This window comes from uncultured Microbulbifer sp., from assembly GCF_947498635.1.
In the GTDB taxonomy this organism is placed as follows: domain Bacteria; phylum Pseudomonadota; class Gammaproteobacteria; order Pseudomonadales; family Cellvibrionaceae; genus Microbulbifer; species Microbulbifer echini.
Map to the genome: position 1 here is coordinate 1 of NZ_CANMKV010000037.1, position 43,092 is coordinate 43,092.

Annotated in this window: 30 protein-coding genes; 21 read left to right on the forward strand and 9 right to left on the reverse strand. The window is 46.6% G+C overall.

Going from position 1 to position 43,092, the window contains the following annotated elements; translation table 11 throughout:
* Positions 1-485: 485 nt before the first annotated feature.
* The 6 genes from Q1A69_RS16115 to putA form a co-directional block, all read right to left on the reverse strand.
* Complete coding sequence (locus Q1A69_RS16115; protein WP_299587583.1) at positions 486-3,983, reverse strand: hypothetical protein; 3,498 nt, start codon at positions 3,981-3,983, stop codon at positions 486-488.
* A 961-nt stretch (positions 3,984-4,944) separates the two neighbouring features.
* Complete coding sequence (locus Q1A69_RS16120) at positions 4,945-5,913, reverse strand: DJ-1/PfpI family protein (protein WP_299587585.1); 969 nt, start codon at positions 5,911-5,913, stop codon at positions 4,945-4,947.
* 490 nt (positions 5,914-6,403) lie between these two features.
* Entirely contained in the window at positions 6,404-8,254 is a 1,851-nt protein-coding gene (locus Q1A69_RS16125; protein ID WP_299587588.1) for a VCBS domain-containing protein, read from the reverse strand.
* Positions 8,255-9,302: 1,048 nt separating this feature from the next.
* Complete coding sequence (locus Q1A69_RS16130; RefSeq protein WP_299587590.1) at positions 9,303-10,271, reverse strand: IS30 family transposase; 969 nt, start codon at positions 10,269-10,271, stop codon at positions 9,303-9,305.
* 644 nt (positions 10,272-10,915) lie between these two features.
* Entirely contained in the window at positions 10,916-11,239 is a 324-nt protein-coding gene (locus tag Q1A69_RS16135) for a hypothetical protein (protein WP_299587592.1), read from the reverse strand.
* 797 nt (positions 11,240-12,036) lie between these two features.
* Positions 12,037-15,183 carry a bifunctional proline dehydrogenase/L-glutamate gamma-semialdehyde dehydrogenase PutA gene (putA, locus tag Q1A69_RS16140; protein ID WP_299587594.1) on the reverse strand — a complete coding sequence of 1,049 codons (3,147 nt, stop codon included), beginning with the start codon at positions 15,181-15,183 and terminating at the stop codon, positions 12,037-12,039.
* Between the two features lie 141 nt (positions 15,184-15,324).
* On the opposite strand from putA, the gene Q1A69_RS16145 reads away from it, so the two are divergent.
* The 3 genes from Q1A69_RS16145 (at position 15,325) to Q1A69_RS16155 (ending at position 19,629) form a co-directional block, all read left to right on the forward strand.
* A complete protein-coding gene (locus Q1A69_RS16145) occupies positions 15,325-15,834 on the forward strand; it encodes an Lrp/AsnC ligand binding domain-containing protein (RefSeq protein ID WP_299587597.1) in 510 nt (169 codons plus the stop codon).
* 308 nt (positions 15,835-16,142) lie between these two features.
* Positions 16,143-17,297: an acyl-CoA dehydrogenase family protein gene (locus tag Q1A69_RS16150; protein ID WP_299587599.1), complete on the forward strand. Its 1,155-nt coding sequence runs from the start codon at positions 16,143-16,145 to the stop codon at positions 17,295-17,297.
* Positions 17,298-17,619: 322 nt separating this feature from the next.
* Positions 17,620-19,629, forward strand: a complete 2,010-nt coding sequence (locus Q1A69_RS16155; RefSeq protein WP_299587601.1) for an alkyl sulfatase dimerization domain-containing protein — start codon at positions 17,620-17,622, stop codon at positions 19,627-19,629.
* Between the two features lie 145 nt (positions 19,630-19,774).
* On the opposite strand, the gene Q1A69_RS16160 is transcribed toward Q1A69_RS16155, so the two are convergent.
* The gene (locus tag Q1A69_RS16160; RefSeq protein ID WP_299587604.1) at positions 19,775-21,301 is read right to left on the reverse strand and encodes an NAD(P)/FAD-dependent oxidoreductase; all 1,527 of its coding nucleotides are present in this window, start codon (positions 21,299-21,301) and stop codon (positions 19,775-19,777) included.
* A 111-nt stretch (positions 21,302-21,412) separates the two neighbouring features.
* Between Q1A69_RS16160 and Q1A69_RS16165 the strand changes: the two genes are divergently transcribed.
* On the forward strand, positions 21,413-22,462 hold the full coding sequence (locus tag Q1A69_RS16165) for an AraC family transcriptional regulator (protein WP_299587606.1): 1,050 nt from the start codon (positions 21,413-21,415) through the stop codon (positions 22,460-22,462).
* Here Q1A69_RS16165 and Q1A69_RS16170 read toward each other — a convergent pair.
* Positions 22,456-23,907 (reverse strand): DUF1254 domain-containing protein, encoded by a 1,452-nt coding sequence (locus tag Q1A69_RS16170; protein WP_299587608.1) that lies wholly within the window; start codon positions 23,905-23,907, stop codon positions 22,456-22,458. The genes Q1A69_RS16165 and Q1A69_RS16170 overlap by 7 nt on opposite strands.
* Before the next feature lie 1,140 nt (positions 23,908-25,047).
* Between Q1A69_RS16170 and Q1A69_RS16175 the strand changes: the two genes are divergently transcribed.
* From Q1A69_RS16175 to Q1A69_RS16195, 5 genes are all read left to right on the forward strand, one after another.
* A complete protein-coding gene (locus tag Q1A69_RS16175) occupies positions 25,048-26,517 on the forward strand; it encodes a class I adenylate-forming enzyme family protein (RefSeq protein WP_299587610.1) in 1,470 nt (489 codons plus the stop codon).
* Between the two features lie 150 nt (positions 26,518-26,667).
* Positions 26,668-27,816, forward strand: a complete 1,149-nt coding sequence (locus Q1A69_RS16180; protein WP_299587612.1) for a PLP-dependent decarboxylase — start codon at positions 26,668-26,670, stop codon at positions 27,814-27,816.
* A gap of 3 nt (positions 27,817-27,819) precedes the next feature.
* A complete protein-coding gene (locus Q1A69_RS16185; protein WP_299587614.1) occupies positions 27,820-28,860 on the forward strand; it encodes a hypothetical protein in 1,041 nt (346 codons plus the stop codon).
* Positions 28,857-29,693, forward strand: coding sequence for a hypothetical protein (locus tag Q1A69_RS16190; protein ID WP_299587616.1), 837 nt, complete (start codon positions 28,857-28,859; stop codon positions 29,691-29,693). Before Q1A69_RS16185 ends, Q1A69_RS16190 begins: the two co-directional genes overlap by 4 nt.
* Entirely contained in the window at positions 29,690-30,217 is a 528-nt protein-coding gene (locus Q1A69_RS16195) for a hypothetical protein (protein WP_299587618.1), read from the forward strand. The genes Q1A69_RS16190 and Q1A69_RS16195 overlap by 4 nt, the downstream gene beginning before the upstream one ends.
* Before the next feature lie 83 nt (positions 30,218-30,300).
* On the opposite strand, the gene Q1A69_RS16200 is transcribed toward Q1A69_RS16195, so the two are convergent.
* On the reverse strand, positions 30,301-30,447 hold the full coding sequence (locus tag Q1A69_RS16200; RefSeq protein WP_299587620.1) for a hypothetical protein: 147 nt from the start codon (positions 30,445-30,447) through the stop codon (positions 30,301-30,303).
* Between the two features lie 21 nt (positions 30,448-30,468).
* Between Q1A69_RS16200 and Q1A69_RS16205 the strand changes: the two genes are divergently transcribed.
* Genes Q1A69_RS16205 through Q1A69_RS16260 form a run of 12 tightly spaced genes read left to right on the forward strand, consistent with a single transcriptional unit; the run spans position 30,469 to position 42,981 of the window.
* Positions 30,469-31,239 carry a hypothetical protein gene (locus Q1A69_RS16205; protein WP_299587622.1) on the forward strand — a complete coding sequence of 257 codons (771 nt, stop codon included), beginning with the start codon at positions 30,469-30,471 and terminating at the stop codon, positions 31,237-31,239.
* A complete protein-coding gene (locus tag Q1A69_RS16210; RefSeq protein WP_299587625.1) occupies positions 31,232-33,085 on the forward strand; it encodes an acyl-CoA dehydrogenase in 1,854 nt (617 codons plus the stop codon). Before Q1A69_RS16205 ends, Q1A69_RS16210 begins: the two co-directional genes overlap by 8 nt.
* On the forward strand, positions 33,085-35,052 hold the full coding sequence (locus tag Q1A69_RS16215; protein WP_299587655.1) for a tryptophan 7-halogenase: 1,968 nt from the start codon (positions 33,085-33,087) through the stop codon (positions 35,050-35,052). The genes Q1A69_RS16210 and Q1A69_RS16215 overlap by 1 nt, the downstream gene beginning before the upstream one ends.
* A complete protein-coding gene (locus Q1A69_RS16220; protein WP_299587628.1) occupies positions 35,049-35,963 on the forward strand; it encodes an alpha/beta hydrolase in 915 nt (304 codons plus the stop codon). Before Q1A69_RS16215 ends, Q1A69_RS16220 begins: the two co-directional genes overlap by 4 nt.
* The gene (locus tag Q1A69_RS16225; protein ID WP_299587631.1) at positions 35,960-37,090 is read left to right on the forward strand and encodes a hypothetical protein; all 1,131 of its coding nucleotides are present in this window, start codon (positions 35,960-35,962) and stop codon (positions 37,088-37,090) included. Before Q1A69_RS16220 ends, Q1A69_RS16225 begins: the two co-directional genes overlap by 4 nt.
* 2 nt (positions 37,091-37,092) lie before the next feature.
* Positions 37,093-37,347: an acyl carrier protein gene (locus Q1A69_RS16230; protein WP_299587634.1), complete on the forward strand. Its 255-nt coding sequence runs from the start codon at positions 37,093-37,095 to the stop codon at positions 37,345-37,347.
* Positions 37,348-37,367: 20 nt separating this feature from the next.
* Positions 37,368-38,102 (forward strand): hypothetical protein, encoded by a 735-nt coding sequence (locus Q1A69_RS16235; protein WP_299587637.1) that lies wholly within the window; start codon positions 37,368-37,370, stop codon positions 38,100-38,102.
* The gene (locus Q1A69_RS16240; RefSeq protein ID WP_299587640.1) at positions 38,102-38,836 is read left to right on the forward strand and encodes an ABC transporter ATP-binding protein; all 735 of its coding nucleotides are present in this window, start codon (positions 38,102-38,104) and stop codon (positions 38,834-38,836) included. The genes Q1A69_RS16235 and Q1A69_RS16240 overlap by 1 nt, the downstream gene beginning before the upstream one ends.
* Complete coding sequence (locus Q1A69_RS16245; protein ID WP_299587643.1) at positions 38,833-39,543, forward strand: hypothetical protein; 711 nt, start codon at positions 38,833-38,835, stop codon at positions 39,541-39,543. The genes Q1A69_RS16240 and Q1A69_RS16245 overlap by 4 nt, the downstream gene beginning before the upstream one ends.
* A complete protein-coding gene (locus Q1A69_RS16250) occupies positions 39,540-40,769 on the forward strand; it encodes an FtsX-like permease family protein (protein WP_299587646.1) in 1,230 nt (409 codons plus the stop codon). Before Q1A69_RS16245 ends, Q1A69_RS16250 begins: the two co-directional genes overlap by 4 nt.
* A 38-nt stretch (positions 40,770-40,807) precedes the next feature.
* On the forward strand, positions 40,808-41,551 hold the full coding sequence (locus tag Q1A69_RS16255) for an outer membrane lipoprotein-sorting protein (RefSeq protein ID WP_299587649.1): 744 nt from the start codon (positions 40,808-40,810) through the stop codon (positions 41,549-41,551).
* 14 nt (positions 41,552-41,565) lie between these two features.
* A complete protein-coding gene (locus Q1A69_RS16260) occupies positions 41,566-42,981 on the forward strand; it encodes a hypothetical protein (protein WP_299587652.1) in 1,416 nt (471 codons plus the stop codon).
* The last annotated feature ends 111 nt before the right edge of the window (positions 42,982-43,092 follow it).

Consider the following 43,092-nt stretch of genomic DNA (forward strand, 5'->3'; position numbering starts at 1 on the left):
ACTTGGTGCATGATCTATCGTAGTCTTGACGGATAACTGAATACTAACAAATTGGCTCGGAATTATTCAGAGGTTCCCTAGGTCTACCTTTTGCTGATATGTCTAGAAAGGTTGCTCCATCCATTAAGTACAGGAAACACGTTTAACCTGTTTTTTTTGATATTTACATTCAGAGTGCTCGTTGAAAAATCTTTTACTGGTTATTCGTTACGGATGGCTAGCTATACGAGGTATTAATTTAGAGAGCGCAGCGGGACTATCTTAAAGATAAGATAGAATTCCTGGGTTTTCAGTATCGATACTATATGCTTAATTGTAAGAATTTTTCTCTGCTGGTGCCTTGTATTAAGAAGTAAAGGGGAGAGTGTATCGAAAAATTAAGCCGGTCAAGGCTTCATGGCGAAAGGTGGTTGTCAAAGAAGGAGATATCTATATTTGAATTAAGGCACCCCAATGACTTGGGTTGGGATGCCTTAATCGTGTTGCTAATTAAGAGTCAAGTTCTCAATTGTAAATTTTTCCCATGGACCTAGAACCTTGCGGTTTGCATTCGCACCACCGTCGTGCTCAGCAACAATATAGTTCCCGTGGCGGACATTGAATAAGGAAATTTGATCACCATTCTGCAAACATCCTGTATTATTTGTATGATTTATTAATTCAAATGTCTCCCAGCTATACCTATCAGTGACAGTGACATCAAGCGCCCCCCATTCTTGGGCACCGTAATAATAACCGTCGGTAGTTTGCAGCCATACATCATCACCGTGAGCAAAACAGCCCTGCTGAGCGCTGTTACCGCTGAGAATAATTGTCTCTTGGCTTCCGATTGTTGAAGCATTTGCGTTGACAGTTTGACCGTTACCTCCATTACCGGTTGCAGTCAAATATTTACCGTGGGCGCTCTTAAGGGCTATTTTCTTAGACTGAACCGCGGGTTTACCAATAGCTATATAGCCCACTACGGCTTGTAGTTTTTCTCCTTTTTCTCTGTGGGCTTCTTGCACCATTAGGCTGATCTCAAAAGAGCCTGTTTGTTTATCCCTAATTCGAGTACCAAGAGTTTCACTCATATTCTTTCCTTGTACCTGGCTCACCAGGAGGTAATCCTGAAGGTCAATACCAACGGTTTGGAATTCAGGGGAACCAGTTAAGTTATCTTCCAATAATATGGCATTCACATGAATTTCAGCTCCGTTGGCCGCCGTATAAGTACCGGCTTCCATCACAACATAATGCAGAATTTCAGGCAATTGAACACGATCATTCGAAGCAAACTCTGCTATCCGAACCTCAAAACTATTGGAGGTGATATTACGAATTTCAGCGGTGATGGAATTGGGGTTGGCAACGCCAATGACAGAAGTAAACACCACTGGGTTGGTATAACTGAAATCCAATTGAACAGTAATCCAATCGTGATCTACACCATAGAGTTTATCCGCCTCCCCACCAACAAAACGACGGTTCTGGAAATGTATGACATCGACTTGCTCACCGCCGTGATAAGTTTCTGAATCCAATGACTGCTCCTCTACATTTACCAGGAAGCACTTACCGTTAGTATCTTCCGATATACGTGAAACAATTGGATCCGTACCATGAAAGCTAACAGTTTGGTGTAGTAGAATATCATCGGAACTTTCACAGTTATCTTGACCCGTACCAACAGGGTTGTCGGTCACATCGTTTACTTGGTAACCTCGCACAAATGCGGTTTCTATGGTGGACGTATTGTTGACGCCCGCGAGTTCCCACATTTCCTGATCCGTTAAATCATCGACATTTGCTTCCCAGCTATAGCCGAGTATTTTCCCATCTACTTCAAGTGTGGTTTCCCAGACATGTCGCTTTTCGGCCCAGCTCCAACGCCACTTACTCTGGATCTTGGCTTGCGAAATGGTGAATATGAAGTTGCTGAAATCTCCATGGGTCTGAGCATTGCCGACAACCGTTGCCCAAATCTGTTCATCGCCATTACAGCTGTAGAGCTCTATAGCCTTTTCATTGCGTATAAAGGATTTTGTATCCTGGCAATGGCGATAGACAGCCACATACCCTTCACCTTCTCTTGCAAATAGCCAGTTATTGAAGCTGGAAGTTTCATCAAACTTATCAGCCGGCCAAATTAAGTTGACTGATTCCGTCGCAAAGTCATCTATTGGCAGAAAATCAGTGGCATTACCCACCCCTTCCATAAATCGCAGTTCCATAGCCGGCTTGTATAGAACCAGAGCTACATTCTTATTTTGCTTAATATAAGGTAAATTTGTATTCATTTGCTCCTGACCACCAGCCTTCCAACCACCATATTCCGCTCCTGAGCGTGTGGTAATCTGGAGTGTCCCCGTTGTGGCAACCCAGGGCTGCTGCTGCCAACCAGCATTACCCGCGTGGTAGTTTTGATAAGAGCTCAACTGCACTACACCATGGCGATAGAGGTCCAAGGTTTTTTCTGAAATAAGAGAGCTGGTTGTAAAGGGCGCGCTGGTTTCCGTAAGTAGAACACCAGACATGTCAACCATATCGTCTGCCAGATTGGACTCCACGATGATGTCTTCAAAGAAAAAATTTAATCCGGCGAGAGGTGTCAGATAGTATTCCAGCATCTCGTCCGCCAGTTCGGGGTGAGCGTAAGCTCCAGCGGATTGAGAAAAAATAAGTTTGTCTTGTAAATCCAGACCTGCCCATATGGAATCCACATCCGAGATGGGATGACCAGAGGAATAGCTGATATTGACTTCACCATTGAGTTTTTCCAGGCGATTATAGGCAACACTACTGACATCCAAGCTGGTCATGGAAAAAATATCCATATGTGATCCACCACTGGTAAATACCTGAGGACCCATGCCGGTTATTAGAGCAATAAAGCGTGAGAAGTTATTACCCAGGTCGTTCACTCCCTGATAACTACCCTCATAAGCCCGCGAATCTGCAGCCGTTGCAGCGCCAAGGTCATTAGTGACCATAGCTATATCGTTGAGAAATATTAGTGCGACCTGTCCGGCGAGTGTCTTTATTTCCTGATCTTTTGCATAGTCATAGAGGTTTAATAAAGCAGATAGCGAAAAACCACTATAAATATTTGAGGTAGACTCATAGACGCCATATTGTTTTTTAACTTCTAAATAACGCACCAAGCGCTCTTTAATTTTTTCTGGACCGCCTCCGATATGCCAGCCCTCCATTTCCCATAGTAACCAGCTACTAGAGAGCCACATAAGTACGTGGTTCTCAGAAGTGTAGACACGTACCCGCTCGGTATCTTCGTCTTGCCAATATGGGAGCTTGATGATCTCATTTAGAATTAGATCATCGTAGTCATTACTCTCCGCCAATACACGAATATATTCCAACAGTGGCATATCTGGATTTTTGTAGGCGTGCTTGCCTGGGGTGAAAAGTTCGGTTAACCGTTGGGCCAATGCTTCCCTGTCCAGCGGAAGACCAAGATGGGCTCTGAGAATCATGTGGTTATTATTTGGCTCCTCTCTTGCAGCGTCGAAAGCCCGCTCGATATAGGCGGCTTGACGTTCACGAAAGGCTGCTAGGTAGTCTGGATGTGACCCAGTATCATAGTTCGCCAAAGTCCACAGCTGAGCACTATCTTCAGAGTTTCGGGCCCCTGTGCTAAACCAATCTGATATATCGACATCAAGACCAAAATAGTTTAATGCGGTAACCGAGTCATCAGCCACCCCAAAGAAAAAATCAAGTGTGCCTTCAACAGAATTTGTCAGGCCATCAAATAGCCATTCACCAGTGTCTACTAAAAATCCTACTGAGGTTGTTGCAGCATCCTCTACCGTAGTGACAACGTCTTCGACAGCTTCTTCAGTTTTTGCTTCAACTTTCTTCCAGCTTTCGGTAATCCAGCTTGTAAAATTATCCCATATCCCTGCATGTGCATAGACTGGCATAATCAAACTAAACAATAGCGCGATATACACGATATACACGCCTGCTCTTTTAAAATTCATGGCAAAATCCTATATTATTATTTTTTCTAAAAAATATACCGGATAAGATCTCCTGCCCTTAACGCTAAAGATTAGCCAGTTGGAAATTAGTCATCAAACGGAGCATTAAAACATTATTGAAAAAATTCAACTTCCAGCATGGGAATGGTTAACTTTAAGTGACCTTAATGGCGCAGGAATGGTATTAATTTATATTGCTTAATTCAAACATCACAAGCATGCAAATAACTACACCTAAGTGTCCTATTGTTAACCATTAAATTAGTATAAGGTGGATGATCCGATTGAAAATATAAGATCGATATCTTCCGCCTTCGAGAACTTTGGATGTGAGAAATTGTTTCAAAATTGACGCCATATTATTTCTAATTGTTGAACAATAAGGTGGGCTGGTGGGCTGGTGGGCTGGTGGGCTGGTGGGCTAGCGATTAGCAGTAAACAACGAAGACATTACTGCAATCTCATATTTTAGAGGTAGAGGTAGAGGTAGAGGTAGAGGTAGAAAAACTGAAGCGAATGGATTTGCTCAAACGAATATGTGCTGACCTATGATGGGTAACGCTATAGAGCTATTGCCTATCGATTTAAGTTAGCATTTTAGATTCCTGCTAATAGCAATTTAAATTAACTGTGATTTTGGTGTCTTATTTTTATTGTTCATCTTCTGAGTTTAAGTTTTGAATCTATATAAAAATCCAAAATTTAACAAATTTTAAGTGTTAATTAAAAAGCCAGCTATTGATAAGCATCCAGGCAAGTTGAGATCAGGTTAAATCTAATTCTGCTATTTCAATGAGGAAATGTTAATCAGATATAGAGTTGGTCATCCTCTACTTGATTTATCCTTCCTCTCTCAACATTCTCTAGAATGCATCGGTCTAAAGTTATTTGTGGCGTTTACGCTGCTTTGGTACATCCTTGTTCCACGTAAAAGCAATAATTACATCTACTAGATGAGTAACTATCTATTGTTCAATTTAGCCACGAATCTATTTGCCAAAGTATAAACCGAGGAGGGGTTCGCTCCGGTGATCAACTCCCTATCTTCAATAACTTGTGACATCGAAGGTACACGTAAGTTATTAACTTTAAGGCCAGCCTCTTTTGCCTTCTCTGCAACATAATACTCTAGGCGGCTACCTTTTAGGTAAAGGAATTTTTCAAGGATTAGTTCTTCTGACTTGTTGCCCAGTGTGATGTTATATCCTTTGTAAATAAAGCTGTTCTTTTGCTCTTCTGTTGGGGGAGTAAATGGATCATAAGTACCTTCCATTGCTGTCAACAATACTATTGGAGCATGACAAATAATAGCGGTTGGTTTTTTTTCCTCATGAAAATAGGTTAGAATATTCCCTAACTCTTTACTAAACAGTAGATCGGTTTTTGGAGCATGACCTCCTGGAATATATATCCCATCATATTTTTTTAAGTGTTTTGATTGTGCGAGTGATTCGAGTGAAAGCAAGGGCTTTTCAGTAATTTGCTGTTGCTCCATTTTATATTCAATATCATCTAGAAAGGCAGATACTTCGTCATTGGCATAGCGATTAGTGAATTTGAGTCTACCAAAATACTTCATAGCTGTAGTAATATCTTTTGAGCGCTCTTCCTGGGCTTTGGCCTTAGGGTATAAACTGTATTGGGGCCAGTTCGATACTACTGATGCTTTATAGAAATACATTTGCAGGCCATAACCGTCAATTACCGGAGTTTTTCCTTTTGGTGTGGCAATATCAACTTCATATCCATTGTCTTCCAGTTGTCTCAGGGTTTCAGATAATTCACTGACAAAATAACCAGATTCGACTACCCCACCGTTTTTTAAGATCAGCTGGTCAGCTGCAGAAACGACAACAAGTACCTTTCCATTGTTGGCATATACATTAAAGCTAAGAAATATTGCCATACAGAGACATACAATTTTTTTCAAAATAAAACCTTTTTTATTGCTAGTAAAGTGATGAATGTTATTTTCTACCGTGTGATTTCAATGAGTTATCGCATCCACCAGTAGTACCAATTGGAAAAAATGAACTATAGTACTTAGTACCAAGTGAACCCATAGCCTGTGAATTGTCAAGGCCAGTCTGCTTGGCTATCGATCATAAAAAATCGAGAATGCGCGCGATTTTTCAATCTCTTTGATATTTCACGGATCTTTTAAAGAATTTGTCTCACCAAGCATTCTTTTCTTAAACTAATCCCTTATAAACACCCACTCAATCGTATACATGTAAAGGCGGTGCTGTCTGTGATGTTTAAACCGGATGAGATCGGATTTTATCTGAACTCATCCGGTTTATTTGTTTGGAGGAATTTTGGATCTCACCCAAAATTATGATCTTCTGTTCTCTTGTGTGAACTACCCGTACTTCCGCTCGTGTTTGGTCTGATGCGCTCCAAATCGTCTTTGTATAACTCTAATTTCTTATTATTGTAACATCCAGGGACGCAGGTTCTTTGCTTTCCTTACCTGCATGATCAACTGCGATTATTTTATAGTGGTAGCTTTTGCCTTGCTCTATTTTAGAATCTTGATATGACAGCTCTCGAGTCTTCACGATCAACTCATCATCACGAAACAATTTGTAATGAAGCACACCACCATTTTTGATAGTTTCATTCCAAGACAAATGTAGTTGCTTGTCGATCATTCTATACTTAAAGCCGCTAACCTTAGCGGGTTGCGGATGAACTTCGTCCCTGGGGGCATGGGCGCAGGGCACAATATCTCTACCTAAACCGTCAGTACACTGATCAACGCTTTTATGTGTTTTTCCTGAAGCATTCCAACTTTTGGAGATTCCTCCAGAGCACATATTATCAGCGCAAAAAGGGTAGTCATAATTGAGGCAAGTTCTACAGTTATCGAATCCAAAATTATCTACAAAAGGCATCTCAGATTTATTGACTGCGGGATAATAATTACAAACTGTGACATGCGCACCATCGTTATAGGCTGGATTATCAACGCCAATGATACTATCGCACTCAGCTACCGCACATCCGACATAGCGAGTTTCTCCATAGCATACTTGAGCCCAGTGCCCACAAGTCTCATCGTGACATTGCCCGTCCTCCCAATTATACGCATAACTTTCATCGTACCAGGCCTGAACAGCTCCAGCCCATTGCTCGCTACCATACTGAGATGCTGGAGGGTTCGTAAAATGAATTGCTACATTTTCGCCAATTTCCACATAACCAGAAGGCAGTACAAAAGAAACTTCATCCTTCACTTTATCAAAAGACTTCCTAATACCTGTAGATTCACCTAAATGGCCATAATAACAGGCCGACGCCCTCTCTTTTGCCATCTTAGCTAAAGCATCATCCCAAAAAAGGGTTTGCATATTTCCGGCACTTTCTGGACCGCGTCCTTCGCCAGATTGCCCACTGGCACACCGCTGCCGAAAATGATTGTGTTTGTCGAGCATTATCCGCTTTTGTTTCAGAGACAGCTCAAAAGAGCCAGCCCCATTTGTATCTGCGTTTACTACCGAAAATGTAACGGATAGTTGAGCGCCATTTGTTAACTGAAAACTGACAGTATCAGTTACAGACTCACCTTCTTTTAGGTTATTCGTATTGCCATTGAGGATATACTCCCAATCCCCATTACCGACGATCTTAAAATCACCGTAACTACCAGCTATATTGTTCTGAGAAAAACTCGGCGTATTACCATCTACATCTTGTAAGGTCAAAGTGCCATTAGCACTTTCCCTACTTTCTAGAACCAAAGTGGCTAGTGGGGATTCGGGTTCAAAAGTATAGGCATCGTCTGCACCTGTTATTTCGATCACTATCGTAGCGACGTAATCATCTCCGGTTCCCACAGCAACTTTGAATTCATCAGTGACAAGTTCACTAGCGCTGAGAGGATCAGACAAATTGTTATCCAAATTATAATTCCAGCTGCCATCGGAGAGAACGTGCAAGCGACCGTATTTACCCCACTCAAGAATTTCTTGAAAGGTTCTATTTTGGTCCGCAGTGTCAACTAGTCGGCCAGAAGTGGATACGACATTATCCTCGCTAACACTACCTTCTCCGCCACTAATTTTTCCTGGAGCGTTCGGATCGGGATTAGTACCAGTGTCGGTACCTGTGCCTGTGCCTGTGCCTGTGCCTGTGCCTGTGCCTGTGTCATTATTAGTGGTCCCAGGATTATTGTTTTTGTCATCGCCGGAACCGCCTCCACCACCTCCACAGGCAGTTAGGAAAACGGATAAAAAAATTGCCAGTAGCAGCTTAGACGGATCATTCATATTAGTCTCTGCGGGTTCAATGTTGCTTGGGTCAAAAAATTTTAATTATATGCGCAACTTTCTTACATTTTGTGAACTTGGTTGTACATTATTGTTTCCATATTGAGCTTTAATAATTTCCAATTTGTGAACAATGAACACCCGGATCTCTATTTCCTATAAAAGGTTGTTGTTTTTATAAGCGGGTAAACATTGAATATACCCAGCTTCCCTTACCTATGTGTTTATAAAATGTACGATTGATTTGATTGAATTTCTAATCAATGTGTAATGGCAGACTTAATCTGGCCACTTTACTTTGAGTGATACTGCGGCGCTCACTGAAAATCGGGCAAAATAGTAATCAATACCAAGAAGACTAAATTCGACCCAGAGCCCAGGCAGGAAGTAGTGCAGCTGATCGTTGACCAGGATTACTCAGTGAAAGGGGGTATGTGAATCCATGGGTATTATCAAATCTACGACAGAGTCACGGGGGGAGATCTGTGCAGAACGAATAGGTCAGTATTTAGAGGTGACAACATGGTAAGCTGGGAAAATGGATAGGAGCTGATGTATTTGAGTTGTCAGTACGACAGTTCAAAAGGTATTTGGCATACATAGCCATCCTTAGGGTCACAGTAAGGCTAGTTATAAATCATAATGGAAGATAGGGAGGGCTAGATAACTTAGTAACACCCTGTAGAATTAGGATTGTTGCTACAGCTACAGCTACAGCTACAGCTACAGCCGCAGTACCGAGACCTTTAAAGAGCGCAAAACTGAAGAAGGCCCCATTGTGCCAGTTGTAAATTGATAGGAATAATGTGACGACTATAAGAGTCCAGAAATAATTAAACCTAGGCTTAAAGCCATTCCTCTGCGGTGCATTATTAGTTATTACCGGGGATCAACTTCTGTACATATTAAAAACAAGATTTTGGCTGGGATTCATAATTAATACTCCTGTTCTGTCGTAAGTAGAATAGCTGCCTTCACGATAAATAATGTTGTTTCCCTTTTTTTTACAATTTCAGGATCTTGGTTTCAAGTATTAAGTGCAATCCTTTTATACCGCAAGCAGATCATCTTCCAGCCCTATAAATAACTCATTCGGTGACCTTCCACCCCGACTCGCTCTTGGTCTACTATTCAGGCGATCCATTACAAATTGAACCTGCTCGTCTGTTACCTTATTAAAGTCGGTATCCTTTGGGAAATACTGCCGGATGAGGCCGTTAGTATTTTCATTGATACCTCTCTCCCAAGATGAATATGGGTGAGCAAAATAAATATTAGCTTCTAAGTCTTCTGCAATTGTTTCATGACCAGCAAACTCAAGACCATTATCGAAGGTAATTGTTTTGATTTTATCTTTGAAGCTCACCATGTGACTAACCGCTGCTTCAGCCAATAAGCCTGATCGTTTACCTGTTAATCTGACAATAACAGTAAATAACGTCTTGCGTTCAACCATGGTCAGCAAAGCTCCACCACGCCCCTTGCCTATAACGGTATCATCTTCCCAGTCACCTATCCGATTCATCCGATCAACAACCGCTGGTCGTTCATCTATGCTCACTCTGTTTTTGATCTTTCCGCGTCGATCATACTTACCGTAGCGCTTACGATAGGGCTTTGATGCAATCCTAAGATGCTTGTATAAGTCTCCACCATTTGCCTGATCTAAATAAATGAGTTGGTAGATCGTCTCATGATGTAACGATACACCTGTATGTCTCTTTAAATAGCTTGCAGTCTGCTGAGGACTTAATTCTTTCCGAGTTAGGATGACTATTTGTTGCCACACTCCATCAGTCACTTTCTGTGCCTTATACGCTTGCCTGCGTCTAAGCTCCGAAAGCTTATGTGCTTGCCCTGGGCGATACCCTCGCAAACCTGTATTGCGTCGTAGCTCTCGACTGATCGTTGCGGGGTGCCTCTCTAACAGTTTTGCTATTGCTCTTTGAGAGTGTCCGGCTTTTTTTAAACTGTAAATCTGGTATCGTTCGTTCTCGCTCAGTTGGTAGTAGCTCATCAGTCCCTTTCTCTTGGTCGGGAGAGGTGCCGACTCTACCAGCTGAGCCCTCCCTTACCAATTGCACTTATTATCCGAAACCAAGGATCAATATTTATGTAAAAGCCATATTTACAGGCGTTATTATAAATATTTAGTTCTCCTTGCACACTTTTCCTCCAGCTGCTGTCTTCTTTTACTGACGTTCTGTTTCGAGAGTCGTAGGTCCCCTGCTGTTTTATGCTTCTTGGGTTAAGGTTATCAGGGATGCTATTAAAAAATATACGCCCTTATTTATTGTTTTCTGCGATATCTTCCGATAACGGATAAACCCTAATTCCCACTTTATTCCGACCTGGGCCGAAACCCCAAGATTTCTCTTCTTTTTAAGATACAGATCGTACTTTTAATGCATAAGGAACAAAGCTTAACCTGAGGGTATCCTCATGATTCCTGAAATTTGTGAAAGGGATTGTGATATTCACAGAAATCAAGAGCATAAAATCTGAGGAATAATTGAGTTAAGGTAAAAACAACCCCTAAAACTATCAATGAAATTACGAAAAGCTGAAAAGCGAACTCGAAGAGAACTATTTGATTCCTAATGTTCACGTCACTGGGTAAGCCGCGTAGCGATTTACCCAGTGACGCGCTTGTTATGTAGCCTAATTAACTCGAATAACGGTACCTTTCAGATACTGGCCAATACCATTTGCTTCCCACAAGAGCAAAGCATTGCCGCCATTTGCGCACGCAAATGGACTTGCTTGAGATTTAGCGGATGAAATAGAGCCTGGATAGCCAATAAATGGCATAGGTTTGAATTCAACCACACCTAGTTCATCGAAGTCTTTTTTAGGTGGTGTTGTGTAAACAGCGATCTCACAATCCGGACTCAATGCATGATGAGATACATCGCCGGTTTTAGTGAACGTACTACTACATGATGCAATAAAAACGGTAATTGCTAGAAATAATAATTTTTTCATAGACTCTCCTTGTAGAATAGTTAGGGTTTAACTCGGTGTTTCATGTACGTAACGTTCGGCGTACAGGCGAACGACACATAGATTGGTCAGTGCAGCCCGCATTTTTTTGGACCATTCTGTCGTTACTGGATAAATATTGGGCACTACTCTGAACCTGGATTGCGCACAACAAAATTTGCATTGTTCTTTTCTATATTTTCATTGTTGGGTAAGAAATGTTCATTATTCCACTCCCGTCATCTCGCTCATTGCCGCGAAACACTTATTTAGAAATAGTAGTTTCGTAAAGCTTTAGCAGCTTGCTCCTGGTTCTATGTGAGCATTCATAAATTCTCCTAAAGATATAAGACCTTTAACCGCGTATTTAAAATCGGCCACTCTATATCCACTTTCATATATCCCAGCCCCGCCCGCTGGAGTCTGGTGAATGAGTCCTGAAAATTCTGCGTCCCTGGTTTAATGGGTACAAAATTTAGGGTATAGATATAAGAAGCGGCTTATGTGTCTTGTTGTTTCCTGGCTCATGATCTTATTGGGAAAATATTAAAAGTCAACGAGTAGGCAATCTTGGGGCTGGTTATCCCGGTGGATATGTGAAGGTGCTTTTGATCTCTGAGATACCTAGCGAACAGTGCCACAGTGCCAATATTTTTTAATCACTGCTGCCCTTACAAGATTTACTTTTACTCGTTTGGTTGAATAGGGTGGGGCTATTACGGGGAAGGGCGGTTTTATGGCGTGAGTACGATTTTGCAGTAAAAAAAGCGGGCTTTGCCCGCTCTTTCAACTCTTAAGGTCTACTGCCCCAAACTAAACAGTTGTGTATTACCACCAGTGGCAACCGTATTAATCGTTTTGGTTTTCTCGGTGGCGAAGCGGAACAGGTAGTGGGGACCACCGGCTTTGAAACCGGTGCCAGAGAGGCCCTGGCCGCCGAAGGGGTTTACGCCCACTACTGCGCCCACCATATCTCGGTTTACGTAGTAGTTGCCCACGTTTACGCGTTTGAATATTGCGTCTGCGCGGCCTTCAATACGGGAGTGCAGGCCGAAGGTGAGACCGTAGCCGGTGGCGTTGATACGGCGGATCACGTCTTCCAGTTCTTCGGCTTTAAAGCGCACTACGTGCAGGAATGGGCCGAAGACCTCGCGTTTGAGCAGGGAGAAATCTTCAATCTCCACCACCTGTGGTCCGAAGAAAGTCCCTATGTTGGGCATTTTGTCTTCATCGAAGGCAAACAGTGGCTTGGCCTCACTGGCCATGCGTTCGCGGTGCGCTTCCAACAGGTCCAGGGCCTTTTTGTCGATCACCGGGCCGATATCGGTTTCCAGCTTGCTGGGATCGCCCAGGTTTAATTCTTCGCAGGCGCCCTGCAGCATATTGAGCAGGTTGTCGGCGATCACATCCTGTACACACAGGATGCGCAGTGCGGAGCAGCGCTGACCGGCACTTAAGAAGGCGGATTGAATGACATCGTCCACCACCTGCTCGGGCAGGGCGGTGGAGTCTACGATCATCACATTCTGACCGCCGGTCTCGGCGATTAGCGGCACGATTGGCCCTTCTTTGGCGGCCAGTTGCTGGTTGATTAGACGTGCCGTTTCGGTGGAGCCGGTAAAGGCCACGCCGCCCAGGCGAGGATCTTCGATCAGCAGTTTGCCCACGGCGGCGCCGGTGCCGGTAATCAGGTGCAATACCTTGGGCGGGACGCCGGCATCGAGCATGATGCGCACGGCGTGGGCGGCGATAATCGGGGTTTGCTCGGCGGGTTTGGCCAGCACCGCATTGCCGGCAGCGAGGGCGGCAACGACTTGGCCGGTAAAGATGGCCAGGGGGAAGTTCCAGGGGCTGATGGCGACAAATACACCGCGGCCACCCAGGAATAACTGGTTCTTTTCGCCGGTGGGGCCGGGCAGTTCGGTGGCTTCGCTGAAGTGTTGGCGCGCGGCGTTGGCGTAGTAGCGGCAGAAATCTACGGCTTCGCGCACTTCGCTGATGCCATCGTTGAGAGTGCGGCCGGCTTCGAGGCAGATGATCGCAGTCAGTTCGTTGATTTTCTTTTCGTAAAAATCGGCGATGCGATCGAGAATCACGGCGCGGCTGTTGCCGCCCTGGCGATCCCAGTCGATCTGCGCTTCGGTGGCTGAGGCATAGGCTCGCTCGATCAAGTGTTTGTCGGTGTTGGCGGTATGGCCGATCACTGCACCGGTGGCCGGGTTGTAAACCGGCTCTTCGGCCTTGCCCATGACACCGTCGACAATGGGACCACCGAGGAAGTGTTTGCCCTGTTGTTTTTGCAGTTCTTCCAGCATTGGTTCAACGGCCAGTGGGTCGGTCAGCTCAATGCCGTGCGAGTTTTTCCGTGGCAGGGCTTCTGCGCCCATATAAATACTCTCCGGTACAGGAATTTGTGGGTGGCGGAAGGGATTACAGGCCTCACTCAATTCGAGGGTGTCCTGCACCAGCGCTTCAATGGGTGTGTCCTCATCCATAAAACGGTTTACGAAGGAGCTGTTGGCGCCGTTCTCCAACAGGCGTCGCACCAAGTAGGGCAGCAGGTCGCGGTGGGCGCCCACCGGGGCGTAAACCCGCACGGGCACACGCTTGCCGTGTACGGCTTCGATCTGTGCGTAGAGCAGGTGGCCCATCCCGTGCAGGCGCTGGAATTCAAAATTAGTGCGCTCGCCGGCCATTTCCAGAATCTGACCCACGGTGTAGGCATTGTGGGTGGCGAACTGGGGGTAGATCGCTTCCTCCGCATCGAGCAGCTTCTTCGCACATACCTGGTAGGAGAGGTCGGTGTGACATTTGCGTGTGTACACCGGGTAATCGCTGAGGCCCATCTGCTGGGCGTGCTTGATTTCGCTATCCCAATAGGCGCCCTTGACCAGGCGTACCATCAGTTTGCGGCCGGTGTCGCGGCCTAGGGCAACCAGCCAGTCGGCCACATGGGGAGCGCGTTTTTGATAGGCCTGTAATACAAAACCGAGGCCCTGCCAATCTTTCAGTTCGGGATCGCGGGCTAGGGCTTCGAAAATATCCAGGGAGATATCCAGGCGCTCCGCTTCTTCCGCATCGATATTCAAGCCCATGTCGTATTTGGCAGCGGCGGCACACAGACGTTTTACTTGGGGTAGCAACTCGCCCATCACACGCTCGCGCTGCAGCACGCTGTAGCGTGGGTGCAGGGCCGAGAGCTTGATGGATATGCCGTTGGCCTCGACCACATCGCGCTTGGTGTTGTGTTTACCGATGGCTTCGATGGCCATCATGTAAGCATCAAAATAGCGCTCGGCATCGGTCATGGTGCGTGCGCCTTCGCCAAGCATGTCGAAGGAGAAGCGGGTGCCAGGCAGATTTTCTTTGGGGCCGCGTTTAAGCGCTTCCTCAATCGTTCGGCCCAAAACGTACTGGCCGCCCATAATTTTCATTGCCTGCATCATGGAGGTGCGCACCATGGGCTCGCCGATGCGGCTGATCAGGCGTCTCATCCAATGGGAGGGGCGCTCGGTAATATCCGGGTCTAGCTCAACCACGCTGCCAGTGAGCATCAAGCCCCAGGTGGAGGCGTTCACGAACAGGGAATCCGACTGGCCACGATGGCTGGACCAGTTGCCGGAATGCACTTTCTCGGCGATCAGTTTGTCGGCAGTATCAGCATCCGGAACCCGGAGGAGAGATTCCGCCAGACACATGAGAGCCACCCCTTCCTTATTGGAGAGGCCAAACTGTTGTAGGAAGGCATCGAGCGTGCCGCGCTTACTGCGCTGCTGCCGCGAGTGGCGTACCAGCTCGCGCGAGGTGCTCAAAATTTTCTTGCGCAGGGCGTCGCTGGGGCGGGGGGCGGCCAGGAGCTCATTAACGCACTGGTTTTCGTCGGCGTGCAGATACTTGTGTGCTCGTTCTCGGGCACTTTGTAGGTCTCCGGCGAAGTTTGTCGACATATCGTCTCCCAAGCTCTATATCTAGGGTCAGAATAAAAGACCGGATTATGTGCGAAAGTGCTTAGAATTAATCGCCATTTTGGCGACTGTTGTGGTTAAATATCACGCCTAAATGCGTGATTGCCAGTAGGGTATTTTGTAATGTCTCGACAGTTGGAAGATCTAGATCGTATCGATCGCCAAATACTGCGAATCCTGCAACGACATGGCCGCCTGCCGAATGTGGAGTTGGCACGCCGTGTAAATCTCAGTCCCACCCCCTGCCTAGAGCGGGTGAAGCGCCTCGAACGCGAGGGCTTTATCCGCGACTATGTGGCGCTGCTGGACCCACTCAAGGTTCATGCCGGCTTGGTGGTCTATATTCAGGTGACGCTAAACAACACTGCTACCGAGGCCCTGGAGGCCTTCAACCAGCATGTGGCGGGCCTGGAAGAGGTGCAGGAATGTCATATGGTGGCCGGCGGCTTTGACTATCTTGTGAAAATTCGCATCAAGGATATGCTCGGTTATCGCCGGTTTCTCGGTGAGAAACTGGCTTCGGTGCCGGGGGTGCGCGAAACCCATACCTATGTGGTGATGGAGGAAGTGAAAACCGACACCGCCGTGGCGGTGCCCGATCCGGAACCCAAGAGCAAAGTCACCCGGCGATAAGCCCGGCATTCGATCGGTCAGGGATGGCCGAAACGCTCACCACTTGGCAGATAATAAACAGACAAGGTTGCCGGGGCGGAGGAAGAATGACTGTTCCATTTGTGCCATTTCCGGCACAGGCTCGGTCCGAGCCACACACTTAAGTGACTTCTCTACACCGTGATCTTTGCCATTGATTGCAGATTTTGTCGAGGAAAACGGCGAATTGGCAATCATTGTTGGTCTGGATTTTATTATCCTCGACATAATTTGTGAGCGGCGCCCTGTGCCGCCTGATCCAACCGCGATAACTATAAAGTAGGTACTGTATGGATTTCTCACTGAGCGAAGAGCAGCAGATGATTGAGGATGCGGCGCGACAATTTGCCGAGAGCGAATTGAAGCCCATAGCCGCAGAACTCGATAAAACCGGTAACCGCGAGTTGATGCTGGCAAAATTGAAAGAGCTGGCTGAACTCGGTTTTATGGGGATCAATATAGATCCCAATTACGGCGGCACCGGTGCCGGCACTGTGGCATTCAGCCTGGCTATAACTGAGCTCGCTCGAGGCTGCGCCTCCACTGCAACCACCACCTCCGTCACCAATATGGTGGCTGAGGTAATTCAGGCCGTGGGTAATGAAGAGCAGCGGCAAAAATACCTTCCCAAAATCTGTAGCGGAGAATATGCGGCTGGCTCGTTCTGTTTGACCGAGCCGGGCTCCGGTTCCGATGCTGCCGCCATGCGCACCCGCGCGGTAAAGGATGGTGACGACTACCTGCTGAATGGCAGCAAGTTATTTATCAGCAGTGCCGAATTTGCCGGTATTTTTGTGGTTTGGGCGGTAACGGACCCCGAAGCGGCCAAGGGCAAAGGGATTACCTGTTTTCTGGTGGAGGCGGGTACACCGGGCCTGATTATCGGCAAGGCGGAAGAGAAAATGGGGCAGAAGGCCTCAGTCACCAACGAGGTCTCTTTTGATAACTGCCGCGTTCCCGCCGGCAATATGCTGGGTGAGGAAAATCGCGGCTTCCGTATAGCTGCCGGCGAATTGGCCGGAGGACGCATCGGTATAGGCTCCCTGGCTCTGGGTATTGGTCTTGAGGCGCTGGATTGCGCCCGTAGCTATATGCATGAGCGCGAGCAGTTCGGTAAAAAACTGGCACAGTTCCAGGGGTTGCAGTGGCAGCTTGCCGATAAGTACACCGAGATGGAAGGCGCTCGCTTGATGTTGTTGCAGGCTGCCTGGCAAAAAGATGCCGGTATGGCTTTTGGCCCCGCGGCTTCTATGGGAAAACTGTTTGCCAGTGAAAAAGCCAATGAAGCTTGCTATCTAGCTCTGCAGATTCACGGTGGGGTGGGTTATACCCGTGAGTATCCTTTGGAGCGCATGAGTCGCGATGTGCGTATCACCACTATCTATGAAGGCACCAGTGAAATTCAGCGTCTGATTATTGCGCGGCATTTACTCGATGTGCGTTGATCCCGCACTTTAAAGAGCCTGTTCATGGGTAAGGCGGCACCCACTGAGCACTGTGCTGGTGGTGAGCCGATTGAAATTCAACCGCTCTAGTACATGGTCCCGCTTACGTTGCGGGACCATTCTGAGCACTATTCCATGATCAACCAATCCCGCGCCCAACTAGGCGCTGACATCAGTCTTCTTGTTATCAGCGTTCATCCCCTCCGATCTATATCCCTCCTATCCTTTACATGGAAATTCCTTTCCGCCGTAGCCAGTAATGTCCTGCTGGTACCCGTTGACTCGGGATTGTGTACGGGGTGACTCAAGGTCAGGAGAAATAATGAGTAATAAGCGGAGTATGTTTGCGAGGGTGTATCCCTATATTTTTATACTGTTGCCGTATGTCCCAAACTATGTATTTGCCCAGGACTCTGGGCCAGCTAGTGTGATTACGGCAAAAGAGAATCAAGCCGTATTAAAAGCGCTGCCATTTGCCAATCAGCAAGACTTTGAAAATGTAAAGCGTGGATTTATTGCTCCGTTACCTGATGAGGGCGTGATCAAGAACAAGGAAGGAGAACCCGTCTGGAATCTTGAGGCCTTTCAGTTTGCGCGGGACAAGCCAGCACCAGACACCGCCAATCCAAGCCTGTGGCGCCAACTTCAGTTAATTTCGGAGGGGGGGCTTTATGAGGTCATTCCGAGAATTTATCAGGTGCGCAGTGCTGATCTCTCCAATATCACGTTTATTGAGGGGGATAGCGGGGTCATAGTAATGGACCCACTGATCTCTGCCGAGACAGCCAGGGTGGCACTGGACCTATACCGAGAACACCGGGGGAGTAAGCCGGTGGTTGCCGTGATCTATACCCACAGTCACGTGGATCATTATGGCGGTGTGCGCGGTGTGGTAAATGAGGAGGATGTAAAGTCTGGCAAGGTAAAAGTCATTGCGCCAAAGGATTTTTTAGTTGAGGCAGTGAGTGAGAATGTCTTTGCGGGTAACCATATGGCGCGACGCGCCAGTTTTATGTATGGGAATCTGATTCCCAAAGACCCAAAGGGTACTCTAGGTGCAGGACTCGGCCTGGAAACCTCCACGGGGACCGTTACCCTCATTGAGCCAACCGATACAATTATTAGAACAGGTGACAAGAGAAATATTGATGGCCTGTCATTTGAATTTTTAATGGCGCCTGGCTCCGAAGCCCCCGCAGAAATGCATTTTTATATTCCCGAGCTAAAGGCGCTGACCGCAGCCGAAAACGCGACACACACTCTGCACAATCTTTATACTTTACGGGGCGCCAAGGTGCGCAACGCGCGGGACTGGTCCCGCTATCTTCATGAAACACTACAGCGCTGGGGAGATAAAGTAGAGGTGCTTTTTGCACCACACCACTGGCCCACTTGGGGGCAGGCTAGCGTGATCAATCACCTAAAAAAGCAGCGCGATTTGTATAAATATCTGAACGATCAAACCTTGCGCCTGGCCAACCATGGTTACAACATGGTACAGACTGCTGAGCTCATGCAATTACCACCTGAGCTTTCACAATATTGGGCCAACCGTGGCTATTACGGCAGTGTTAATCATGATACCCGCGCGGTATGGAATTACTACCTTGGTTTTTTTGATGGAAATCCGGCGCGCCTATATCCGATGCCGCCCACAGCAGCCGGCAAGAAATACGTGGCGTATATGGGTGGTGCCGCAAACATCATTAAACAGGCTAAAAAAGATTTCGATGCTGGAGAGTACCGCTGGGTGGCGGAGGTATTGGATAAGCTGGTTTCCGCTGAACCCAATAACCGTGCGGCGCGGAATTTATTAGCGAATACCCTGGAGCAGCTGGGCTACCAGCAGGAAAATGGCACCTGGCGAAATTTTTTCTTAAGTGGTGCGATGGAATTACGCCATGGTATACAGCGATTACCCGTTCCCTTAACGGCCAGTGCCGATACTATCCGCAGTATGCCTATAACGTTAATTTTTGATTATCTGGGTATCCGCCTGAATGGGCCAAAAGCAACGGGTAGAAAAATCTCGATCAACATTACCTTGCCAGATATTGAGGAAGAATATGCCCTGACATTGGAAAATGCGGTTCTTAACTATGGCCCTCCCATTGATGATCCGCAAAGTAGTGTCACCATCAATCGCAGTGATCTTAACGATATCATTCTTGGCGTCGATAGTATTCAGGAAAAATTAGAGGCCGGCGCGGTGAAAATCTCAGGTGATGTTGGACAGCTGAAAACATTGCTCTCCTTAATGGATCATTTCGATTTTTGGTGGAATCTGGTTACCCCGCAGCCAATGGTTATAGACCCCAATGGAGGCGATTGATGATTACCATATCGTCAGAATTACGGATTGTGGTGGTGATCTAATCGGACATGCTTGATCAGCTATATACACGGATTATTACCATGGCAATAAAACAGTTAACCGAATTCCGTTAGTTCTTCAGCGTAATGCGGGAGTTCGATCATCAAAGTGACGCGGGCTCTTCGGTTTTATTTGGTGCTTTTTGATCCGGGAAGATATCTTGGGCCTTGCTGGAAGAAAATTTTAGTATCCCATCATCTATAGGCGTTTTTAATAAAATTTTGAAATCTTGTTCATAATTATTTAACAGGCGCCATGGGTATTTTTTTCCCTGGCGAGGTAGTACGCTATTTCCTCTTTTTACATAGCCGGAGTTCAGGCTGCCCATTACGGAGTTATCTACACTACAGTCTTCATTATCTTCCGCCAGGCAAATATTGTAATGATGGTTGTCCATATGATTGAGCAAGCGACAAATATAGCGTGCGGAGATATCGGCTTTTAGGGTCCAGGGGGCATTGGTGTAACCAAATACCCAAGACATATTGGGGACCCCCTCCAGCAGAACGGCCTTATAAGTTAGCTTTTCATTGATATGAATTTTTTCGCCATCAACACAGAGCTGGATACCGCCAAGCACCTGTAAATTCAACCCCGTGGCAGTGATTATGATGTCTGCGTCGATTTTTTGACCGGATTTTAGATGGATTTCATTATGCCCAATAGTTTCAATCTCTGCCGTTTCTACTGAGGCTTTGCCCGATTTTATAGCTTTGAAAAGGTCGTTATTGGGGACTGCGCAAATACGTTGATCCCAGGGGTTATAGCTCGGGGTAAAATGGCTCATGTCAAAACCACGGGGCAAGCTCTTGCGAACTCCTCGTATGAATAACCTTCGCATAAATTTGGGCCAGCGCTGAGAGGCTTTAAAAAGCCAGCGTTGTATTTTAACGTTGCGCCAGCGAGCCAGCTTAAAGACCCAAGATTTTGGTAGGAACTTCAAAAGCCAGGCGGAGAGGTTGTCGAATGCTGGCACGGATATGACATAACTGGGCGAGCGCTGCAGCATTGTGACATGTGCGGCCCGGGTGGCCAGGGCAGGCACCAGGGTTACGGCAGTGGCACCACTGCCGATTACTACAATTTTCTTGTTTTGGTAATTCAGGTTTTCAGGCCAGTGCTGGGGATGAATGTAACTACCGCGGAACTGGCTTGCCCCAGGAAGTTTGGGCAGGTATCCCCGGTGATGATCGTAGTATCCCGTACAGGAAATCAGGAAGGTACAGCTATAACCGCGGGGCTCCCCAGTAACGGTATTACTTCCCTCTAGAACCCAATGAGATTTATGACTATTCCAGTTGGCCTTGTAGAGGTCGATGTTAAAGTGAATATCGTCGGTGATAGCGTACTCTTCCGCGGTATCATGGATATATTGGCGAATGGAGGGGCCATCCGCCAAAAGTTTGAGTCCTGGCCAGGGGCGAAAATCAAAACCAAAGCTGAACATATCCGAATCAGAACGTATACCGGGGTAGCGGAACAAATCCCAGGTGCCACCGATTTGAGTGCGACGCTCAAGGATGGCAATTTTCTTTGTTGGGCACTCGCGACGAAGGTGACAGGCCGCGCCGATTCCGGAGAGCCCGGCACCAATAATCAATACATCAAAGTGGAGCGGTTGCACAGTCATTACCCTCTTGGCATTTTCAGGGTTACTAGACTGCGTAGAAGCGCAGGCTTTTTATTGCTACATTGCGACAAAAAATTATCTTGAGGCGTCATTGGACGCTCTGGAGGAGCAGTGGGTAGTGTTATACGAGCCAGTGTACTTACGGGGTATGGAGCACTGACCACAGAGTTGGGGGGGCATACCGCTAACTTCCTCTCTGAATTTAATATCCCAGGGGATATTGTCGTCTCAGATACCCGTCTGCTCCCCCATGTCGATGTGGCTCGCCTGTTGGAAGTTTCTGCCCAGCGGTTACAGTGCCCCGATTTCGCCCTTCGCCTCGCTGCGCGACAAGGAGTTGACCGGCTTGGGGGTATCGCTGTGATTGCTTGCAATTCTGCTTCCGCGCGGGAAGCGGTCGAGGCGGTGGCCCGGTTTATGTCGCTGCACAGCCCGGCGATACAGTTGCGTATTGAGCCCGTGTGTAACGGCCCCTATGAGCGGCTGGTTTTTGACCAGCTCGATCCGGCACTATCGCGCTTCTGCCAAATCCATGAGCAAACCCTGGGGAACACGCTGGCCATGCTACGTATGTTAATGGGGGAAAACGCCGCCCCGCAGAGGGTTTTAATACCCCATGCGGCTCTGGCTGAGCGCTCGGGTTACAGAGATTACTTTACCTGCCCAGTGGAATTTCTCTCTGGCTACTGTGCTATGGAGTTTCTCGCTGAGCATTTGGATGCCCGGCTCACCTCAGCTGACCCGGTAACTAAGCGGCTGGCTACAAATTACCTGGAGCAGCAATTGGTTTCGGCGGCGGTTTCCCTGAGCGCGCGGGTACGAGAGCTCATGCGGCAATTACTGCCGACTGGTCAATACCAAGTTGCAGTTATTGCCGCTCACCTGAGCTTGCATCCGCGCACTCTGCAGAGACGTTTGGCGTTGGAAGGGCTGCGCTTTGACACCTTATTGGATTGGGTGCGCAGGGAACTAGCAGCAGAATACTTATCGAACACAGGCCTAGCCCTGGGACAGATAACCGGTCTGTTGGGCTATGCCGAGCAGAGTACCTTTCAGCGTGCTTGCAGACGTTGGTTTGCAGATACCCCGCGCAATTATCGGCGCCGGTTGGCACGAATTGAAAGTGTCGCGCAGCGGGGGGCGGTGCGCGCTGGTCAATAGTCTGTGGGTTCTACCTCCCCCGGTCGCCAGGTTTTTTTCAGCCAGGGCCCGAGGGGTCCGTAAAGACGCAGAATAACAAAAAAACCTTTATCGGGGATTGTCTCAAGCCAGTTGTGTTCCAAACCTTTAGGGGCCTTGGGGCCAAAAAAGATGTCATAGGAGCCATCGGGATTTTGCTTGATGCCCTTGCTTTGGCTACTGACAGAGGGGAACTTTTGGCTTGTCTTTAGTTGAGAGCGGGTTTGGCTGTCGTAGATATTGACGGCCCAGAACGCATTGACCGGTACTTCTGGTGGTAAGTGCAATTTGTACTTTTTAGATCCATCGAAAGGCTCTTTATTCTCATCGACAAAGGCGATGGCATAGTCGGACCCCTTGCCGGGTTCTATTGCGGTCATCGCCGGGCTAACACCGGTGTAGGGGTAGAAATAGCTGACGCGCGCATCGCTATTGATTGTCTTGCCATCGGCGCCATTGAAGAAAATATTCTTGCCGGGAAATGCCATTACCCAAGCACTGTCGGTACCGGGGTAGATCTTAATATCTGAGAGAGATTTGTCGGTGCGCGGATACCAGACAATCGAGCGAGCGATGCCGTTGCCGATGGCCACAGCGTCGGTAAGGATTTTGGTCATGCGTTCATCCGGGCTAAACGCCTTGCCTTTCTCAATCCCGATAGAGGCAAAAAGGCCGCGAGTTTCCGGGTTTAGCATGCCTATCCACTCATACTGAATGACTTCATTAAGATGTTTGTAGAACTCATAATTGTTGGGGTGAATGGTGTTGAATGCTTTTCCCGAGGCGCTAATAAAGACCATTCTGGGCGGATTCCCTTTTCTAGAAAGGGGGTAGATTCTGAGGTGGTCTTTTACGTTTTGAGCTGCGGCATCCAGAGGTTGATGACTCGGTGAGCGCATAAATACCCAGACGCGGTAGGAGCGGGGGTAGACCGGGAAATAACCAAAGGGCAGGTTGCCTTTATAGTCTGGGGGCAAAACCAGATATTTCCCTCCTCGTCCCTTGTCTGGACCGGGGTGGCCTATATCCTCCACATAGCGGAACCAGGCGTCGTTAAAGGCTCCGCTGACCTCTGGTGGCGCATGTAAGACTGTGGGGCCATCGCGCTTTAGGTCTAGGAAAGCAAGCGTGTAAATGGTGGAGGTGTTGCCGGTGAGAAATAGTGACTCTGCGCTCATTAATCGGTCAAAAATCAAAACCTCATTGACCGCTTTGGCACCTAATTCGCGCCCCCCTTTCATCAAGCCATGAACCGAAGCACCTTGGATGCCTTTTAAAAAACTATCAACCGCGCGCATCTGATCCAGATAGTCGTAGAGCTTTTCTGCGGTTTCTGGGTAGGGCGCGCCATCACGGAATTTCAGCAAACCGATACTGCTTTTCACCTCATCGGGTGTTTTTATAGATTCCACTGTTTTCTTACTCACATCAGCGCTTGAGCTAGGATGAGATAGTGCGAGAAAGAGTAAAATGATGAGAAAAATCAACCTCCAAGAATTACCGGGTACCGGAGGCTGTTGTAGTGGCGGTGATGGCCTGCTGTTCAACCTTAATTCCTCTCTACTAGGCCTTGCTTGCTGTCAATGGACCTTCAGGAAGGTTCCGATTTAGCCGGGTTTCAGTTTAGGGGTTCGCATGGCTAAGGATGAGCCTGCGTTGGTTAGTGATCAGTATAATAACGCGGCAAAAAGCGCCATTATTACCCTCGGTTGTGTAAGGCCATGGTGTGTCGTTAGCCTTTACACTCTCTAAAGAAACTCGATGGTGACACTATTCCCTAGTTGGATTTATTCAGTTCAGTAGCCACCCAATATAGTTGCGGATGAAACTTTCTGAGTTGAGTCCGCAAGCTGCAAAATGAATTTTTCCGATACCTCTCAGGCCAAAAAATAATGGGGGTGTAAATATATTAGACCCCTTCCGCTGGCGCCTATCAGGGCGCCTATTTCCGCACCTTCCATAAGGCTATTAAAAGAAAATAGAGCAAATTGGGAGAGTGGCACTGTTGCATGAATCCTATCTACCAAGTTTCGCCTGTTATTCGCGAGAGAGTCCTGTGTAAATGGCAATAAATTTTCAAGGTGAGTACCAAGACAGCGATTTATTTTTATTAGTCAGTTGCGTAGCAAAATGTCAATTACAAGTATGCTTTGTGTCAATTTTTCTTGGTGTGAGATAGTGCGCATAGTGACTGAGAACTGATGCCACTCATGAAATAAGTTGCCTTAGTATTGAAAATAATTTGCAAAAGAATAATCAATTTGCTGTTTTCTGAGCGCTTTTAAAAATAGGTTTCTCTCTGGTGCGCTCTAGTGAAATTATTTTCTCATGGTATGTCTTGTTCATTAATAATCAAAAGTCAACAATAAAAAATTATAGAAAATTATGACTTTTGTGAACTACAAGTACACGAATGAAAACTCCATCACAGGATTTTAAGATAATGCTTGTCATTATGGAGAGCTGACTTTATAAAATGATCGTGCCATGTAGGTGGCTCTTGTCACTTTTGAAGGGGGTGGATGAGAGTCACAGGATAAGTTTTAAAAAAAATAATTGGACTAACAATGTTCTCGCTTGCCGACCTGTTCGATGGGGTTGTTACTGGTTCTTGGCTTGGAAGCCTGGAAAATCTGACTGGGGAAAAATTGACGGCACAATGTTGTGGGAGGGCTCTATCACTCCTACAGCAGACCGATATTCAATTGGCCCATGGGGATAAAATTGTCATTAGAGCCCAGAACGATTTTTTTACTGTGGCGACAATGTTGTCCGCCTGGCACCTCGGTCTGGTGGTGGTCCCCATTAAGGGGGATGCTGGACAGGCGGCAGTGGAATCCATTGCCGCTGACTGCAATGCGAAGGCAATTGTGGAAGGTGAAAGTATTGCTTTACTGGAAACCTATCGCCCGCAGCAAAAATTGTTTGAGCTGCATACCGCATCCAGAGTGACTGGCGTTGATCTGGCCCTGATTATTTATACCTCGGGGAGTACCGGCAAGCCAAAGGGCATAATGCTCACACATCAAAACGTTCTTACCTCTCTGCAGTCGACCTCCGATTATTTGCGTCTGGATAGTGAGGACCGCATACTTTGCCTCTCACCTCTATCCTTTGATTACGGCCTGTATCAGGTCTTGTTTGCCCTTTTCAAGGATTGCACAACAATTCTTTACGATAAAACATTCAATCCTCTACATGTTTTAAAAGTAATATCTGAAATGAAAATTTCAGTACTGCCCATAGTCCCGGCAATGGGAGCTGCACTATCCAAGTTGCTATCGCTGGTAAAACCTGATCTTTCTCACTTACGGGCAATCACCAACACCGGCGGTCACTTGCCGGAGTACGTTATTCGCGCCTGGAAGCAGTACTGTCCCGCACTCAATGTCTTTGCAATGTATGGCCTTACCGAGTGTAAAAGGGCCCTTTATCTTGAGCCGGAGCTTTGGGAGCAGAAAATGGGTTCGGTGGGTAAGCCAATACCGGGATTGGATGTCCGCATTTTCCTATTAGACGAGTTGCAAAATACTTACCATGAGGCAAAAGCTAATGAAGTTGGTGAGCTTTTTGTACGTGGTTCAGGGGTTATGCAAGCTTATTATGACCCCAGTGCGAAAGGTGGTGCACAGATTATCAGCGGCCTTTATCGCGATGATAACTGGCTGGCGACTGGTGATTTATTCAGCCGAGATGATGAGGGCTTTTACTATTTCAAAGGTCGCTCTAAAGACCTGATTAAGCAAGCCGGTTTTTGCTTGTTCCCAAAAGACCTGGAAGGGGTGATTGATGCATGCCCTCTGGTTCATCTCAGTGCAGTTTTGGCGTCCAGTGACAGATATCAAAATGAAATTGCGGTATGTGTATTAGAGCTTCATGAAAATACGCCCGAGCATCAGCAGCAATTCAAAGCATGGCTGAAAGACAACCTGGATGCTGACTATACGCCGCGTGAAGTCAGGTTTGTCGAGGCGATAAAGTTGACAGCCAACAGTAAGATTGATAGGCAAAAGCTGCAGCAAGAGCTGGAGTTTTGAGCTGGTTGCGATAGGAAGTGCCGAGGTTCCTCGGTGAGTCGGCAACGCCAGGCCGGCTTTAAATAAAAAAAAGTGAGACCGGAAAGTCGTAAATACGGCTGAAATATTTGTGCCCTATAAGAATGATTATAAATTTCTCCAGGTGATACCATGAAAGCTTCCTTGGAAAAGCTTGTTGCCCAGCTTAATGAGCAAAGGCGACACTTTTCAACACCTTGTTATATTTACTCCCTAAAGGATGTAGCCAACAACTACCGAAAACTCAAGGATAGCTTGGGGACATCCCTGATTTATTCTCTCAAGGCTAATAGCTGCCTCGATCTTATTGTGCGTAGTGGCCATGTATTTGAAGACGGCATTGAAATCGCTTCTATTGGTGAGTTGAATCTTCTCCCCAGAGGAGAGAGTCCTCGCTATATCAACAATCCATCTGCCGATAAGAGTTTTTTGCGGGCAGCGATTGCCAGTAAATGTACCTTGGTCATCGATAACCTTTCCCAGCTGGAAATTGTGAAAGAATTCCAGGGGAAACGCCCCATTAATCCTCTGATACTTCGTCTTAATCCCAGTACTCTGGATCAATTTGAAGAATCCACGACAGTGACGAAAAAAGACCACTTTGGCTTGGGGTGGGGTGATGTGGAATCTGCTTTGGCATTTTGCAAAGAGAACGATTTGAAGGTCGGCGGATTTCATGTGTTCCGCGGATCATATAATTTTAGCAAGCTAGCCAACAGCACAGCGCAAGCTGCTCTACAAATAGTTCATAAGTTTGAAAGCGCACTTGGATACCCAATCGGATTAGTTAATCTGGGTGGCGGCTTTGATCTGAATTGGGAAAGTCATGAGTTTGACTTTGAGCATTATCGGAATCTACTCGGTGAATTCCCTTCGCATATACAGATTGCCCATGAAAGTGGCCGAGCTCTCATGGCAAGTGCTGGATATTTTGTGACCGAAGTTCGCTATGTGAAATCCATTGAGGGGCAGCAGTATGGGGTTTGTGATGGTGGCATGGCTCAAAATTTCCTCTTGGCAAAAACAGAAAGTACATTTAAACGCTACAGCCAGCCTTTGATTTTACGTGAAGGTAGAGTGCTGGAAGGTGATAGCAAGCCACAAAATTGCTTACTGGTGGGAACTTCCTGCAACAAGGAAGATATTATTGGTGAGACAAAAGGCGTGGCCTTACAGCCTGGTGATCTCGTTATATTTAGTAATTGCGGAGCCTACAATGCGAGCTATACCGTTGCTCCATTTTTGAGTTTGCCTTCTGCCAAATCTTATCTAATGGAGTAGCTTATGGAACTGCAAACTATTGCTGGCGGCTTTGTCGTCAGCCAGCTTTCTTCACTTTCGCCTGTGCCGGCTTCTCTGAAGACTCTATTGGAGAGAGCCTGTGTACGTCTGTTTGATGCATCAATGATTATTGAGGATCCCTTGACAAAGTTGGCTCCTCTTCGGGAACCATCGGTTAAGCAGCCTCTAGAGCAATTTGAGCAGACATTTGTTATCGATCAAATCATTGACCAGGTACGTGATCATGGGCTGGCGGATCACTTCCATGAAATGATCGGGCTCTTTGGTTCTATCATGATGAGCCTGACTGCAACTGAAACACAGTTGGCACAGGTGAATGACTGGGTGGAGCAGGGAATTTTTGGCCATTTCCTAATGACCGATCCTGGTGGCCCCAGCTTGCAGAGTTGGAAGACCGAGCTGCAAGGTAGTGATGAAGAGATGCAGCTTGTTGTTAATAAAGTCCATGGTATTGAGGCACATAAACTGGGATTTGCCATGGTGGTTGCCAAACAGGCGGCGCGTCCATTTCCAATGACCATAATGTTGCCCCCAGAGCTTTGTACCGAGTTAAAACAAACTCCCGTCGGTGAGTCTTTCTTGGATGGCAAGCTGCAACTTGGTAATTGCCGTGGCAGTGTCACTGTAAGCAAAGACATGCTATTGAGTAAGGGCGGTCTTGGGAGTGTCAATCGATTCCTGACACTAGTTCGTCCCCGCTTCGTGAAATCCCTGATGCACTTTGTGCTCTGGTTGAAGGATCGGGGTGAAGTAGAGCTATCCATTACCGATCAGGAGCATATCGAGTATCTGATTTGCCTATGCAACGAGCAGGCGTCAGCAACAGTCTTTTCTATGCATAGTGTAAATAGGGTTTTGGCAACGAAGTTTGCCAGTAATGAACTGCTTTTAGATTTAGTATCATCAGGAAAGGTTAAAAATACAGCGTGTCAGCGTGATTTACTAGCATTCACTAAAATGGAGGGAAGCTCCTACCGCTGCTTATTCGAGATTTACAGTAAGGCGAAAGGGCATCGGGTATGAGTTTGTATTTAAAATCTGCAGCCTTTACGCCGATCGAAAATATTAACATCATAAGGAATGTGAATCTTCAATATGCCTTTGCTCAAATTGGCAAGATCATATCTGATCAGAGCCATAGAGTCCTTGAAGGTATTTCGTTGGAATCAAAGAATAAGATTAGCCGACACTTTCTCTGCTCCACAATGATTGAGTTACCTTTCACGACTGGAGCAATCACCGTGCGTGATTTGAATCCGGTTGAAAAGGGGCGGGGCGTTCCCGTTACTAGCTTTATTAACACCTATGAATGTGCCTCATGGGGTTATAGTCTTCGTTATTACTTAAAGCAAAATCCCGGTGCCCGCTATGTAATGGTTAGCATACTGGATGCCAATGTGCTCGATTTAAGCTTTTGGCAACGCAATGAAAACTGGGGGAAAAGCGGCTTTGGCCTTTGCACTTTACTTCTGGAGGTGGAGTCATTTCAATCAAGTGATATCAGCGCAGGTTGTACCGTTACCTATAACACTACCCCTGAGTTTGCGACGATTATTCGCAAAATGGCCAGTAGTAGGGAAGATCTCACTTTGTCGCTACCCTTCTTTCCAGAAAATATTCGGCAGATATTCACCAAGCTACTCAAGGGCTTTGACCAGCTTCCTGATCTCCATGATAGATGGGGACATTGTTTCGGTAGCGACCCCTGGTTGAATATTATTCAACACGGTGTTGATGGAAGATTTGATCGGCGTGAGAAGTTATTGGCATGTTCAATCGCTCTAAATGGCTATTACTGTACTGCAGAAGTAAATATTGACCGGGACAGCGTCTTTTATTTGGCGGAGGCGGCATGAGTAAAGTGATTGAACTTTCTACAAGACTGCTTCGTAACCCCTATCCCAAGCAGCCCAAGCCTTGTGTCGCACAAATACTACCGCTGGAAGGTGAATCTGACTTCCTAGCTATCTCTCAATTGCCAGTGGGTAAAACACCGGTACTCTTGAGCTTTTCTGAGCATTATCAGCTTTTGGTTGAGTTATTGGAATGTGTTGATAGCGCTGGCCTGGAGATTGATACGATCTTATTGCGAATGCAGATGCCTGCTGGTGGAAGAATGCCAAAGCAGTTTTTACAGGATCGGGTTTTAATGTTGCAGGGTGTACACGAGGAAGAGTTGATCTTGCATCAGCAAGGAACTTCCTATTTGGTGATCGAAGACACCCTGATCCGGCATCCGCTGGAGTCTGGTTCCAATAGCCTGCGGCTGCGAATACGCTGTGTTGCAGACTGTAATTATCTTATTTCACGGATTTCTGAAAAATTACTGCAGTTGGGTTTTGATTCTATTGAAAAAATGGTCAGGGAAAGGACCGCATAGCCATGTATATTAGAAGCCTCTGGGTAGATCATAATGGTGAGACAAAGCAATTATTGCGCGCCCTAAATCAATATTTGTTGGGGTTAATTCAACTTCCTGAGCTTGTCTACGTAGTTTCTGCCGGGGAGGCTAATGTACTTCTGGAAAGACCGGTTGTTGAGTTCCTCGCTCAGTTGGAACAGGCCGGACACAATATTCAATTTGTCGGTAGTGCCTGTACCAGTTTTCATGCGGCAATTCTCAGTTATTCCATGCAGCCGGAAGATGATGCTCTCGTCATTAATCTGGAGCTTGGCAAAGATCGGCAGCAGGAGTGCCTGGATGCTTTGGGTATTGGTGTAAAGTCGGGGCAAGATGGATTGGATGTGATCACAGGCGTGGCAGTCACCTGGTTGAGCAAACAATACCATGCGCAAAGTCTCTGCCAAATTTCTAGCTGCGACATTTTATCTCAGGCGCCTTCGCTCAGTGGGGCCCATGAGTTAGTTCAAAATCTTAAGAAATTAATTTCCACCAATTCTAGTCGTACATCTAAGGTTGCCTCTTTTGATATTAAGTCTCGGTGGGCTAAGGGATTGCTAAAGGGATTTTCCCAAGAAGAAAAATCTCAGTGGCTACCCAGTATTGAGAATGATGGATTTCACTACCTCAGTATAAAACCTCTTGGTGAGATTCAGGCCTACTGTCTCAATCTTGGCGTAGAGGATCTTTGGCTTCTTACACTGGGCGGCGGTGGTCGGGCGGGGTGCATTAGGGTTCAAAAAGCGTTGAAACCTGAAGAGCAGCTGCTCTCTCGGTTAGTTCATACGGAGACTCTCTCTCTTGAAAATGCGTACAATAAATTTACCGCTGCGCAACATATCGGCGATGCGCTTGGTCAGGATTACCTCCCCCATGTGCGCAATGCGCTGATCTATCCCCAGAAAAAATATAGGGGAAGACACAATCAAACATTTCACTGGGTGCTGGGTTCCGGCAGCTGGCGATCACTCTTGGAAAATCAAGGAGCCAAGCATGGGTAGAAATATTTATAAGTCAGACCTACGGGAATTTAAATTCCTGATTGAAGACCAGTTCTATCAAACCAAGGCACTTTTTGAGCATTCTCTTTATAGCGAGCATTCTGCAGAAAACTTGAGTGATTTACTTCAAAAAGCGAAAAAATTTGCCTGTGAGGTACTTGGACCAAGTTATCAAGAAGCTGATGAGCAAGGCTGTCAACTGGTGGATGGCAAAGTGCAGTTGCCGGCATCTTTCCCTGAGATGTGGAGCCGCTTTAAGGAAGAGTGGGGGGATTTGGCCTCTACTGACGGTGAGCAACACTCTGAGCTGCCTCCGTTCATAATGCAGATGCTTCTGGAAATGTTTATGGGAGCTAATCCCAGCTTTATGACTTATGGTGGCTTTTGTCTACCCTCATCCACTTTAGTGGAGAAGTATGGTAGCGAAATACAAAAGTTTCTGTTTAAAGAGAAGTTGGCCCGGTCGGAATGGACCTCATGCCTGTGTTTGACTGAGCCGCAGGCAGGAAGTGATGTTTCCCTAGTTGATACCAAGGCTTCCAGGCAAGAAGATGGCACCTACCTACTTACTGGCGAGAAATACCTGATCAGTGCTGGAATGCACGATCTCACCGAAAACACCTTATATTTTGTCATGGGAAGGGGGGAGAAAAGTGGATCGGGTACTTACGGTTTGTCCTGTTTCATAGTACCCAAATATTGGGTAGAGGAAGATGGCAGCCTTGGCGAATTTAACCAGGTCGAATGTCTTTCTCTCGCCGATAAGATGGGCTTTAAGGGGTGTGCTAATACCCACCTGAGTTTCGGTAAGAATGGTCCGTGCAGGGCTTACTTATTAGGGGATCGGGAAAATGTGGGCCTATTGCAGTTCTTAACACTAATGAACCAAGCGCGAATTAGCACCGGAGTTTACGCGTTAGGAATGGCTTCTTCCGCTTACTACAACGCACTTGCCTACGCTAGTAAGCGTTTGCAAGGGAAGCGTTTTCACGAGAGTTTCAGTGCGACTGCCAGCAGGGTCAATATTGTTGAACACGTGGATGTTCAACGTATGTTGCTGGAGATGAAATCCAAAGTTGAGGGTTGTCGCGCATTGATCGCAAAATTGACTCTCTCGGAGAGCTTTCTCAAAACTTTTGAAGGGCAGGCGGACAAGAAAGCTGAGGCTACCCATCATCAGGGCCTGGTTAACCTGCTGACTCCGGTGGTTAAGGCGTATGTTAGTGATCAGGCTTGGAGAGTTTGTGAGTTGGCTATTCAGACCTGTGGTGGCCAGGGGTATCTGAAAGAACTGGGTATTGAGCAGTATGCTCGGGATGTTAAGGTTCTTGCGATTTGGGAGGGAACCAATTATATCCAGAGTCAAGACCTTATTCGAGATAAGCTGGGACTTGGGAATTCCAGTAAACTATTCCAGATTTATAAAAATGAAATCGAAGCATTTATTGCAAAGGCTGCGGACTACCCAACATTCAAAGGCGAATTCAAGGGTTTGCAAGAATCTTTTGAGCATCTAGAAATTGTTCTGAAAGCTGTGCATGTTTGGGTAAGAACAAAGGAAATGTTCAAGATACCTGCCTATAGCACCCGCATACTGCATATGATGGGCGATATTACTCTTGCCTGGCTATTATTGGAGGCGGCCTGTAGCGCTTCCAATCGATTGAGTCAAGGTGAGGCTGATACTGATTTCTTTGAGTCGAAAATTTTGAGTGCCAAGTTCTTTATCCGTAATGAGCTGCCTCGGACCAGAATGGTAATGGAAATTATCCAGGATCCTGATTCATTCTGTTCGGTGGATTCTTCTGTTTGGAATTCTCTTCTCAACGAGGTTGAATCATTGTGATGGGGGCAATAGAAGAAATACAACAAGAGTATGATGTTGTCATTATTGGTGGTGGTTGGGCCGGATTGACTCTAGCCCGGCAGATTAGGCGCGGTAGTCAGGCGGTTTCAATCCTTGTTGTGGAAGCTAGCGAGAGCTTTCGGGGAAAAGTGGGAGAAGCTACCGTCGAGATGACTGGCCATTACTTTATGAAGCAGCTTGGCCTGGTTAATTACCTATACAGAAACCACCTTCCCAAAAATGGTTTGCGCTTTTTCTATGATACGCCCGATCACAGCCTGTCGCTCACAGAGATGAGTGAGCATGGAACAACCAGTATTCCGCCTCATCCCGCATTCCAGTTGGATAGGGCGCGTCTGGAGGCGGATCTGGTTGAAATGAACCGTGAAGACGGTATCGAAGTTGTAATGGGGGTAAAAGCAAAGTCCCTAAAGATCGGCTCTGCTGATCATCACCACACCATTCAGCTGTCTGCCGGTGAGCGCAATACGGAAATCAGTGCGCGTTGGTTGGTTGACTGTAGTGGACGTAACCGGTTTGCTAAGAAGCACAAGAAGCTGACTCGTCAGGAAAATGTGCCTGAGCACTTCTCTGCCTGGGGCCGCTTTAAAAATATCCAGGATATCGACGCCATGGGCGATGAGGCCTGGAGAAGTCGCGCCTTTGGACGCTTCCTATCTACGAATCACTTCTCTGGCGAAGGGTATTGGGTTTGGTTTATCCCCTTGAGTGGTGGCTATACCAGTGTGGGTATCGTGGGTGAAAAAGACAAATTTGAGAAACCGCCCACCAAACGCGATAGTTTTCTGAATTTCCTGATGGAATATCGGGCAATTGCAGAGTTGCTGGAGGGTGCGGAGCTTGTCGATTTTGAAGCTTGGGGCCAGCTTGCCTACCGGGCGGACGAATTTATATTCCCTGATCGCTGGGCTACCTCAGGCTTTGCCTCTATGTTTCTTGATCCGCTTTTTAGTGGCGGTGGCGATATGATCGCTCTTTTTAATGATCATATTAGCAAGTATATTCTCGCGGATCTAAAGGCTTCTGATCGAGCCTGTGCACAGCAAATGCTGGATCAGCAATTACCAGTTGCAAACCAGACAGTAAAAGAGTTTTACCAAGGCCTCTATGCGCATGTGGCCAATGTGTATCCTGTTATCGATTGCGGAGAACTCTGCTCGCCTTTGCTCGCTTATAATACAGCCGCTTATTTCTTGGAAATTGCTTGGGACTATATGTCTGGCAATTACCTGGATCAGGATTATTGGTTACGTAAAAGCTACCTGCGCCGGGGCTATATGGCGCTTGAACTTATACTGCAAAAACAATTGATAGATACCGCGGAAGTACTCAAATCAGAGGGCCGCTACTTTCGCCGAAATGCTGAAGGATTTTTCGAGTCCGGAGCGGATCATTACAAATATTTTGTGTACTTAATGGGAACCGCTGGCAAGGATGGATGGCGTATTGATTTAAGGGTCAAGCTCTGGGTTGAGATGTTCCTTAAAGTGATAGAAGCTAAGTTAGACCTGCCAATGCTCGCTAATAGAATGGTAGTACAGCAGAGTATTTTATTACCGGATCTCCTTGAGAAACCCAATTTTAATAGTGAGGATAAAGATTGGCTCCTGAATAAAATCTCGGCCAAATTATCCGAACTGCTCTCTGATGAAACTGAATCGCCAGTGCAGGTCACGGTAACTGAAGATTCCTTCCGAACCGACCTGGTAGAGGTGATAAATCCGTCCGGTGACCTTACTCACACTGAGCTTGAAAAACTGGCGAAGAAAGCCAGGTCTCTTTGGAGGCAAACCCAGGAGTACATTGCTATGCCAAGCATGGTGCCGGTATTTTTGGCATTTGCGCGCAATCAGCCCGATAGTATTATGGACTCCGTGATCGACCAGAGAAAGCTGCAGAGCAGAGAACATCAAGTCTCTGAAAATCGTGTTGTGGAGGCTGTGTGATTCAGGAATTCTTCAAGGCTCGGGATGGTAAGAGTCTGGCGTTTCGCTGGATGCCGGCTGATGATACTGAGACTGCACTTATTTGTATGCACGGCAGTACTTTTAGTAGCCAGTGGTATTTAATGTTTGGACGAATGCTACACAGACAGGGTGTGACTATCTGCTTGCCCGATTGGCGTGGGCACGGCAAGAGTGAGGGGCGCCCCGGAGACCTGGACTACCCCGATCAATTACAGGACGACCTACACGATTTGATTAGGCATCTCAAGGAGAGGGGTGTGTGCCGCTTTGTGCTTGGCGGTCACAGTGCGGGCTCTCTAGCATCTCTGCGATATCTTGGGATTTACGGTACTACGGACATTGTAGGTTTTTTTGCGATTGCTCCGCCATTGACCCAAGCCGAAGAAACTCGGAAGTACGATATTGCTACCTCTGGGATTGAGTACTTTATTCGCTATTTTCGTAAAAGGCGGCACACCCGACCGATGGCTGGGCCCGAGCAACAAAACCTGCCTAAGATAAACCTTTGGAAGTATTGGCTAGCAATGCTTTTTCCTGTTTTCAGGCGAATGCCAGTGCTGAGTTTCCCTCCTGTTGGGTCGGCTGCGGGCAATCAGGGTCGGGTTTTGGACTGCAGTTTTAATCTGCTCAGTGCTTATACTATCAAGCGATATACCGACTTGTTTGCCAGCCTCGACATCCCATGTCATATCACAGTAGGTGAGCATGACGAAGTGGTCGATGCACATATTTTGTATACAGTGATGAATTGGTATGTCTCTCCACGGGTAGAGTCCTATTTAACAGAAATTCCGAAAGCTACACATATGTCGGCTATTTCGGCATCGGTGAAGCCAATTTCCGGTTGGTTAGAGAAGGTGGTAGTACGCCAGTTGGAGGTGACCCCGTGAAAAAAATGGTTTACCAAATCCCGGGCGTGAAGCCGATGCCGTTAGCAGTAGGTACGGAATTATACCTAGAAGAGCTTTACCGCTTCGAAAATAAGAAGTCGATGGTTTCTTCGAGTGAGACACCTTCAGGTGTTATCCAGCGAATAGATCGCAATAGTTTTCATATTCGGCTCGAAGATTCATTTAGGTTGCCTCTTTACCATTTCTTGGTGAACGATCGGCTTTTTATTGGAAAAAATTTATCTCCTTTCTTGGCTGTGGGCGCTGATAAAATTGACCCTCACTATTTAATTGAGTTGGAATATTTCGGCTTCTCTATTGAGAGAAAAAGCCTATTGAAAGACGTGAAGATGCTTTTTCCGGCTGATGACGTAGTGATTTCAGCGCAAGAGTTGATATGGCTGGATGATGATTTGCTAAAGCATCCAGGTTTAAAGGCGTCTTTGGTGAAGCCGCAAAGCCAGGGAGAATCTCTCTACAATCTTCTGCCCGCAGTGGCTACAAGCCTGTTTTCTCCTTTCGATCATGTATTTTACGCTCAGTTTTCTCAGCAAATTATAGCGTGTGAAGACCCTATTCTTGAAGTGGGCAAACAGAGCCTGCCAAAGAATTTTGGATTTGGCCTGAACAGAGCGGATGTCTTCAATGGTGCGCATAAGTCAGGAGTGGTTGAAGGCATTAACCTGAAAACCCATGTGAGTAAGATAAAAAGGGAGCTTGAGACTGGTTGGGAGGCTACAGGGCGCGAGCAAAGCCTGGAGACCTACCTGGCGGAAGGCTTCTATTACCCGTTTACTCTGTTTCAACTGAATATTTTAGCGGCTGAAGCAGGTAAGGAAGTCAGACTTGTTGATTCTGAAGTTCAGAAGGATAAAGCTGATGCGATTTTTACTATGGATGATGATCCCATAGTCAATGTTTATGAGTCTTTTCAAAGGGTGTTTTTTTATGGAAACCAGTGGCTTTCACGAGTCTGGTTTTTTATTCCACCCATGATTAGCGCCAAGATCATTAAACGGCAATATAAGTATTCCTCAGGTGAGCAGCATATTTGTATCTATGCTTTGACCCTGGATTATTTGTTGCGATTTTATCCTTTAAAAGTTGGTAATGTTACTGGAGATTAGGTATGTCTACAGCAGTCGTAGAGAGCAAAATACAGGAACTCTGTGAACAGATAGCTCTTATGCTGAATGTTGATTCTGTCGATGCGGATACTCCCATCGCTGAGCTGGGTGTGGATTCACTCAATATTGTGGAAGTGATATTGATTTGTGAGCAACTCTATCCCGGTGTAATGAGCCCCGAAAATTTAGTGTTTGATGAGCACACCACCCTCGGGGAAATGGATAATCAATTGCTTGAGAATTCAGCTGAGATGTAAATCTCTTGAGGGAGTAGCCCATGTTTAAGAAAGTGCTAACAATTTTAATAAGCAGCCTTTTAATCGGTAATGTCATTGCCTGGTTTTCTGGGGCTGCTCCCATTGATTTCAAAAAAATCGCCTATAGCGATTCTGAAGCTGAGCAATTGAGATTTCTCAAGAGTGAACTAGATCAAAATCAACCCGATCCTGAACTGATGCTTCAGCTGGGGCAGTTGTACAGTTATCACAATGAGATCGAGAGAGCAGGCGATCTATTGGGGAACGCTTTTCAGCAGGACCCCAATAATATGTTGATCAAGGCGGTATATTTCTCTAACGAGGGGAAACTGGCAGGTGCCATGTTTGACCCTGTTATGGGCATCTATAAACTGTATCGTCTACGCCACGCAATGAATCAAGTAGATGAGGCGGCTTCTCAGGCTGACAACGATTTAAACGTTCGTCTGGTTCGTCTGCTGACCTTTTCTTTTGTCGGTGAAATTAGCGGCCATTTTGATCGAGTTTTTGAAGACGAAGACTGGTTTAAGGACTTAATTGACGAAGATCCCCAAGCATTGCCCGCTGAAGTCAAACAGCTGGTGTATCTCGCTCTTGCTAATGCTTATAGGGTTAAGGGACTGGAGAATAGTGCCGAGCTCAACGTCGCTGCCGATTACTACCAAAAGGCCGAAAGTCTTGCTGCCTGCCCCACTACTATGCAGGAAGCGTGTGAGCAGTTAGGTCATTTGCTTGTTACTTTGGGCGAAGCCTGATGCTGGTTGAACTTAGCGGCATTTCCAAGCGCTACAAGATGGGAGACGTCTGGGTTGATGCACTTAAAGACGTCAGCCTTTCATTGGCGAAGGGCGAATTCCTTGCGGTGAAAGGTCCCAGTGGCAGTGGTAAGAGTACATTACTGAATATATTGTCTGCACTTGATCAGTGTGATTCCGGTACTGTTCATGTTGGGGGCATTAATATTGGGCGGTTGGGTGAGCACCAGCGTTCGAAATTCCGTAACCGGCATATTGGTATTGTGTTCCAGTCCTTTAATTTGATTCCAGTACTCTCCGCCCTGGAAAACGTCATGTATCCGTTGACGCTTAGGGGCGTTAAAGAGGCTAAACCAAGAGCTCTGCAGGCGTTGAGGGATGTTGGCCTTGATCAGCAGGCCAACCAAAGACCCACTCAACTATCAGGTGGTCAGATGCAGCGGGTGGCCATCGCTAGGGCCATCGTGACACAACCAGATATTGTGCTAGCTGATGAGCCTACGGCTAACTTAGATTCGAAAACCTCTGAACATATCATGACGCTGATTCAAAAATTGAACAAAGAGCAGGGGGTTACTTTTGTCATTTCAACGCATGATGATTACGTTACGGGGTTAGCCTCCAGAGTGATTACTATTCTGGATGGTGAGCTAGTCAAAGATTCGCAGACAAATATATCACCGTTAGACAGGCACAACAGGGTCGATATTACTGAACTAGAGGTGAAGGTATGAAGCCTTTTGCTCCGCATTTTTTTTTGAAATATTTGATTGTTCTTTTGGTTTTGTCTGGTTCCTTTTCCAAGGTTTGGGGGCAAGAATATGTGGCGCCTACAGAAATTCCATCCGCCAATTCAGAGCGTGTACAGCTTATTGCCGAGTTAGATGGAAATTCTACGCCTCAAGAACGCAAAGTGGCTTATTTGGCTCAGTTGGCCTTGCTAACCTCCAGCAGTGATACCCAGGTTGAAGATATTGAGATCTTAGAAAAAAAACTGACTGAACTCAGGCAATCTTTGGATAGTGACCCGGAGTTAAGTGCGGCTCTGGGATCAGCTATTTCTTTCCGCTCCAGTTTTTATACCGATCAGTTAGCTAAACTTTCCCTATTTTCCCGACGGGGGAATCGGATGATGGATCGAGCGGTAAAGCAGGCTCCCTTTAACTTGGGGGCTAGATTGCAGCGTGGTATCAGTTGCGCAAATATGCCCGCATTTTTGCGTCGGGCTCGTTACGCGGTAGAAGATTTGGAGTTAGTCCAGCAACAAATAGGTAGCAAGTTCGGTGAAGAGTTCCAGGCATTTGTCGAGTTCTATCTTGCGCAGGCTTATAGCCGCAATAAACAGTCAGAGCAGGCTAAAAACCTCTGGACCAAGGTGACACACTCTGAAACAGACTGGGCACAAAAGTCTCTACAGTCACTTGAGAGACTCTCGTTATGATCCTCGGTTGGAAGGTAGCACTGCTTAATATTCTTAGAAATGGGCGGCGTAGTTTAATTACCCTGGCAGCGGTTGTTTTTGGATGTACCAGTCTGATTGTATTCGGTGGCTTTGTTCAGTCAATGTACGACGGCATGCGCGAAAGTATGATCCGCTCACAGTTAGGTCATATCCAGATATATGCGGCCGGTTACAATCAGTACGGCAAGGCTGAGCCGGAAAAATATCAGATCCCTTCAGCCAAACTGGAGCAAATTAGCAATGTAATTGAGAAGCAAACCCAGGCACTGGTCGTGGCGCCACGGTTGAACTTCAATGGTCTTCTCAGTGATGGAAAGCAGTCAATAGCAATAATGGGTATCGGGGTGGATGCGGAGAAAGAGGTATTATTATCCTCCGCAATTCATATTGTCCAAGGTGAAGATCTGTTTCCTGAAGATGCCGCTGCTGCCCACCTGGGCGAAGGACTATTTAATGCGCTCAATGCTGAGGTAGGTGACCATCTAACTTTGCTGGCGAGCACGCAGGATGGAGCGATTAATGCCGTTGACATCCAGATCGCGGGAGTAGTTACCACTGGGGTTAAGGCGTTGGACGATCGTCTATTAAGAGTTAATTTACCTTTAGCTCAGGAGTTACTCTATACCACGGATGTGACTCGGCTGGTCGTTTTGCTGGAAGAAACTGAAATGACCGATATGGCTGCAGAGGATTTGGGAAAAGCCTTCCGTGATCAGAACCTGAATCTGGAATTAAAAAGCTGGTGGGACCTTGCCGGTTACTACCATCAGGTTGTGGGGCTGTTCAATGGTGTGTTTGGCTTTATTACGGTAATCGTCCTGGTGATTGTTGCTTTGAGTATCTCTAACACCATGTTGATGGCTGTAATGGAGCGGACCAGAGAGATTGGAACTATTCGAGCTATGGGGGGCACCCCAACGCAAGTGGTTGGCTTGATCCTATTAGAGTCGGTATTTTTAGGCATCATCGGTAGCCTTTTGGGTTTACTCGCTGGAATTCTGGCCGCAAAAGGTATCACCTATGCAGAATGGATGATGCCCCGTCCACCGGGCAGTACCCAAGATTACCCCATCCGGGTATTTGTTGTTTCAGAAATTTTGATGAAAACCTTTACGCTAGGTTTCTTAATTTCCCTGATTTCGAGTATTTACCCTGCGGTAAAGGCTTCCAGAATACCGGTGGTTAATGCGCTGAGGTTTACCTAATAGCGATGCAAATTGTTTTAAAGATGTTGGGTGTCGTAATGAAAAAAAATCGCTTTGATTTTTTGGTTTTGTTGTTGCTTGCTCTCAGTATGCCGGGAAGAGCCGATGTCACGGCTGAATCTCTGGTGAATCAACTTGATGAGGTTCGGGGTTATAAGGATCAGGGTTTTGCCTTCAATATTACCAATGTCAGTTATAAAAAGGATAAGGAACCCCGCACCAATACCCTCAGTGTTAAAGTTTATAATGACAAGTCTCTGATTCACTTCGAGTCACCCGCTCGTGAGAAGGGCCGGGCAATGCTCAAAGAAGATAGTAATATGTGGCTCTATATTCCCGGAACTCGCCGGGTTATCCGTATAGCGCCATCCCAACGTTTGATTGGGGAAACCAGTAATGGTGATGTTGTAGGTACTAACTTTTCCAGTGATTACAGTGCAAAAATTGTGGGCGAAGAAGCGCTTGAAGGGCAGGAGTACTGGATGTTGGCTTTGACTTCAGTCACCTCTGGGGTGGCCTATGCCAAAGTGAAAGTATGGATGGCTAAGGCCGAGGGTCATCAGCCCCTCAAGAGTGAATTCTATTCCCGCTCAGGCCGTCTCTTGAAAACCGCTTTTTACAAAGAATACAAACGCTACGATGGCAAGTTGAAATTACATAAGCTATTGCTGGTGGATGCCTTAATGCAGGACAACTATACCTGGATGAAATTTGATGGTTACCGACTTGAACAACTGGACCAGGCTATTTTTCAAAAGGCTTCCCTGGGTAAACTGAATTAATAGTAAGAGAAATCATGGCGACTCGCGGTCTGGTTCGGCATAAGCTGTCCATTTTCTTAAAAATATTTCCTATAGCTCCAGTAGTGATTGCTCCAGTAGTGATTGCTCCAGCAGTGGTTGCTCAGGAGTATGAAGATCCTTTTTTGGATACATCTTCCCAGGTTACTCCATCGGCGGATTCCCTAGGCGATACGCTAGCGAATACTATTTCCTGGGGTTTTGATATTTCTGTAATTGCTTATTATCAGCAGAATAGTGTTAGGAAGGATCAGTACTTTAATCCGGGTAACCTGGTTTTTCTTGCAGATGAGTCCCAGTTGGCGTTAGATTTAAGTGGTCAGCTATCGGCGGGTCCCCACCTTTCGGCTTATACCCGTGTTGCTCTTGTGGAAGATTATCAAGTTGATGACGCTGGTGATACTTCGGATGAGTTTAATATTTACGTATTGGAAGGCTATTTATCCTCCTATACCTCTAGCCGTCGTTTTGGTGTTAATGTTGGGCGCATCAAGCCCCAGTGGAGCAATGGCTACAATTGGTCCCCAGCCAATTTGCTTAAGCCTGTCTATGACCGTCCCAATCTAGATAGCGATGACCTGACCCAGCAGCAGGGATGGGATATGGCTCACCTAGATTTGCGTTATGGAGACTGGAATGTGGGTCTCTACGCTGCAGAAGTGGAAGATACCCTCGACCGAAATCTGGATGGGCCATTCACTGATAGTGACCTGCAGTATGCGATAGTATTGAACCGGGAGGGGGATTTGGATACCCGTTTGGTAATTCACCAGTTGGAAGGTGGAGAGGTTAATGCGGCCTTGGGTTTAAGCACATTAGCTCGCGATAATATTACACTTCGCTTTGAAGGTGCGTGGGAGCAGCAACGGGAACTGCCACTGGCCAGCGATATACAGTACACCAATTTACAGGATCGCGGTTACCTGAAAGCTGTGTTGGGTGCCCAGATGAGTCTAAACGATGGTTGGGATATTACTGCGGAATACCTATACAACGAACATGGATATGAGGCTGAAGAGTGGGATCAGTTGATCGGTCAGGTAGACTTGGCCCAACTCAATCTCATCGAACTAAAATTTTCTCAGCTGGGCTTACAGTCCACGGAAGCTTACACAGCTTTTAACTTCCTGGTTGATAGCTATGATCTGCTTTCGATGGGGCAGTTGCGGCGAGAATATTTGTTTTTTATGTGGGGTAATACCCGTGTAGAGCGTAAGTTTCAGTATCGTCAGAGTGTTCAATACAATGTTGACGATCAGAGTCAATACCACAACCTGGAATTCATCCAAAACTGGACCGAGCATTTTAGTACAAGAGTACAGGCGCAGCTATTTACTGGTTGTGGTAGCTGTGAATTCGGTTTGATTCCGAGTCAAAACCTGTTTCGCTTGAGTTTCTATTACGACTTCTAATAATTTGTGGTTTTCAGTGATGTACAATTTCAAACCTGCATTCAACTCTGAAGTGCATCAGTTAATCACCTGGAAAAGAACGGTCAGCTGAAGGTAATATCTGCTGCTTCT

Excerpts from the sequence above, each read along its gene's own strand:
- Q1A69_RS16115 (WP_299587583.1), bottom strand. The coding sequence starts at position 3,983 with ATGAATTTTAAAAGAGCAGGCGTGTATATCGTGTATATCGCGCTATTG.
- Q1A69_RS16125 (WP_299587588.1), bottom strand. The coding sequence starts at position 8,254 with ATGAATGATCCGTCTAAGCTGCTACTGGCAATTTTTTTATCCGTTTTC.
- Q1A69_RS16130 (WP_299587590.1), bottom strand. The coding sequence starts at position 10,271 with ATGAGCTACTACCAACTGAGCGAGAACGAACGATACCAGATTTACAGT.
- Q1A69_RS16135 (WP_299587592.1), bottom strand. The coding sequence starts at position 11,239 with ATGAAAAAATTATTATTTCTAGCAATTACCGTTTTTATTGCATCATGT.
- putA (WP_299587594.1), bottom strand. The coding sequence starts at position 15,183 with ATGTCGACAAACTTCGCCGGAGACCTACAAAGTGCCCGAGAACGAGCA.
- Q1A69_RS16145 (WP_299587597.1), top strand. The coding sequence starts at position 15,325 with ATGTCTCGACAGTTGGAAGATCTAGATCGTATCGATCGCCAAATACTG.
- Q1A69_RS16150 (WP_299587599.1), top strand. The coding sequence starts at position 16,143 with ATGGATTTCTCACTGAGCGAAGAGCAGCAGATGATTGAGGATGCGGCG.
- Q1A69_RS16155 (WP_299587601.1), top strand. The coding sequence starts at position 17,620 with ATGAGTAATAAGCGGAGTATGTTTGCGAGGGTGTATCCCTATATTTTT.
- Q1A69_RS16160 (WP_299587604.1), bottom strand. The coding sequence starts at position 21,301 with ATGACTGTGCAACCGCTCCACTTTGATGTATTGATTATTGGTGCCGGG.
- Q1A69_RS16175 (WP_299587610.1), top strand. The coding sequence starts at position 25,048 with ATGTTCTCGCTTGCCGACCTGTTCGATGGGGTTGTTACTGGTTCTTGG.
- Q1A69_RS16180 (WP_299587612.1), top strand. The coding sequence starts at position 26,668 with ATGAAAGCTTCCTTGGAAAAGCTTGTTGCCCAGCTTAATGAGCAAAGG.
- Q1A69_RS16185 (WP_299587614.1), top strand. The coding sequence starts at position 27,820 with ATGGAACTGCAAACTATTGCTGGCGGCTTTGTCGTCAGCCAGCTTTCT.
- Q1A69_RS16190 (WP_299587616.1), top strand. The coding sequence starts at position 28,857 with ATGAGTTTGTATTTAAAATCTGCAGCCTTTACGCCGATCGAAAATATT.
- Q1A69_RS16195 (WP_299587618.1), top strand. The coding sequence starts at position 29,690 with ATGAGTAAAGTGATTGAACTTTCTACAAGACTGCTTCGTAACCCCTAT.
- Q1A69_RS16200 (WP_299587620.1), bottom strand. The coding sequence starts at position 30,447 with ATGAAAACTGGTACAGGCACTACCGACAAATTGAATATTGTGTCCGGC.
- Q1A69_RS16205 (WP_299587622.1), top strand. The coding sequence starts at position 30,469 with ATGCAGCCGGAAGATGATGCTCTCGTCATTAATCTGGAGCTTGGCAAA.
- Q1A69_RS16210 (WP_299587625.1), top strand. The coding sequence starts at position 31,232 with ATGGGTAGAAATATTTATAAGTCAGACCTACGGGAATTTAAATTCCTG.
- Q1A69_RS16215 (WP_299587655.1), top strand. The coding sequence starts at position 33,085 with ATGGGGGCAATAGAAGAAATACAACAAGAGTATGATGTTGTCATTATT.
- Q1A69_RS16230 (WP_299587634.1), top strand. The coding sequence starts at position 37,093 with ATGTCTACAGCAGTCGTAGAGAGCAAAATACAGGAACTCTGTGAACAG.
- Q1A69_RS16235 (WP_299587637.1), top strand. The coding sequence starts at position 37,368 with ATGTTTAAGAAAGTGCTAACAATTTTAATAAGCAGCCTTTTAATCGGT.
- Q1A69_RS16240 (WP_299587640.1), top strand. The coding sequence starts at position 38,102 with ATGCTGGTTGAACTTAGCGGCATTTCCAAGCGCTACAAGATGGGAGAC.
- Q1A69_RS16245 (WP_299587643.1), top strand. The coding sequence starts at position 38,833 with ATGAAGCCTTTTGCTCCGCATTTTTTTTTGAAATATTTGATTGTTCTT.
- Q1A69_RS16250 (WP_299587646.1), top strand. The coding sequence starts at position 39,540 with ATGATCCTCGGTTGGAAGGTAGCACTGCTTAATATTCTTAGAAATGGG.
- Q1A69_RS16255 (WP_299587649.1), top strand. The coding sequence starts at position 40,808 with ATGAAAAAAAATCGCTTTGATTTTTTGGTTTTGTTGTTGCTTGCTCTC.
- Q1A69_RS16260 (WP_299587652.1), top strand. The coding sequence starts at position 41,566 with ATGGCGACTCGCGGTCTGGTTCGGCATAAGCTGTCCATTTTCTTAAAA.